This is a genomic window from Halovenus amylolytica, from assembly GCA_004015825.1.
Classification (GTDB): Archaea; Halobacteriota; Halobacteria; order Halobacteriales; family Haloarculaceae; genus Halovenus; species Halovenus amylolytica.
In genome coordinates this window covers 1-55,072 of the sequence record SAYS01000021.1, presented here as the reverse complement: position 1 = coordinate 55,072, position 55,072 = coordinate 1, and the positions used below count along the sequence as shown (strand labels likewise).

Sequence of the window (55,072 nt, the reverse complement as noted above, 5' to 3'; positions counted from 1 at the left end):
GTCTCGCGGTACTCCGAGAGAAACTCGCGAAGTCCGTCACGGTCGGCGTGTGCCGAGAAATCGTACTGTTCGACCTGTGCGCTGACCGGCATCACCCGGCCGTCGAACTCCGCGCTGCCCGTCTCGACGAGTTCTCTCCCTGGGGTCCCCTCGACCTGGTAGCCCGTAAGCGCGATCTTGTTCGTCGGATTGCTCCTGATCCGTGGGATGTAGGAGACGACCGGCCCACCGCCGAGCATTCCTGCCGTCGTGAGAATTACCGTGTTTTTCTCTGTGAGACGGGCTCGCTGACCATCTTTCTCTGTCACGAACCGGGCGTTCGAGGTCGCCCGGCGCAGGGCATCCGGATCTCGGACGTAGTCCGGATACTGCTTGAGAGTGCGGGTAATCTCCGTCGCCATCCCGTCGAGATAGCAGTCGATATCGTTCGCCTCGCAGATGAGAAGCAGCTCCTGTGCACGGCCGATCGCGAAGACGGGAACGACGACGGTGCCGCCCTGCCAGATCGTCGTTCTGACGCTCTCGACGAACCCCGCTTCGAGTTGTGCTCTGTCGGAGTGTTCGACATCGCTGTAGGTACTCTCGGTGATGACCATGTCCGCCTCGGGCCGAGCGGTCGTCTCGGGAACGAGTCGCTGGCCGCCGGTGTGGAAATCTCCTGTATAGAGTAGCCGTGTCTCCCCGTCGTCGACGAGTACGTGTGCACTGCCGGGGATGTGGCCCGCGTTGAAAAATGTCACCTCGTGGCCGGCCGCCTCGAAGGACTCCTCGTAACCGTGGGTCTCCGAAACCTGCGTCAGGCGGCGAACGTCCGTCTCGGTGAAGGGACACTGTGGCGTCTGGCCGTGGAGTTTCAGCGTGTCCTCGGCGAGTCGAAGCGCGAGCGCCCGTGTGGGCGGTGTCCAGTGGACCGGCGGACGGGCACTGCCGGAGAGCAGCGCCGGCACCGCCCCGGCGTGGTCGAGGTGACCGTGGCTGACGACCACTGCATCGGGATCGATATCACCGATCGGATACTGTGGCGGGTTCTCCGTCTTGATGCCGTAATCCAGCAACAGCGAGTCGTTTATCAGAATTGCACTCCGGCCCACCTCGCCAGCGCCGCCGAGAAATTCGATCTGCATTCGATTACTGCCTCGGGTAGTTACGTCCCGTCGTCACACCCCGGAGAATGGCGAGTCCGTCCCCGCGTTCACTGTCGCGTGTGTCGGCGGCCGCGAAAAGAACTGACGTGTCGACGAGTGCCCGCGGCATTTATGAATCGATGCCCCACCCATCGTGTTTCATCGTTGCGTCTGTCTCCTCGTCACCGTCGTAGCCGTCGAAATCAGCAAATGTGCCGCGACGATGCTGGACGACCTCGATCTGACCAGTGCTCTCATCGTCGACCTGGTCACGGCTCATACCGTGAGATTGGCTGTTCGCAGGCAAAAAGGTAGTGTTCGAGCACACTACGCAGAAACAACGGGGGTCACGGTCACTTCTCTCCGATCGCTCTGTTCTTGCCCCCAGTATTATGATCGACAACCCCCTAGCAGTGTCCGTGTCAGAATCTACGTTCATGCCGGGCTTTCGCTCGCTCGACACCGAGGTGAGCGATCACGAACTTCCTGTCGACGGGACGGTTCCCGAGTGGCTCTCCGGATCACTCATCCGCAATGGACCGGGCAAATTCGAGGGGAACGGTGTCCGCCTGCGACACTGGTTCGACGGGCTGGCAATGTTGCGAAAATACGAGTTCGCGGATGGGAAGATTCGTTACACCAACCGATTTCTCCGGACCGAGAGCTACGCCGACGCGATGGCCGGCCGACCGACCGGCCAGTTCGCCACGGACGAACACGGGCCCGGAAAACTGCTCGGCTTTCTTCGCCGGCTTGGACCGCCGGAGCCGACCGACAACGCGAACGTCCACGTCGCACGCATCGACGGCGAACTAGTCGCCCAGACTGAAGTTCCAAAGCTTGTTTCCTTCGAAGGTACTACACTCGAAACCCGGGATGAGTTCGTCTTCGACGATATGCTCGACGTCGATATGATCACGGCCCACCTGGTTGCAGATCCACACCGCGGGGAGCAGGTCGGCCACGGACTCTCTTTCGGTCGGAGTCACGAGTACAAGCTGTTCCGGATTCCGGACGGCACCCGCCGGCGAGAACTTATCACGTCGATTCCGACCGATTCGCCGGCGTATATCCACAGCATCGCCGTCAGCCAAGACCACATCGTCCTCGTCGAGACACCACTGCGGATCAATATCCGCAAATCACTGTCCCCGTTCACCGAGGGCTTTTTCGAACTGCTGGAGTGGAACGAGGGGATCGACACGAAACTGTACGTCGTCGACCGCGATACCGGGCAGATCCGAACACAGCCGACGGTCGACCCATTCTTCACGTTTCACACGATCAACGCCTACGACGACGAGGGGACTGTCGTCGTCGATCTGGTCGCTTTCGAGGACAACACCATCGTCGACGCGCTCTCGCTGGAACGGCTGGAAAGCGAGGGCTTCGCAGCCGTGCCGCCGGGGCGATTGGTTCGGTTGCGAATCGGTTCCGATGGGACAGTCTCCAGTGAACAGTTGTACGACGGCGGGATCGAACTGCCGACAGTCCCCCGCAACCGGCAGACCACCGACTACCGGTACGCCTACGGTCAGGCGACAGACCGCGAGGGTGCAAACGGACTCGTCAAGGTCGACACAGAGCGTGGACAGGCGACGGAGTGGTGGCAGACGGATCTCTACGTCGAAGAGCCGTGGCTGATTCAGCGCCCGGCCGGGGAGCGTGAAGACGACGGGGTTGTGCTCGCACCGGCACTCGACGTTTCGACCGAGCGCTCTCTGCTGCTCGTCTTCGACGGGGAAACACTCGACGAACTCGCCCGTGCGCCAGTGCCCCACCACAACCCCTTTGGCTTCCACGGCCGGTTTTTCGATCACTGATGGTCGATCCGGAGAAACTCCTCGTCGCCGGGCTTATTTTCTTCTTTCTCGGTGGCTCCTTTCTCGCCGCGATCTGGGCAGTCGAGTCCACGCTGTTGCCGATTGCCGGCCTGGTCTACCTGTTCGTCGGGCTGTTGTTCGCCAGCCGCCTGCACCGCGCGAAAAAATAGGGGTAGACTCAGATTCTGGTACTCGCCGCTGGGCGTTTATATCACTCTCCCGTAGACGCGAGTATGGCGCTGCTTGGGAACCTCACGTTCGTCTTCATTGCGGGGTTCATTACCGCGCTGGCGACCGGTATCGGTGCACTCCCATTTTACTTTTTCGACTCGATCAGTGACCGCCGAAACGTCGTTCTCTGGGGACTCTCCTCTGGAATCATGGTTTCGGCGTCGCTGTTCGGGCTGATCCAGGAGGGGCTGGCCGAGGGGTCGATGCTGGAGATCGGAATCGGGATGGTTGCCGGCGTCATCCTCGTCGTCGTGGCCCACGATCTGCTGCTGGATGCCGATCTCGACCCCAAACAGTACGAGGAGGCGGATTTCACGAAACTCGTCCTCATTCTCGGTATCTTGACGGTCCACAGCTTCCCGGAGGGGATCGCCGTCGGTGTCTCGTTTGCCGACCTTGGCCTCGAAGGCGGCACGCAGATCCTCGGATTCACCGTCCCGATCCTGGCGATTTTCATGACCATCGCAATCTCGATCCACAACATTCCGGAGGGAACGGCGATCTCGATCCCGCTGAAATCGATGGGTGTTCCCGAGTGGAAGATGGTCTGGTGGGCGGTCTTTTCGAGTCTGCCACAGCCGATCGGTGCCGTCATCGCCTTCGCCTTTGTCCGAGTCGCCCGGCAATTCCTTCCCTACGGTTTCGGCTTCGCTGCCGGTGCGATGATCTATCTGGTCCTCTCGGAGTTCATCCCCGAAGCGCTCGATATCGGCCAGAACCTTCCCAGCGGGGGAAAGCCAGAACTCGCGGGTGGGATCGCAGTCGGTGTCGCGGTAATGTTGCCACTGGCCTTTATCTGATCCCGGACAGGCTGCTGACTTACTCGGTTGAGGCGAAAAAATATGCTGTATTCTCGATCAGAGACGGCTATCAGTGGCCAGATCAGTTCGAGGCGATGACGTCGTCGATCCGGACGATCATCGTCGATGCCTCGGTCGCGCTGTCGATCGCCTCGCGTTTGACAGCGGCGGGGTCGAGCACACCGTGCTCGATCGGATCGGCGACGGTGCCGGTCTGACCCTCGCTGATGAGGCCAGCCGCAGTGCCACCGTCGTGTGCGGCGCGGAGATCGACGAGCGCGTCGATCGGGTCCATGCCGGTGTTCTCCGCGAGCGTTCGCGGGAGCACGTCGACGGCGTCGGCGAAAGCCTCGACTGCGAGCTGTTTGCGGCCCTCGATACTGGCTGCTTCGTCACGGACCTGGTTGGCGATGATGATCTCGATCGCACCCGCACCGCCGACGACACCGCCGGCGTCGAGTGCTGCGGTGACGACGTCGAGTGCGTCGTTGAGGCTGCGCTCGATCTCGTCGACGACGTGTTCGGTCGAGCCGCGGGCGAAGATGGTCACTGCTTCCGAAGCTGCGCCACCCTCGATGAAGACGAGTTCGTCGTCGGCGAACTTCTCGACGCTGACGGAGTCGGCCGAGCCGAGATCGTCGTTTTCGAGCGTCTCGACGGAGCCGACGCGGCTGGCACCCGTCGCGGCACCGACTGCGTCGATGTCGTCGCCGTCGACGCCGTCGAAGACGAGCAGACCTTCCTTGACGAGATCCGAGGCGACGCGGTCGTCGACGTCACCGTCGATGAAGACGACGTCGGCGTCGGTCTCGGCGATCGCTTTCGCGTACTCGGCGAGCTGTTCGGTCTCGGCCTCGATCGCTGCGTTGAGCTGATCGACGTTCGAAACCTGGTACTCGGCGTCGATGTTGCTCTCCTTGACTTCGAGGTCCTCTTCGATGATGGCGATCGCTGCGTCTTCGGCCGACCGTGGCATCTCCTCGCTGAGTCGGTCTTCGTCGACGATGACACCCTCGACGAGTTCGGTCGCGCTCGTAGCTGCGCCGACCTGCGTGTGGACCGTAATGGCGTCGCGGTCGACACCGTCCGTGGTGCTGACCTGCTGGACTGCGTCGACGACCGTCTGTGCGAGATCGCCGGCGGCGAGTTCGCCGGTTCCCTTGCCGGTCATGCTCGACTCGGCGACCTGCAGGAGCTGTTCGTCGTCGGGTTCGGTCGCGATGACGTTGTCCTCGATAGCTGCCTGTGCGATCTGGGCGGCCTCGTGGTATCCCTCGACGATCGTCGTCGGGTGGACGTCGTCTTCGAGGAGATTCTCGGCCTTGGAGAGCAACTCGCCCGCGAGAATAGATGCCGTTGTCGTCCCGTCGCCGACCTCCTCTTCCTGTGTCTCTGCGACCTCGACGAGCATCTGTGCGGCTGGATGCTCGATATCCATCTCGTCGAGAATCGTCGCCCCGTCGTTGGTGATGACAACGTCCCCGTCGTCGGAGACGAGCATCTTGTCCATCCCGCGCGGGCCGAGTGTTGTCCGTACCGACTCACTTACAGCCTTCCCCGCGGAGATGTTCGACGACTGTGCGTCGTCACCCCGCGTTCGCTCGCTGTCCTCACTAAGAATAAACATAGGCTGTCCGCCCATGCGTCGCTGGCCAGATTGTGACATTGATGATTACCTCGCTTAAAATGTCGTTTGCGGTTCTATATAAATGTTACTACTCGTGGAGTTCAGTCCCCGGGTTACGGCCTGGAACATCGCGGAGTGTTAAGTATCCCCAGTACAATTACCCGGTCGATGTTGGAGCTGGAGCACGGGTTTCGGGTGGTAGACACGCACGTGGAACTCGAACCGGACGAGAGCCGCCGGCCACGGGGGGTGGGAGATGCCGAACAGATCGAGCGGGAGATGCAACAGGCTGGCATCGTCCAGTCGCTCGTGTTTCCTGCCGAACGCGACGGCTCGTATCTCAAAGCGAACAACGCCGTCGCGCGGATGGCCGTCGACCGGTCGTTCGTGGCGGCTGCCCGGGTCAACGGCGCACGCGATCCCGGGGAGAGTGTCACGTCACGCCTGCGAAACGTCACGCGGTCGCGTTCTGACGAGCACACCTCGCCGGACGATATCGAACAGTACGCCTACGAGGACCGGTTTATCGGGTTCGTACTCGATCCCGTCGCGGATGGGCTGCCGGACGCGGAGGTTCTCTCCCAGCTCGAGGCGGTCGATCTCCCAGTTATTACGTACGGTGGTCGCGGGTTCGGCCCCGAGACGATCGAGGAGACGCTGCTCGACTACGAGTTCCCCCTCATCATCGCCCACTTCGGGGGGTATCCTCTCGACGAATCGCTGATGAGCGAGACGATCGATCTCCTCGGCTGTCACGAGAACTGCTTCGTCGACACGAGCTTCGTCCAGTTGCGCGACCCGCTCGAACGCGCGCTGATGGAACACCCCTCCCAGGTGCTGTTCGGCAGCGGCGCACCGAACCTCCATCCGAACGTGGCGATCATGGAGATACTCACACTCGACGTGCCCGAAGATGCGATGCGGAAAGCGTTCTCGAAAAACGCAGTGCGTGTGATCGACGAACTCGGACCCTGATCGACTCCGGCTGACCGGGAACGCGACCCTGTCGGGATGTTCGTTCATGCGCTCCAGGATTCGTTCATACAGTGTGTACGCCCCGTGCACTGCGAGGACGACGGCGGTGACCAGCAGTGTCTGGGCGATTACCGTCTCGATTTCGAGCGACAGTACATCGCCAGATTGGCGTCGACACGGTCGATGACTCCTGCCACAAATCCACAGAGAGCAGCGAACAGCAAGGAGAGAGACGCGAGCCGTCTGTTCACGACAGAGATCATTACTGACTCGCATAAAAATGGACGTACACCACGAGTCGCCGAGTTTTATATCCGTCCCGGCACCAGAGGACGTATGAAACAGATAATCAGCACTGACGAGGCGCCGGCAGCGGTCGGGGCCTACAGCCAGGCGACTGCGACGGACGACCTCGTCTTCACTGCCGGGCAGATCCCACTGACGCCGGACGGAGACCTCCTCGACGGCGCGGCGATCGACGTCCAGACCGAGCAGGCACTGGAGAACCTCGAAGCCGTCCTCGCCGAAGCGGGCGCGGAGATGACCGACGTCCTGAAAGTGACCGTCTTCCTCGACGATATCGACGACTTCGAGGCGATGAACACCACCTACGAGTCGTTTTTCGACGACGAACCGCCAGCTCGCAGTGCCGTCGGTGTCGACGAGCTTCCGAAAGGCGTCGGCGTCGAGATCGAGGCCATCGCCACGAAATAGATGGAGCCGACGGTCAAGGCAAGTCTGCTCTGGGGCGTGGTCAGCGTCCTCTCCTTTCTGGTCGGCGTGCAGACGTACGTCCTGCTGGGCGGTGCGTTCTTCGGGGTCGGAACTGTGATCGGTGTCGCGGCCGGTGTCGGTATCGTCTCGGCAGGCCTCACTCATCTGATCCGTCCGAAACTCCGCCAACGTAGCCGTCAGTGAGTGCGTTTCGTGGCTGCTGATACTGGCGGCTGTCCAGTCGGACAGATAGTCGACCACCGTGAGAACGAGTGCTCACGAGGAGCGCCGCACGTTGTTCGCCTCATCCTAGGTGGGTCGAAATTCGTCAGTTTCGTGCAGCCACCTCGGTTATCAGCACTGAAAATATCTCAAGAACCTACTTAAGTCGGCTTTTCAAACAGCCAGTATCTATGTCGAACAGCAGAGCGTCCGGTCGGGAAGCGTTCGGGAAGGGTGGGTTGAACGACCAGCTTGATCTCGATTCATTGATCGACGAGATCGGCCTCGACCGCTCGGAAATCGAGTGGCGGAAAGACTTTGTGAACTTCTCGGAGGACGACGTCCGCCGACTCACGGGGTACCAGGATCTCTTTGCAGAACACGCCGATCAGGTCGCCGACGATTTCTACGAGAATCTCACCGACTACGAGGAGACAGTCGAGGTTATCGGTCGCTCACCAAAAAACGTCGACCAGCTCAAACAGACCCAGTCGGCGTATTTTACCACGCTCGTCGACGGTGAGTACGGCCAGCAGTACTTCCGCGACCGGGCTCGGATCGGCAAGCTCCACGATATGCTTGATATGCCGATGAAACAGTATATCGGCCAGTACGGCGTCTACTACGATCTTATCCTTCCTCTCGTCGGTGATCAGCTCGTCGACTCGGTTACCGACCGGGTGACAGCGGCCGTAACATCGGAGCTGGAGACCGACAGTGGAGCGGACGACCCCCCTTCGGTCCCGGACAGTGCGATCGAATCGGCCGTCGAAGCAGAAGTCGACGATGCGATCGAAGATATGCTCTCTATTCTCCGAATCATCAATCTCGATATGCAGGTCGTCACGGACACCTACATCCACTCCTACAGTCAGCGACTCGAAGACGAAATCGAGCGAAACGAGCAGTTGATGGCCAGTGTCGACGAGGAACTCGAACAGCCCGTGAGTGATCTGCGATCGACCGCCGAAGACGTCGCAGACAGTGCGACCACGATCAGTGACGCGGCAGAACAGCAGTCCCGGAAGATCGACGAAGTCGCAGACGAGGTGTCGAATCTCTCGGCGACAGTCGAGGAGGTCGCAGCGACGGCCGACCAGGTCGAAGATTCGAGCGAGCGGGCGGAAACACTCACCGAAGACGGGAAAGACGCAGCCGACGACGCCGCCGACGTGATGGACGAGATCGGTAACGCCGTCGACGGTGTCGTGACCGATGTCGACGGGTTACAGGACCGCATCGCGGAGATCGACGAGTTCGTCGACGCGATCAACGCGATCGCCGAACAGACAAACATGCTCGCTCTGAACGCCTCGATCGAGGCCGCCCGGGCCGGCGAGGCGGGCGAGGGGTTCGCGGTCGTCGCCGACGAGATCAAATCACTCGCCGAGGAGTCACAGACACGGGCCGGTGACATCGAGACGATGGTCGACGAGATCCAGGCCGACACCGAGGAGACAGTCGGGAGTCTCACCGACACGGCCGAACAGGTCGATCGGGGGATCGACCGTGTTCAGGATGCGATGGACAACCTGACCGACATCGTCGAGGCGATCACCGAGACGACCAACGGGATCAGCGAGGTCGCGGCAGCGACCGACGATCAGGCTGCTGCCGCCGAGGAGATCGCGTCGATGGTCGACGACGTAGTCACGCAGGCCAACCGGGTCGCCGAGGAGGTCGACGAGCTGGCAGCTGCAAACGAGCAACAGGCCGCGATGGTCACCGAAGTCGAGGAGACGGTGACCCAGCTGTCGGGTTCCCAGTCTGCGACTGATGGTGGAACGGTCGTGACTGACGAGGTGGATGGCACTGACGTGTCGATTCCGGAGGACCTCCCCGAGGGGATGCCTGATTTCGTCATCGAGATGCTCTCCGAGAAGCAACTCCGCGAGATTGCCCGCGGTGAACTCGATCCCTCCGACGTGATATAACGCTGCTGTCGCCAGCTCACTCGTCTCTGTAGAGGAACAGAAGCAGTCCGAACAGCGTCGTCTCGGCGAGCTTGCTCACGAGTGCGGTGGTATCACCGGAGAGATGCGTCCAGACAGTTTCGATCGCGCCCGCGTCGCTGTGACCGTGCAGTTCGATATGCGGCCAGAATGCACCGTGATGGAGCACCGTATGCCAGGCGGCGTAGCCGAGAACGAACGTCGCCATCAGTCCCATCCCGAGGAGATACAGCTGCTTGCGTGCGATCCCGGCGTAGCCGAGCAGAATGCCGGCGAACATCGCGAATCCGGCGAGGGTAAACGCCAGCGGCCGTGGATCGTACAGCGTCCCGTACTGGAGGTACTGAATCAGCTGGAAGACGCCGTGACCCGGGTGGAACAGATGGATCCAGGCGACGAATCCAGCGACCCCCGCGGTGATCGCGTGGACGTTCCCGAACGCGTTCCGCCGGAACTGTTCGAGTGAGGGTTCCCAGTACATCAGCGCCACGGCGGCGACAAAAAACACTGTCGAGAGCTCGTAGGTGTACCGGACGAGGAGCGCGAATGCAGAGGAGATGCCCGCAGCGCTGGCAAAGACCGACGGGAAAAGCGAGACCGTACAGCCCGGACAGAGCACGAGCCCGAGCAGTCCCGCCTTCGCGGAGCTTGCCACGTCGAGCAGTGCGACGTAGATTAGATAGGAGAGAGCGAGGTAGCCGACGAACTGGTAGGGGATGACCCGCATCGCAACCCAGTCATTCGCGTAAAAGATGATCGGGCCCCAGCCGAGTGAGCTGTCGAGTGAGGTCCCGAATCCCGCAGCGCCCGTCACCGGCTCGAACAGTTCGGTGGCGGTGCCGGCACTGCCGGAGAGATAGAGGAAGACGGCGAAAAACAGCCCGCTCACTGTCCCTGCGATCAGCTTCCGTCTCGGGCTGGCGTCGACGGGATCGGTGTACCACACAGCCAGGACACTGATCGTGATCCAGACGAATGGAATCAGAAAGATATGGAGTGTCGTCGGCTGGACCTCGAAGACGACGCCGTAGACGAGGGCAGCAAGTAGTTGAGCCGCAAAGAGCACGTTGAATGCGAGAATGGCCTGCAGGTCGACGCTGTTGTCCCTGCTCCATCGCTCGATCGTTGATGTTGCCATATTTGAGTGGCCGCGAGCGAACGGATCTCTCGCTCCCTTGCTGTATCTTTGGTTTCGCGACATTATGGGTTACGGTAGCCAGTACTCACCGGCTGGAAAAACGGGACTCGGAGAAGAAAATCTCCCTGCGCTTCACTTAGTCGTCGGCCTGTTCCACGGCTCGCGAAAAGCGCTCGCCGTTCCACTTCGAGGTTTCGCTCCGCTCAATCTCGCTATTCGCCTTTCTCGATCGGCGCACCCACGAGGTTACCCCACTCGGTCCAGGAGCCATCGTAGTTGATGGTGTCCTCGTAGCCGAGCAGTTCGTGGAGTGCGAACCAGGCGACAGAGGAGCGCTCACCGATCCGGCAGTAGGCGACGGTCGTTCCCTCGCCGTCGATGCCGTAGTCGGCGTACAGCTCTTTCAGCTCGTCAGCATTCTTGAAGGTGCCGTCGTCGTTGGTGACGGCTGCCCAGGAGATGTTCTGTGCGCCGGGGATGTGACCGCCACGCTGTGCGGTCTCGTCGAGTCCTGGCGGTGCGAGCACTTCGCCACTGAACTCTTCGGGCGAGCGAACGTCCACGAGTGGGAGGCCGCGCTCGATCGCGTTCTCGACGTCGTCACGGTAGGCTCGGATGCTCTCGCGTGGGTTGGAGGCGTTGTACTCGACTTCCGGGAACGCCGGAACCTCGTCCGTCGTCGGATAGTCGTGTTCTTCCCAGTACTCACGGCCGCCATCGAGGAGTTTCACGTCGTCGTGGCCGTAGTATTTGAACTGCCAGTAGGTGTAGGCAGCGAACCAGTTGGAGTTGTCACCGTAGAGAACGACTGTCGAGTCCTCACTGATCCCGTGGGCTCCGAGCAGCTCCTCGAAATCCTCTTTGTCGAGGATGTCGCGTGTCACCTGATCCTGCAGGTCGGTCTCCCAGTTGAAACCGATCGCTCCCGGAGCGTGACTCTCGTCGTACAGCTCGGTGTCGACGTCGACTTCCACCAGTCGGTGGGCCGGATCGTCACTCTGGAATTCGTCGAGTCGGTCTTCTACCCAGTCCGCCGATACGAGAACGTCCTTCGCGTAGTTACTCTCACTCATGATTGCATCCGATAGTACGAGTTCCATGCATATATCGGTGCTACTTGCGGCATACCCATCCACTCGTTTGGTGTATCGGCAAAATGCGCTTGTTTTTTCGGCGCACTGCCACAGCGTCGCTCGTCCTGTCACTTCGAGTACGCCGCAAACAGTTGGGGAGCACCCACAGCATCGACATACGAGGGCAACAATTACCGCTATCTTCGAATGACGGTCGTGAGGGGGAGAGACGGACACGTTCAAGCGACTTGCAGCCAAAGACGTGCCAATGAGTGATACTGTCGTTTCGCCCGTGTGGCTCGAGGAGAACAGTGATCGAGTACACGTGGTCGACGTCCGAGACGAATGGGAGTACGACGGCATCGGGCACATCCCCGGCGCTGTCAACCTCCCGTTCGAGGAGTTCCGTGCCGACGAGCACGCCGCGGAAAATGGCGGTGGCGAGGGAATGCTGCCCGGCGAGGATGTCTTTGCGGAGCTGTTCGGGAGTGCAGGAATCGGTCGCGAGGACCACGTCGTCGCCTACGACGACCACCACGGTGTCTTCGCAGCACGCGTGCTCGTCACCGCGATGTTGTACGGCCATCCACAGGAGAAACTCCACCTCCTCGACGGCGATTTCAGCGCCTGGCAACTCGAACGCCCGACGACCGCAGAGGAGCCAGAGACCGAGCCGGTGACTTACGAGATCCAGCGGCCGGACGACACTCCGCTGGTGGATGCCGACACGGTCGCCGCGGCGACAGACGACGAGAACACGGTGATCGTGGATACACGGGAGGACTGGGAGTACGAAGAGGGACACATCCCCGGTGCAGTTCGCTTGGACTGGCGCGAACTCGTCGACGACGAGACGCGTGGACTCAAATCACGCGCGGAGATGGAGTCGATCCTCACAGCGCAGGGGATCACGCGTGAGAAACGCGTACTGCTGTACTGTAACACCGCCCGGCGGATCAGCCACACGTATTTCGTACTCACCAAACTCGACTATCCGGAGATCGCCTTCTACGAGGGGAGCCTCACCGAGTGGGAAGCAGCGGGCCGACCGATCGAACGCTGACGTCATCTCTTCGCCTGTGCATGCGGACACCACGCACACGCGCTCGGCAACGAAACCCTTACATCCGTGTCCCTGCCAGTTTCAGATGCGGGACCATGGGGTAGTTTGGTATCCTTACGGCCTTGGGTGCCGTCAACCCCGGTTCAAATCCGGGTGGTCCCACTCTCTACTGCCTGTTTTCGGCACTTTCGATATTTGGGTATTGTCCTCTTCCCCGCTGTATTGGTTTGCCCGCTAACCCGGCTTTTATCACCGATCGCGTCACCAGAGCCGCTACAATGGTCGAAATCCCGCTTTGGAGGTGGATTTGATGGAGTCGCATCGAAAGGGGGGTCGCAACCGAAGCCGCAGTCATTGCATACCTGACACGAAGAGGAATCCCTGTTTCAATCCCGTTCGGCGACAACGAACGATATGACGCTATCATCGAGACGCCAGATGGTCGCCCTCTCCGAGTACAGATCAAGACTGCGAACTACTCTGACGGTGTCGTAAAAATCAGTGGAAAGTCACAGCATACGAACTCGCAAGGCCACGAGTACAAGCAGTATCGTGGTGATATCGACTATTTTCTTGGATACAGTAGCGATCTCGAAGAGATGTACTTGCTCCCCGAGGGCGTAATCAAATCACGAATTTCGCTCCGCGTCGACGAACCAGAGCAATCACACGGAACGATCAACTGGGCGGAAACCTACGAGTTCGACGCACAGTGGCCACCGGAGCCAGCCGAGGACGACCGACTTGCTCGGCAGACGACCACACGAAAGGTCCTCACTGATCTCGAAGCACTCGATATTCCGGCGTGGTTCAGTACGGACAGCGTTCCATATACTGTTATTGTCGAACGGAACGACGGTGAGTTACTCAGACTTCGGATCAGGAGTGTCTCACTGAACGACGCTGGAAAACTCCAGCTTAACGCCACCGGTAGTATCGATCGCGAACAATTGGACTTCTTTTTAATTTACTGTCACGACCTGAGCCAGAGTTATCTCATCGGTGCAGACGAATTCGAGAAGACGATAAAACTCCGTGTTCAGGACACAGACCATCACCGCGGACTTGTCAACTGGGCAATAGAGTACGAACTCGAACGGAGACGAGCAGATCTTTGCGATCCCTGATCCACGACCGACACTCAGAGTCGAAAGACCTCGGACGATGCTGTCGTCCGAACGCCGTGTTCGGCGTCCTCGACCGTCGTCGGATATTCGCCCTCTGGATACCACGATTGGAGACTCCCCAGCACGGCATCCCGTGTGCAGGCCTGTGTCGCGACACCGACTGTCGTTGCGCTACCGGTGTACTCGGCGGGGTCCCCATTCGGATCGCAGCCCACGACGACGGCGTCGGTCGTCGACTCTCTTATTCATCGCCACGATATCCCCCGCTTGCGAACACAACCTCGCACATGGGCAGCTGAATTTGCAGTAAGTGAATACATATTGCTTCCCGGGGATCTGCCGCCTGTTTTTAATCCCCCTGTATAGGCTGGCTGTTTTCCTTTGGAAGTCGCTCTCATATATTCGTGTATGAGTCAGTCAGAAACGCAGTCATTTGCCTGCCCAGAGTGTGGTGGGACAGTCGGTGTCTCGTCACGGACGCGGGACGCATTGCTCGAGCACGGCTGCCCGCTCTGTACGACCCCGTTCGAACCGACCGATTTCGACCCGTGAACTCCGCCGACGTGGACGACGGCAGCGTTAGCTAATTTTCTCGTACTGCTCGGAGAGTTTGTCCGCCGCTTCCTGCATCTGTTCCTGTTCGAACTCCTCTAGGTCCCACTCGACGATCTCTTCGATCCCGTTCGAGCCGAGTTTGGCGGGGACGCCGAAACCGACGTCGCTGTGGCCGAACTCGCCGTCGAGTGGGACCGAACACGGCAGCACTTCGCCGGTGTCGTTGAGGATCGCGTCGACGATGTGGGTCACACCGCGGGCCGGCCCCCATTCTGTCGCGCCCTTGCGCTCGATGACGTTCATCGCGCTCTCCTGGAGGTCGGCGAGAATCTCCTCTTTGTCATCGGCGGAGAATTCGAGATCCTGGCCGTCGACGCGGACTTTCGAGAACACTGGCACCTGCGCGTCGCCGTGTTCGCCGAGAATCGTCGCCTCGACGTTTTGAACTGGGACGTCGAAGCGCTCGGAGAGGACGTAGCGGAAGCGTGCGGAGTCGAGCCGGCCACCGAAGCCGATGACCTGCTTGCGCGCGCGGTTGCCGGCTTTGTAGAGGTGGTAGTTGAGCAGATCGACCGGGTTGGAAGTCGTCACCGTGATGAAATCGTCGCTGTGTTCGGCCAGCGAGTCCTGAATATCCTCCATGATCGGCGCGTTGTCGTCCGCCAGATCGAGTCGTGTGTCGCCCGGGCTGCGTGGGAGCCCAGCCGTGATCACGACGACATCCGAGTCCGCCGTGTCAGCGTACTCGCCCTGTCGAACCTCGGTGTTCGAGTCGTAGGCGATCCCGTGGTTCGTATCCGCCGCCTGCCCCACCGTTACGTCTTCCTGTTCGGGGATATCGACGAAGACGACCTCGTCCGCGATATCCTCCAGTGCGATCGTATAGCCTGCTGCTGCGCCAACGGTACCTGCAGCACCCACAATGCTGACTTTTGCCATGGTTTGAGTTCGCTCACGCCAGCCCCTAAATATGTCGAATCGATGCTGGTGGTTCTTGTCAATCGAGACCGGGTAGTTGTCCCCTCGGTGGGACGTCTCCGCAACCACTAAGCGACTCTCTCACCTTACTCCAGTAATGACCGACTGGACGGAGAAGTATCGCCCGTCGTCGCTGTCGGAGCTGCGGGGCAACGACAAGGCCCGCGACAAACTCCGGGAGTGGGCCGACTCCTGGGGGGACCACCACGAAGCAGTGATCATCCACGGCCCGCCGGGCGTGGGCAAGACATCGGCCGCACACGCGCTGGCTGCCGACCGGGGCTGGCCGACCATCGAGTTCAACGCCTCCGACTCCCGAACCAAAGACGTGATCGAACGCGTCGCGGGCGAGGCCGCCAAGAGTGGCACGCTCACTGCCGGGGGTGGCGGTCGCCGGCTCGTCGTCATGGACGAGGCGGACAACGTCCACGGCAACGCCGACCGCGGCGGGACGAAAGCGATCACGAGTCTCGTCAAGGAGGCCGGCCAGCCGATGATTCTCATCGCCAATGACTTCTACGAGATGTCCAACGGGCTCCGCAACGCCTGCCAGGAGATCGAGTTCCGCCCCGTCTCGAAGCGCTCGATTCTCCCCGTGCTGCGCGATCTCTGTCGCAAGGAGGGTATCGAGTTCGAGTCCGAGGCGCTCGAACAGATCGCCGAGACGAACAGCGGTGATCTCCGCGGCGCGATCAAGGACCTGCAGGCGCTCACGGAGGGTGACAAACGCCTCGAAGCCGAGGATGTCGTCACCGGTGAGCGCGACACCACAGAAGGGGTCTTCGACTATCTCGATACCGTCATCAAGAAGGCGACGCCACAGGAGGCGCTGGAGACCAGCTACGACGTCGACGAGACGCCGGACGATCTGATCAACTGGATCGAGGACAACATGCCCAAAGACTACCACGGCCAGGAACTCGCCGACGCCTACCAGTTTCTCGCCAACGCCGACCGCTGGCTCGGCCGCGTGCGTGCGACACAGAACTACTCCTTCTGGCGGTATGCGGGGGACAACATGACCGCCGGCGTCGCCGCCGCACGCCAGGGTGAGAAAGGTGGCTGGACGCGCTACGGCCCGCCGAGTTACTGGTCGAAACTCGGCCGCTCGCGGGGGACACGCGACAAGCGCGATTACATCGCCCGCAAGATCGCCGAGACCAACGGCGTCAGCATGAGCACCGCACGCCGGGAGATCATGCCACATCTCTCGGTTATGACTCACCACTGCAAGAATCGTGAGCTAACTGTGGCGATGGCCGCCCGCTACGAACTCGACGAGGAACACGTCTCCTTCGTGACCGGCAGCGGCAAGAACACGAACAAGGTGGCGGGTATCGTCGAGGATGCCGAGCGACTCCGCGAGGAGCAGTCCGTCGAAGGCTCACAGGGTGCATTCGAGGGCGAAGTGAGCGAAGAGATGGATGTGGCGGCGGACTCGGATGCGGACGAAGACGAGTCTGAGTCCACAACTGAAAACGAGACGCTCGACGATCTCACAGAGAGCGACTTGGCGGCGGAAGACGACGAGGACGAGTCGAAATCAAAGTCGGCGGCTGACGACGACGAGCAGGCCGGGCTGTCGGATTTTATGTGACCGGTGTTTTTGAGAGTCGTTTCGGAGTCAGTCGTCAGCACTCACAGCCCCGGTTCGCTCGCGTTCCTCCGAGCCGGCGTCCCAGAACGAAAGCGAGGTGGCGAAGACGAGTGCCCCGAAGATGACCTGTGCGGCGGTCTGGTGGGCCATCGACGCCCAGACCCCGAAGTTGAGGACGGTGTTCGCGCCGAAGAGGATCTGGACCGGGAGCATCACGATCGCGACGGCCAGGGCGAACTGGAGCCGTCTGTCGTGGTCGTTTCGCCACGCGATGAGCCCTGCCCCGAGGATCATGAAGCCGACGAGCATGGCGACGAGACGGTGGAACCACTCGACGAAGCTGGGCCAGGTCGCCGGGAACAGCCCGAGCCAGCCGTCACAGAACGGCCAGCGTCCCTCGCAGGCCAGTCCGGCACCGATCTTGCCGGTGTAGACACCCAGGAGGATCAACGCGAAGGTGCTAACGGTCGTCACTGCCAGGTAGTGGCGAAACCGGATGCGCATATTCGATACTCAGGAATGCGTCTATTTGAATTGTGGCTTTTCTGCCGAGCACTGGCCTCCGCCACTTCTATAGGTGTATTGATATTTATCTGCTCGCCGGTGCTCTTTTTATCTCCGCCTCGGTCAGTTCTTAGTATGGGACTAGACGAAGACGCACTCGACTATCACCGGGAGGATCCGCCGGGAAAAATCGAGATCTCGACGACGAAACCGACGAACACGCAACGTGATCTCAGCCTGGCGTACTCGCCGGGGGTGGCTGCACCCTGTCGCGAGATCCGGGACGACGCCGAGAAAGCCTACAGCTACACGACAAAGGGGAATATGGTGGCGGTCGTCTCCGACGGCAGCGCAGTGTTAGGCCTGGGCGATATCGGCCCCGAGGCATCGAAGCCGGTGATGGAGGGGAAGGGGGTGTTGTTCAAACGGTTCGCCGACATCGACGTCTTCGATATCGAACTCGACCACGACTCGGCCGAGCAGATGGTGAACACGATCAGCGCGATGGAGCCGACCTTCGGGGGGATCAATCTGGAGGATATCAAGGCACCGGAGTGTTTCGAGGTCGAGGAACGACTCCGCGAGGAGATGTCGGTCCCGGTCTTCCACGACGACCAGCACGGGACTGCGATCATCTCGGGGGCAGCCCTCCTGAACGCGGTCGACATCAGCGGGAAGACGCTCGACGAACTGGATATCGTCTTCTCGGGTGCCGGTGCGAGTGCGATCGCCTCGGCGCGGTTTTACGTCTCGCTGGGGGCGGACAAAGAGAAGATTACGATGTGTGACTCCGGGGGGATCATCACGCAGTCTCGCGCCGAAGCCGGCGACGTCAACGAGTTCAAACGGGAGTTCGCGACCGACGTGCCCGAGGGGGATCTCGCCGACGCGATGGCGGGTGCGGACGTCTTCGTCGGGCTCTCGGTCGGCGGCATCGTCGACCAGGAGATGGTCCGGTCGATGGCCGACAACCCGATCATCTTCGCGATGGCCAACCCTGATCCGGAGATCGACTACGACGAGGCCAAACAGGCCCGCGACGATACAGTGATCGTCGCCACGGGACGGTCCGACTACCCGAATCAAGTGAACAACGTCCTCGGGTTCCCGTTCATCTTCCGCGGTGCGCTCGATGCGCGTGCGACGGAGATCAACGAGGAGATGAAAGTCGCCGCCGCCGAGGCGCTGGCTACGCTGTCCCGCGAGGACGTGCCCGACGCCGTCGTCAAGGCCTACGGCGACGACCCCCTGCAGTTCGGCCCCGACTACATCATTCCGAAACCACTCGATCCGCGCGTGCTGTTCGAGGTCGCACCCGCCGTCGCGAACGCTGCGATGGAAAGCGGCGCGGCCAGGCGCGAACTCGATCTGGAGGCGTACGTCGAACAGCTCGAAGCTCGCCTGGGTAAATCCCGCGAGATGATGCGGGTCGTCCTCAACAAGGCAAAGACCGATCCGAAGCGCGTCGTGCTCGCAGACGGTGACGACGAGAAGACGATCCGCGCGGCCTACCAGCTCATCGACCAGCAGATCGCACAGCCCGTCCTGCTCGGCGACCAGCAAGAGATCTGGCAGACGATGGAACGACTCGGTCTCAGCTTCGAACCGGAGATTATCGATCCCGACGAGGCGAACCTCGATCCGTACGCCGACCGGCTGTACGAACTCCGGAAACGCGATGGCGTCACCAAGCGTGAAGCCGAGGAGATGGTCGAGGACGGCAACTACCTCGGCAGTGTGATGGTCGAGATGGGTGACGCCGACGCGATGCTCTCCGGACTGATGCATCACTACCCGTCGGCGCTGCGCCCGCCGCTTCAGGTCATCGGGACTGCGGAGGACGCCGACTACGCGGCCGGTGTCTACATGCTCACGTTCAAAAACCGGGTCATCTTCTGTGTCGACGCCACGGTCAACCAGGACCCCGGTGAGGACGTCTTCGTCGAGATTACACAGCACACTGCCGAACTCGCACGGCGGTTCAACGTCGAACCGCGGGCGGCGTTGCTCTCCTATTCGGATTTCGGCAGTGTCGATACGCCGGGCACCCGCAAGATCCGGTCGGCCGCCGAAACCCTCCGGAAGGATCCGACCGTGGATTTCCCTGTCGACGGTGAGATGCAGGCTGACACCGCCGTCGTCGAGGAGATGTTGAACGAGAACTACTCCTTCTCGGAGCTGGACGAACCGGCGAACATCCTCGTCTTCCCGAATCTGGAGGCTGGCAACATCGGCTACAAACTCCTCCAGCGACTCGGCGGTGCGGAGGCCATCGGCCCGATGCTCGTCGGGATGGACGAACCGGTCCACGTCCTCCAGCGCGGTGACGAGGTAAAAGATATTGTCAACCTGGCCGGTGTCGCGGTGGTCGACGCCCAGCAGCGAGAGTAACGCTTCGATCACCGGAATCTCGACTCTGGGACCTGTCCAGTTATCAAATAGATCATAACACCTCACTAGTCTGGTATGCTTTTTAATCAGATCTGGATAGTATACGTTTGTATGGCACAGCAAACGGATAGTACGGTACTTTCGGATACTGCGGGTGATCTACACTCGGATATCGACGACGAGATGGACGATGCGGTCGACCAGGATATCGACACCGATCAGGGGTACGAACACGAGGCGGCGAACGACGCTCAGAACTCGCTTGCAGAGCTTCAGGAGTCCGCGGAAGAGATCGCGGAACGCATCGGTGGTATTCGTGAGGGAACCCAGGAACAACACGAGGGGATCGAGCAGGTTTCCCAGGAGGTGTCGAATCTCTCGGCGGCAGTCGAGGAGATCGCATCCTCCTCGGAGGAGGTCTCTTCTGCGAGTCGAGAAGCGCGGGAACTGGCAAACGAGGGCCAGGAGACCGCGACCGACGTCAGCGAGGCGATGGAAGATATCGGCGATGCAGCGGACGAGGTCGCGACTGACGTCCGGACGATCCAGGAGCGCGTCGAGGAGATCGACGAGATCGTCGAGGTGATCAACGACATCGCCGACCAGACCAACATGCTCGCGTTGAACGCCTCGATCGAGGCAGCACGCGCCGGTGAGGCAGGCGAGGGCTTCGCCGTCGTCGCCGAGGAGGTGAAATCACTCGCCGAGGAATCCCAGGATCAGGCCGGACGGATCGAGGAGATGATCGACCAGATCCAGGAGGACACCGCAGTCGCAGTCGAGAGTCTCGACCGCAACAACGAGCGCATCGACGAGGGGATCGACTCCGTCGAGGAGGCTGTCGACATCCTCGGCGAGATTCACGGCGTCGTCGAGGAAGTGTCGAACGGGATCGCGGAGGTCGCGAGTGCGACCGACGAACAGGCCGCCTCGACCGAGGAGGTCGCGAGCATGATCGATCAGTCGGCCTCGGCTGCGGCACAGATCTCCTCGGAGACCGGCGAAATCGCACAGGAGGTCACCCAGCAATCCGAACTCATCGCCGACATCGACCGCGCGATGGACGATCTCGTCGCCGACTTCGAAGGGGACACTGCAGTGGCCGACGACTGACGGCCTGATCGGTTCTATTCTTTCTCGAACAGTCCGGCCGTTGCGTCACGGATGTCGTCGACTGACGCCAGCGTTTTGAATGTCGTGCCGCCGTAGTGTGTCCGGGAGGCGTCGTATCCTGCGGCTCGGAGTGCTCCCAGAAACTCGGCCATCGCGGGCGCGGGTTCGCCCCACTGCTCGCAGAGTTCGTGCTGATCGAAGTGTGTCGGAGCGTCGAGCTCTGCTTCGATACGGCCGAGGAGATCGGTCGCCCTGCTTGCGGTTCCCATCTCCTCGGTGATCTCCGCGCGCACTGCGTCGACAAAATCGCGGTCGTGGGGAAGCGCCAGCCAGAGCGGGCCGGCAGTCTCGATATCGCTCCCACAGTTCGGACAGCAGTCGGGTGGATCGGCGATCAGTCCCGTCGCTGATTCGCGGTGCAGACAGCTCCGGCAGTGATGGACGTATCCGAGGCTGTCGATTACGTCGTTCGCCACGCGTGCGCCGCGGTCGAGTTCGAGGTAGGTCCGGACGTAGTGGTTCGTCGCGTGGGTCAGGATGGGTTTTACGGCGATGTCGTAGCGTGCGCCGGTGCGGGCGAGTGCACCGAGGAGGATGCGAACCCCCATCTCGGCGTGGTACTCCGTGTTTCGCGGGACCGCGCTGTAGGAGCGAACGCCGCTCTCGAAGTGTGCGCCACACAGCGGGGCCGTATCTGTGGCGGTCACACAGAGTAGATTTCTGGTTCCCTGGAAGGCAGCATCGGCGAATGGGATCGGTGTCCCGAAGGGATCGAGATCGACCACGTCGAAATAGTCCTCGTGGAGCAGGGCGTTCACGTCCCGATGGATCGTCTCGCCGTCGAGGTCGTTCCGGTCGAAGTTCTCCCGACAGAGCGCGAGTGCGTCTTCGTCGACGTCACAGCAGGCCGTCTCCCAGCCATCTGCCGCGGCTCGTACCCCGCGGATGCCGCTTGCGGCCATCGCGTCGAGATACGTCTGTGCGCGTGGTTCCCGGTTCTGGTAGGCACGCAACACGGCGATCGTCAGATCCCGGTTCAGTTCCTGGACCGGGTTGAAAAAGACAGCGTCGGAGACGCCCTCCTCCTGTTCGGGCACGTCGATCTCGATATCCCCCTCCCGGACGAGCATACGCTCCCTGACAGGGCCACGGCGAAAAGTGATACGATCGGTCGTAACCTCTTTTTTGTTGCTCGACAAATCGACCCTATGAACGATGTCATCGTCTTCACCGTCCTCGGGATGATCCTGCTGTTCGTCTTCTTCGTCTTCCTGTTGCTCCGGCGGACCGCGCAGGGATTCAAGGAAGGCATGCAGGGGAAGTAGAACCCAAAACGGTTTGACGCTGCCGTCCGGCAGTGACAGTATGGATCCACGGGTTCGTGAACACGCAGAGATCATCGCAGAGCACTCGGTCGATCTGCAGTCCGGTGACAACGTCGTCATCGCCACACCACCGGCCGCGGACGACCTCGCTGTCGCCCTCCACGAGGTTGTCGGGGACTACGGTGCGAATCCGGTCGCGCTGAACGCCGATAGTCGAAGCAGTCGGGCGTATCTCAGAAGTAGCGACGACTTCGAGACGCCAGAGCACAAACTCGCACTCGTCGAGGAGACGGACGTCTATATTGCTGTCCGCGCGGACACGAACGTCACCGAGTCGAGCGACGTCGATCCGGAGACCAACGCCGAATACTCGCAGGCCAACCAGCCGATCCTCAGCGAACGGCTCTCGAAACGCTGGTGTCTCACGCAGTTCCCCGCGCCGGCCAACGCCCAATTGGCCGAGATGAGCACCGAAGGCTACGAGAACTTCGTCTGGGACGCGATCAACAAGGACTGGGATGCTGTCCGGGAACACCAGGCACAGATGGTCGAGATCCTCGATCCCGCCTCGGAGGTCCGGATCGTCTCCGGCGACACCACAGACGTGACGATGAGCGTCGATGGCAACCCGACGCTGAACGACTACGGCGAGAAGAACCTCCCCGGTGGCGAGGTCTTCACCGCACCAGTGTCGGACAGTGTCGAGGGTGAGGTCCTCTTCGACAAGCCGCTGTACCACCAGGGCCGCGAGGTGACCGACGTCTCCCTGGAGTTCGAGGATGGCGAGGTCGTCGACCACGCCGCCGAGAAGAACGAGGACGTCCTGACAGAGGTGCTCAATACCGACGACGGCGCGCGCTATCTCGGCGAACTCGGCATCGGGATGAACCGCGATATCGACCAGTTTACCTACAACATGCTGTTCGACGAGAAGATGGGCGATACCGTCCACATGGCTGTCGGCCGTGCCTACGACGACACGGTCGGCGAGGACAACGAGCGAAACGAGAGCGCAGTCCACGTCGACATGATCGTCGATATGAGCGAGGACTCGCGGATCGAGGTGGACGGCGAGGTCGTGCAGGAAGACGGGACGTTCGTTTTCGAGGAGTAGTCACACCCACCGAACGCGAGGCAGAGCCGAGCGTTCGGACTTTTTCATCGACGTTTTTCAAGGAGTGGTGCGCTCTCCGAGCGCACCCGACGCAGAAAAAGTTCGTGTGCGAGGACTCGCGGATCGAGGTGGACGGCGAGGTCGTGCAGGAAGACGGGACGTTCGTTTTCGAGGAGTAGTGTGGTGTGCTTCGCGCACCCGAACGAGAAAAAAGTGGTCCACTGAACTTTTTGCTACGTGTCCCCGAGGTGGGTGTATGGACCCCGAGACGGCAGGACGCATTTCCGAGGACATTCTCGATGGAATCGGCGAGGCCGTCATCGCAGACCGCCAGTTCCTCCGCACTACGCTCACGGGCATTCTCGCCCGTGGCCACGTCCTCCTGGAAGACGTCCCCGGCACCGGCAAGACACTGACAGCCCGGAGTTTCGCGACCGCCCTCGGACTCTCCTTCCAGCGCATCCAGTTCACCCCCGATCTGTTGCCCGCGGATATCACGGGTTCGAACATCTACAACGACAGCACCGGCGAGTTCGAGTTCTCGCGTGGCCCGGTCTTTGCGAATCTCGTCCTGGCCGACGAGATCAACCGCGCGCCACCGAAGACACAGGCTGCGCTCCTGGAGGCGATGGGCGAACGACAGGTGACCGTCGACGGCGATACATACCCACTCCCGGAGCCGTTTTTCGTCATCGCCACCCAGAACCCCGTCGAGCAGGAGGGAACCTTCGGACTGCCGGAGGCCCAGCGCGACCGATTCATGATCAAGACCTCGCTCGGCTACCCCTCTGCAGACGGCGAGCGAACGATGCTCGACCGGCGTGCCGACCGCGACGTACAGACGCCCTCCGTCGGTTCTGTTGTCGATCCAGATCGTGTGCTCGATCTCCAGGCCGTTCCCGAGGGGGTCGCCGTCGATCCACGGCTGCGGGATTACATCATCCAGCTCGGCCGCCACACCCGGCGTGACGACCGCGTCGAAGTGGGGATCTCGCCGCGGGGCATCCAGCGGCTGTTCGAGGCCTCACGAGCGCGGGCGGCCGTCGCCGGGCGCTCGTTCGTCGTCCCCGACGATATCAAGGAGATGGTCCATCCGGTGTTCGTCCACCGGATCGTGTTGCGAGCCGACGCGAGCATCCGGAACGTCGCGGCCCGCGATGTGATCACCGACGCACTCGACACGGTCGAGATCCCTGCAGTCGGTGGGTCAGAACAGAAGAGTAACCACCAGCGAACAGAGTTTTCGGACCCGGAGGAGCACATCGAACAGTCGGCCAGTCACCCACAGCGCGAGGACTGACAGGCGACGGTGGCCGCCGCCGGCGATCACGCCATCTCGCCGGTTCGTCTCCGCGCCCGCCTGTTGCTAGATCCGTCTGTAGTATGGTGCTTCATAGTGATTATTGCGAGTCTTTACCGCCAGTTTCTGATAGAACCGGTCTATTAGGGCCGAAACAGCCTTTTTGGCTGCCGTACTGAAAATTACCGTAATAATCACGATCAGTGGTCTTGACCGCGATTCCTGAACACTGTCGGGTCGCACCAGCACGTCGTCAGATCGGACGGCGTCGATGAGATCGAGTATCCGGCTGTGCCCGACCAGCAGTGCTCACTGGCCTGTGTCACCTCTCAGATGAAGACGGCAGGTCGCTCGATGGCGTCGTCGCCGTACATTGTAGAAGACCACTCCGCTGGTTCCAACAGCCTGGTAATTCCCAGATACTGAGAACAGCCAGCTTGCTATTTTCCGGATCGTTCCTAGCTCCGGGTATGACTGGCGTCCGCGCCGAGTTCGTCTTCGAACAGCCCGAGAACTGCCCGGTCGCGGCGGCATCCGAGGGGACCGACGACTCACTCAGGGATATCTCGTGGGCGAGTACGAGGGGGGAGACGGTCGCCGAACAGTTCACCGCGAGCAGTGAGTTGCCGGAGATCGACGCCGAGGAGGTGTTCGATTACGGTCCCCAGCGCGTCTACGAGTTCGAACGTGACCGTGACCGCTCCTGTATCTGTAGTTTCATCGAGGAGTCACTCGGCCCGGTGCGAGATGCCTACGCCACGGATGGCAACCTCCACATCACACTCCACGCCGGCGACATGGAGCATCTGCGGGAACTACTCGGCGACCTCGACGATCGCTTTGGCTCTGTTCGCATCGAGTATCTCGTCCGCGGGCGGGCGGAGGCCAGCGATGCAGAGATCGTCCCGGTCGATCTCCGGCGACTCACGGACCGACAGCGCGAGGTCCTCCAGATGGCCCACGAGATGGGCTATTTCGAGTATCCCAGGGATGCGAACGCGAGCGAGATCGCCGAGGCGCTGGATATCCAGCCCTCGACGTTCACCGAGCATCTGAACGCTGCACAGACGAAACTGCTGGACGAGTTGCTTGCCAGTGACTGATACTGATTATTGCGAGTCTTTCCCACTCCGGCAACGCAAGCTGTCCGTTACACGCCGTGATACAACGAGATTTTGGACTCGGTCACGAAAATAACCGCAATAATCAGTATGATACGTGGGGGAAGATACAAATCCGGGCGCAGCAACCACTGATTGTATGACAGACGACGATATCTACACAGACGCACTGCACGCCGGGCAGCAGCCCGACCCCGCGACGGGATCGCGCGCACCACCGATCTACCAGACGACCTCCTACGTCTTCGACGACGACGAACACGCGGCAGAACTGTTCGCGCTCGAAGACGAGCCGATGGCTTACGCGGCCGCCTACACGGGGAAGAACATCTACAGCCGGATCATGAATCCGACGACGATGATGCTCGAAAACCGGCTGGCGAAACTCGAAGGCGGGATCGGCTCGATCACGACCGCCAGCGGGATGTCGTCGCTGGATCTCGCGACGTTCCTGCTCGCCGAGGCCGGCGACAACATCGTCACCGCCTCCGCGCTGTACGGCGGCACCTACACCTACTTCACCCACACGGCCGACCGGCGCGGGATCGAGGCCCGCTTCGTCGATACGCTTGACTACGAGGCCTACGAGGAGGCTATCGACGAGGACACCGCCTACGTCCACGCGGAGACGATCGGCAACCCCGCGCTCGTGACGCCGGATCTCGACCGACTCGGCGAGATCGCCGACGACCACGACGTCCCACTGTTTATCGACAACACGTTCGCGACACCGTATCTCTGCAACCCATTCGAGTACGGCGCGAACCTGATCTGGCACTCCACGACGAAGTGGATCCACGGCAGCGGTTCGACGGTCGGCGGCGCACTCGTCGACGGTGGGAACTTCGACTGGGCGGACAGCGATTACCCGGAGATCGGCGAGGACAACCCAGCCTACCACGGCATCAACTTCGCAGAGCGCTTCGGCGAGGCGGCCTTTACCTTCGCCGCGCGTGCCCGGGGGCTGCGCGACCTGGGTAACCAGCAGTCGCCGTTCGACGGCTGGGTGACGATGCAGAAACTCGAATCGCTCCCGATGCGGATGCAGCGCCACTGTGACAACGCGATGGCGGTCGCGGAGTATCTCGAAGATCACCCCGAGGTCGCCTGGATCAACTACCCTGGCCTGGAGTCTCACGAGACCCACGACAACGCCACGGAGTACCTCGACAACGGCTACGGCGGGATGATCACCTTCGGGCTAGAGAACGGCTACGAGGGTGGCCGGCAGATCTGTCGCGAGGTCGAACTCGCCAGTCTGCTGGCCAACGTCGGCGACGCGAAGACGCTCATCATCCACCCCGCGAGCACGACCCACCAGCAACTCACCGAAGAAGAACAGGTTGCCTCGGGGACGACACCCGATATGGTCCGGCTCTCCGTCGGGCTGGAAGCGACCGAGGACATCGTCGCGGATCTGGACCAGGCAATCGAGAGCGCGACCTGACCGACCACACTGCACTGTTTTTATCACTACTCAGGGAGTATCGACAGACAACTGTGCCATACTGCACGAACTGCGGCGAGGAGGTGACCGACGAGCAGCGATACTGCAGTTACTGCGGTGAGCCCGTCGGTGGCGGGAATCGTCGCGACAACCGCCCTCGCGAGCAGGCAACTCCCGACCGCGATCAGTCGCCTCCCGAACGCGGACAGCCAGCAGCCGACGATCGGCAGCCAGAGCCGGCCTCAGGAGCCGGTCGTCAGCAGAGCGGACACCAGCAGGCCGGACCCCGGACAGGGCCGGCGACCGGTGGTCGAGCCCGTGATGTGGGTCCACGGACCGGGACTGTCGAACTGTACGTCGGCTCGCTCCGGCGGATCTTTAGTCATCCACTCCCGCTTCTTGCGATCTTCGTCGCCTGGTTCGTGTTCTCCGCACAGATTCTGCTGGCCCCCACTGCCGCGCTGCTGGTGTCACTGCTCAGTGGCGTCCTCGGCCTCGTCGCCGCGGGTGTGCTCTATCTTCGAACGGACGCCGAGCTTACCGGCGAGGAGGTCCCGATCAGTGCGGCCTACGCCGAGGTGTTCGGGGCCGGGCTGTCACTCCTCGTGGTCTGGCTGGTGTACGTGATTGCGCTGTCTGTCGGACTCGCGCTTTTCATCCTCCCCGGGCTGTATCTCGGTGGCCGGCTGCTGCTGGCCTTCCCGGCCTGTGTGCTCGACGGCGAGGGTGCAATCGAGAGTCTGAAGACGAGCTGGCAACTCACGAGCCCTGTCAGTCTCAAACCGATCGGATTCCTGCTACTCGCCTTCGTGACGTTGATCGGGCTGACGCTGGTGCTGGTGATCCCACAGGCAGTGACGCTCGGGATCTTCGGTGTCGAGTTACCGGCTGTCGAAACTGTCGAGACCATCGAGGACGCACTCGATATCTTCGATAACCCGCGATACATCCTGATCAATTCGTTCTATCAGGCGATCGCACTCGCGATCCCAGTCGGCGCAGTGCAGATCGCCGCGACCCGGCTGTATCGCGAACAGCGACCGGCCGGGGAGCCGAGTCGTCGAGATGGATCGAGCTAGTCGGTAGCTTCTTGTAGCTCTCATCGAAACGCCAAGACGATGGTACGGGCACGGATCAGCCGGTACGGTGCCACGATTCGGGCCGAGATCTACAGCTCGTTCACCGAGGAGTACACCACACGACAGGTCGCGGCGAGTTTCTCCATCGGGACGTTCATCACGATGTTGCCGACACTCGGCACCGGGCTATTTTTATTTGTCGTCCTCGCCTACCTCGTCAACTGGATCAACAAGATCTCACTTTTCGCCTCTGTTCTCGTCTTCAATCCGGCCGTCAAGTGGGGCGTCTACGCCGCGAGTTTTACCCTCGGGCTCGTCTTGCTCGGCCCCGTCGACGGCTTCGGGATCGGCGATGTCCCCTCGCTCTCCGAGGGGAGCCCGATCGTCGTCCGGCTGCTGGTCGGGAATACGATCCTCGCAATCGTCGCTGCGGCCCTGGCCTACGTCGTCGTCTACCGGCTGCTTGCGGCCTACGAACAGAACCAGTTCCCGGTCGTCGAGGAGACTGTCGACGAGTTCGTCGACGAACTCGAAACCCAGGTGACTGCGGACGACCAGCAAAGTGACACTGGACGACCCGGTAAGGCGGATTGACTGCCGAACCTGTCTGGGCAGTGCCAGCCATCGAGCGTTTTATTATCTTCTATGAGAACTGTATCTACGGGGATTATCTATTCCACCACACACTGAGGGGCCGGGAGATCGGCCTGAGGAGGGTGATTTGTCCGAAGAGCCCCCGCTCTCTCCGTTCGACAGTATTATTTCTGATACTGAGTCAGTGTGTGGACGAATCACCAGCCCGGGTGGGATAACTCGCATCAAGGGTGGTGATCAGCTGGCAGTCGACCGGCGGGTCGTCACCCTCGTCACCGACCGGCGGATTCTATTCACGACGCCAGACGAGAACGCAGTCGAGACGGTGGCCCTCGATTACGACCAGATTGTCTCGCTCTCCTCGCCCGGAAGTGAGCTGCTAGAGCTGACGACGGCAACCGGCATCGGGCTCGAATGGCCCCTCGCTGGCGAGACGTCCTGGACGAGCGGCACGATCAGACATCTCTGCTGGATCGGGGATGTCAGGAACCGTCTCCGGAGCTGTCAGAACGACGTCAAGCTTGCCGCTGGCGAAATCCGCACCCACGCGGAGAGACGGGAGTGGGACGAGGGAGCGGACACGTATCGGGAGATGCGTGCGGAGATCGACGATCTCTGCAATCTTGTCTTCGCGACTGGGCCGGTCGAGCCGGCGGTGCTCGCCCCAGAGCTCACGGAGATCGAACGCGAGCTAGAGGAGGCCAACACGCGGTTGCTCATCGAGCGGGCACAGTCCCAGCTGGATCTCGCCCGACAGCTGGTCGAAAACGGCGATTACATCCAGGGCCGGCGCGTGCTCGGCCAGGCCCAGCACTACTACAGCCGCGCCCAGGAGCGAAACGATGCGGTCAAGCGCGGCGATGCGTTCCAGTTCGGTGCGCAGCGGGAGCTGACCGAGGATCTCCAGCGCCTGGGCTGGCAGATCGAGACCGTCGCGGCCGAACCGGTCAAACAGGCCCACGAAGCGAAGATACGGGCCGAAACGGCGACAGAACTCTCGGAGGAACTCGACCACTGGGAGACCGCGTTCAATCGGTACGGCCACGTCCTGACACTCGAGTGGGGCAACGACGAACGGAACTTCGCTGGCGATCCGGGTGAACTCCGCGCCGAGATCGAACGGGCTGCCAGTCGACTGGTCGACCTGCACTGTCGGGCAGGCTACGAACGCTGGAACACCGGTGGGGAACTGGCGGAAACCGACGAGTACAAAGCGGCGTTGCAGTCCTGTCTCGACGCACAGGCACATCTCGAACGCGCCCACGAACTGGCCACGGAGTTCGAACCAGCCCGTGCCGAAGAGATCGCGACCCGGCTCGAAAAGATGGCTGATGCGGTGATACGAATGCGGAACGCGACTGCTGTCGGGGCCGACGAGACGGCGACGGAACAGATCGAATCCAGGGCTGAGACCGCAGCAGAAACCCCGACAGACGAGCAGTCGAAGGAGTTACCATCTGCGAGCGAACTCACCGAACTGGATACCCACCACGAACTCACGCTCGATACCGACGAGTTCTCCGAGCAGGCGGACGACTCGAACGAAGTCGACCATTTCGTCTGGCATTCCCTCGACGACAGTGACTGGACAGACGATGGGCAGACAAACAGTGCCGGGAACAGCGAACAGAAACACTAGACGTTGGCGTCCGTCCGCAAAACCGACGGTTTCAAAATAGCGATACAAAACTCGTGACACCAATCGTAGAAAACAGGAACTGGCGAAAAATATTCGGACTGTGTATTGCGATACTGTTCACCATCGGGAGTGGTATCCTCACACTCTGGGGACTTCTCACAGTGGGCAACGTTGCTGGCAGTGAGACAGACTACTCCGGTCTCTTGTTGTTGCTTTTTTTCGCCCCGATATTTTTCGGGTCACTGATCGTAACGCTAACCGAGATCGAACGGCTGTAAGCCGTCCTCATCAGTTCGAGAACGGAGAGCCGTGAAATCCGAGTTCTGAAGACGTCGGAGGGAGACGGTGCCGTATCGTGAAAGCCTTAAGACAGCCGGTACTGAAAATGTAGGTACAGCGGTTCCACAAACCGCCAATTCAGTGAATTGGGATACAGGAACCGCACGAAAGTATGGCTGTGCGAGGGTAGCCAAGCCTGGAAACGGCGGCGGACTCAAGATCCGCTCCCGTAGGGGTCCATGCGTTCAAATCGCATCCCTCGCACTGTGTGGCCTCGCGGCCCCTCGCAAACAGTGCGCGGAAGATCTGCGAGGTCGCCCACACGGGCGACCTCGTTGCGAGCGGGGAGCACGACGTGCGACCCGCGAGCGGAGCGATCTTCCCTCGCAACTTCTCCCGGCGAGATGCCGGGGATACTTCTCGCCGATCAGCAGCCGAGCGTGCACCTCAGTGGATCGAGAGCTGCCCGACCGACCGATCCGAGACGAGTACGGCGGCGATGTAGAACAGGATCGCGACGATGATAATCGAGCCACCGGCCGGAAGGCTGGCAACCAGCGCGATAAACAGCCCGGTGAGGACGGACACCTGTCCGAACAGGACTGACAGATACAGCGTTTCTCGAAAGCTCTTGCCGAGCTGTGAGGCCGCAGCGGCGGGGATGACGAGCAGGCCAGCGACCAGGATCACGCCGAGAATCTGCATCGCGCCGACGACGACGACGGCAGTCATCACGATCAGAAGCGAGTTGTACCCCCGGACGTTCAACCGGGCGACGCGGGCGGCCTGCTCGTCGAAGGTGATGAAGAGGAACTGCTTGTAGTTGAGGATGACCAGCGCGACGACGGCGACGGTCAACACCGCGACCATCCGCGTTCCTTCGACGGTGACGATCGCGATCTGTCCGAACAGGAAGCCCTCGATGTCGATCCCGATCGCCAGCCGGTCCCGGAACATCGAGATCAGGAGCGTGCCGACGGCGAAACTCCCGGTGAGCACGATCGCGATCGGTACGTCACCGTAGGAGTCGGTGTACTCGGTCAACCATTGTAGACCGAGCGCAGCGATCGCGCTCACGATGAAGGCGACGAAGATGAGCTGATCTCTCGTCCCGGCCATTCCCGTCAGTCCGGCGACGACGACACCGACCGCGACACCCGCGAAGGCAGTGTGTGCGAGTGTCTCGCCGATGAGTGCCATCTGCCGGTGGACGAGAAAGGTGCCGACCAGCGGGCCGACGATTCCGATCAGGACGCCGGTCGCGACGATGCGGATCGTCCCCGGCGACTCGAAGACGCGCGTCCCGAGGAGCGTATCGAGTACTCCGCCGACAGCGACGTACTGATCGAAGATCCCGGCTGCGATCGAGCCGGTCGGTCCGGCAACGAACCGCAGCCAGTCGACCAGACTAAAGCCGAGCATGAGTGCTGCGAGGATGCCTGTCAGGCCCAGGCCGGCCAGTTCGACCGTGCGCCGCGCCCGGCCACTTCCCTGCCCGTCGACCGTCGACTCCGCAGTATCCAGGCTCATGGATGATCGTGGCTGACGATTTTGCCCGTCGTCCCGTAGGCTTCGGCGATTGCGTCACTTTCGAGGAAGGAGACGGTGTCGCCGTGGTGGTACAGTTTGCGGTTGAGACAGGCGATACTGTCGACGTGTTCGGTCAGAATGTCGACGTCGTGTTCGATGAGAATGATCGTGATCCCCTGGTCGTTCAGTTCGTCGAGCAGGTTGTAGAAATCGGTCCGCGAGTCGGCGTCGACGCCGACGGTCGGCTCGTCGAGTGCGAGCAGGTCGGCCTCGGCGGCCAGCGCTCGGGCGATGAAGGTCCGCTGGCGTTGGCCGCCGGAGAGTTTGCCGATCGGTCGTTCCGCGAGATCGGCGATGTCGACCCGTTCGAGCGCGTCGTCGACGAGTTGCTGATCCTCCGGCCCCGGCCGGCGGTGGCCGACGTGGGGGAACCGACCCATCAGCACTGCTTCCCGGACCGACACCGGCATCGAGTTGCTGCGGTCGGTCGCACGCTGTGAGACGTAGCCGATCCGCTCACCCTCGTCGAACTCGGCTGCCGGCTCCCCGAACAGCCTGACACTGCCGCTGTCGGGCTGTTTGAGTCCGATCATCAGATGCAACAGCGTCGTCTTTCCAGAGCCGTTCGGGCCGATCAACCCCAGAAAGGAGCCTTCCTCGACAGCCAGCGAGACATCTTCGACTGCCACGGTCTCGCCGTAGGCGAACGTGACGTCCTCGACTTCGACTGCGGTACTCACTGTCTGTCTCTCTCTTCCGGGCAATAAAAAGCATTATTATCGAGTTATCTATTCTTAATAACTCAGTGAATTCGTTTTTCAGTGGCCTGTTAAGAGGGATTGAGCGCCGCGTCCAGTGAGTCCATGTTCACCTGTTCCATCTGTTCGATCCAGCCCCAGCCGTTTTCTTCCCACTGGTCGGTGGTTCCGGAGACGGGCGTCAGTGGTTCGGCGTGTTCGGCGCTGGATTCTTCGAGAATCGAGTCGACGATCTGTGGGAAATCGTCACCCGGTGAGGAGGATTCGAAGGGGTCGTAGAGGATCGTGTCGATCTCGTTTTCTTCGATTGTCTCGATCAGATTGATGATATCGTCACGGGAGGCGCGTGCATCGGGCGAGATCCCCGTCGGTGTCTTCAGGTCGAAGCCGTATCGCTGCTCGACGTAGCTGTAGGAGTCGTGTCCAGCGAGGATGGCGACGTCGAGTTCCGCAGTATCGACGACCCGACCGAACTCCTCGTGGACGCCCTGGATCTTGTCGTTGTACGCCACTGCGTTCTGTTCGTAGGTGTCGGCATTGTCGGGATCCACGGTCGCGAACTCCTCGGCAAGTCTGTCGACCATCTCCTGTACTGCGACTGGATCGATCCAGATGTGCGGGTCGTGAAACTCGTCTCGCTGCTCGTCCTCGCCATCGTGTTCCGCTTCACTCTCGTGGGTTTCCTCGCTTCCGTTGTCGTCGTGATTCTCTTCGGCGTGGTCGTCCTCTCCCTCGTGGTCGTGGCCGTCGTCGGTGGCCGAGAGCAGATACTGGTCCATCCCGTCGAGCAGATCCACAACCACCACGTCGTCGTGGTCCCGTTCGAGATTGTTCGCGACCCGGCGCGCCCACTCGAAATCCGGCGTATCGAGGTAGATGAACATCCCGGTCGACGCAACCTCGGGTGTGATGTCGGCGTTCGGACTCCAGCCGTGGCCCATCTTGCCGGTGCTGACTGGATTCGCGAAATGCATCTCGTCACCACCGACCTGTTCCGCCCAGTCGTGCAGTGCGAAAAACATCGCGTAACCGTCGGCGTCGGTCTCCTCGGCTCCGAGGCCGACCGCATCGAGACAGCCGGCGAGGCTGCCCGCTGCGGCCAGACCTGCGCCTGCCCTGAGTACGTCCCTCCGTGTCGGGTTCATATCTGAACATACGGCTGGTTATTAAAAAGTATTATTATTCTATTAGACTATCTTAATAACTCCTGACTGCTCTGCACGCTCGGAAAGTAAATGAAAGATCATTATATTTATTACCCTGTAGTCGTACCGTTGTTGTACAGCCTGGAACAGACCGAGGCTGGTGACAAACACATGTACAAGAACTACACTGACACAGAGAATACGGGAGCGCCTCTCGTTCCGATGGTCGAAGAAAACGACGATATCGCCACCGACGGCGGACAGGAAGCCGCACACGAAGAGGTAGTTCTGAGTCACCGGCTTCGAGAGTAGTCCGCGTCTGACCGCCCGTTGTTCTTTTTCGAGTGCCAGTAGACCGGAAAGCGACGGTGCTAAGACTGGCGACACACAGAGTCGGGTATGAGCGAGGCGACCCACCGAGCAGCAGTCACAGAGCGTGCCGCACGGGCGGGCGGTATCGTCGCGAAAAAGCAGTTCCGGACGGCGCTGACGGTCGATACGAAATCCTCGGCGACGGACGTCGTCACGAACGCCGACCGGGAAGCACAGGAACAGGTGCTCGCGACGATCGCAGGGGAGTTCCCCGGGGCACGTGTCGTCTGCGAGGAAGAGCAGGCGGCCGTCGCTGGTGTCGATATCGAGATTCTCGATTCGGTTCCCGAGTCGGGCACCGCGTGGGTCGTCGATCCGATCGACGGCACGGCGAACTACGCCAACGAGATCCGCTTCTGGGCGACGAGTGTGGCGGCCGTCTCGGGTGGCGAACCGGTCGCTGGGGCGACCTATCTCCCATCGATCGGCGATATCTACACCGCTGGACCGGAGAGTGTCTCGCGCAACGACGAACCGATGCGCGTCAGTGACGAGACCGACCCGGACGCGTTCACTGTCGGCCTGCTCGGTCGGTGGTCACCCGAGGAATCCGACCGACACGGTGCGTTCATCCGGGAGACGACCGAACGGTTCGGTGACGGCCGACGGTTCGGCAGTATGCAGGGCGTGCTCGGATTCGTCGCAGCGGGGAGTCTCGACGCCGCGATCATGCCCGATCCACCCGAACCCTGGGACTCCATCACGGGTGTGCATCTGCTTCGCCGTGCCGGCGGGACGGCGACGACAGCCGACGGTGACCGCTGGACACACGGCGTGGGCCCGCTCGTCGTCTCGAACGGCGAGTGTCACGCCCGCGTTTGCGAGGCCGCCCGGGCCTGTCTCGATGCAGTCGAGTCGTAATTCGGCCCCTGCTGTGTACTCGCTCTGCACAGATCCGGAATTCTAAACCGTTTTGCCCTCCCCGTGTCGCATATGGAACTGCTCGAACGGTACGATATCAGTCCCGAATCGGCCTGGATCGGGACGTTCGTCGCCCTCCTCGTCGGCATTGCCGGTGCGGCGGTGGTGTTCACCGAACGCGTCTACTACGGCTTCCTCTGGCGGTACTTCTGGGGACCCGTCCGTGCCGACGCGAACGGGGCCGACTGTGTCGCCTATCTCCGAGACGAGGGTCAGGTTGTCACGAACCCGGATGCAGGCTGTAGCGCCGTCCAGAACGCCTACGTTGCCGAACCCGGATACACAGTCGTCTCGACGCTCGGATACATCCTCATTCTCGTCTTCATGCTCGCGGGGCTGTATCTCCTGCTCGACAGACTTGATCTCTCGCCGTACGACAAATTCGTCTACGCACTCGTGCCGTTCATGCTGTTCGGCGGTGCCCTCCGGACTGTCGAGGACTCGTTCGTCGCTGCCCAGCGCGCCGGTGAGGCCCCGGCGATCGAGTTCCCGGCCAGCGCCCTTCTGATCAGCCCGTTCATCTACTTCACCGTCTTTCTCGTTGCGCTCGGGATTCTTCTCGTGAGTCTGTGGCTCGAACGAAACGAGTACACCGAGACCTACTACTACCCGCTCGGGATTGCAGGCACGGTCTTGCTCGGGGGTTCCTTTTCGTATCTCCTCTTGGTCTCCGCGACCAACGACTGGATGCGGCTGTATCCATCCGTTATCGTTGCGACCCTGGGGATTGCGACACTGCTGGCCTGGGGGACCTACGCTGCTGTCGAGCGGTATCGGCCGGCGGTCCACGCCGGCACCGGGCTCGTCGGACTCGTCGTCATCTGGGGCCACGCCGTCGACGGCCTCGCGAACGTCTTCGCCAACGACTGGACACAGCTCTGGCACGGCGGCGAGTACGGCGCGAAACACCCCTTCAATCAGTTCATCATGGACGCGACGAACGCGATCCAGGGCGGCGAGTCGATCGGTGGTGTCTTTGTCGGCGATTCCTGGCCGTTCCTGCTGGTCAAACTCGCTGTCCCCGTCCTGATACTGGCTGTCTTCGATCGGGAGTTCCTCGAAGAGAACCCACGCTATGGCTTCATGCTGCTCGGCGCGATCGTCGCTGTCGGGCTCGGCCCCGGCACCCGGGATATGATCCGGCTCGCATTCGGTATCTAAGCGCTCGTCGGGGAATTTCTGGTGGAACGATAAAATGTAACATCTTCGCACTCGACTGTTTCACATGAGCAGCTACAACTACACGATCCTCCATATCTGGGGGATTCCGATACGGATCAATATCTCGTTGATCATTTTTCTCCCGGCCCTCGCCTGGCTCATCGGCACCGGTCAGCAGATCGCTGATTACTCGATGTTAATAAACAGCATTACGCCCGCAACCGTCGATCCGGCGACACTCGACGGACCGAACGACCGCTGGATCATCGGTGCGACGGCCGCAGTTGGACTGTTCGGGAGTGTCACGTTCCACGAACTCGGCCACGCGTGGGCAGCGATGCGCTACGAGATCGAGGTCGAATCGATCACGCTCTGGCTGCTCGGCGGACTCGCAGCCCTATCTTCGATGCCAGAGGAGTGGGATCAGGAGTTCTGGATCGCGATTGCCGGCCCGATATCGAGTCTCGTCCTCGCGGCTGGCTGTATCGGCGCACTGCTCGTCATCCCTGAATCAGCCATCCTGCTCGTCTACATTATCGGCTTCATCGCCGTGATGAATATCATCCTCGCGGTGTTCAACATGCTCCCCGCCTTTCCGATGGATGGCGGCCGCGTGCTCCGCGCACTGCTCGCGCGCAATCGGCCCTACGTGAGTGCGACACAGACCGCGGCCCGAGTCGGAACCCTGTTCGCCTTTCTGTTCGCCTTCATCGGAATCGTCGTCGTCTTTAGCCCACTGTTGCTGTTGCTCGCGCTGTTCATCTACATGGCCGCGACGGGTGAATCCCGGTCGGTCGTCATCGCCGAGTTGCTCTCCGGGCTCACGGTCGCCGATCTGATCGACGACACCGAACCAGTCCACGAGGACACGCCCGTCGAGGAGGTGTTCGGTCGGCTGTTCGGTGCCCGCCGATCCGATCTGGCTGTCGTCGACGACTACGGCAACATCGTCGGTGTGCTCACCGCCTCGGCGCTCAAGGACGTGCCACAGGACGAGTACGCCACGAGAACCGTCGGTGAGCTACTCAGGGCAGATCTCCCGCGGATCGACGGCGAGACGACCGCCGCGGACGGACTGTACGAACTGATGCGCGGCCGGGCGGATGTCGCGATCGTCGAACGCGACGGGACGGCTGTCGGTCTCGTCTCGCGATCTGATTTCACCTCCGCGCTGGATCTGCGACGCGAGTCCGTCCCCTTCTGACTCGCTGTGTAAATCACTCCGCGAGATTTGCGAGCAGGTGTGAGACGTGCAGGCGATCGTTCGTTCCGGTGTGGAGGTCCATATCGATCTCGCCGGCGAGCTGGTGGAGTTGTGCGAGTTCGTCGCCAGCGTACCGCGACCGGGCGACATCTAACACGGCTTCGAGCACTTCGCTGCCGCTGTAGCCCTCGTCGACGAGCAGTTCGTCCAGTGTCGACCGGGCGTCGGTAAACTCGCCGGCCTCGGCGTCGGCGATCATCTCCTGAACGCGCTCGTCGGTCCCCACGGCAGAAAGCGTCTCGTAAGCGGCGTTCATCGTGATCTCGCCTTCCTGCTCGTAGGTCGTCTGGGCGCTCAGGATCGCCTTGCGCAGGTCGCCGCTCGCAGCGCCGGCGACGTACTCCAGCCCGTCGTCGTCGTACTCGACACCCTCCGCTTCGACGATTTCTTCGAGTACCTCGATGATCTCGTTCTGGGTCGGGGATCGAACCGGGATCGGGAAACATCGCGATCGGATCGGCGAGATCACCGCGGAGGGCTGGCGGGTGACGATGACGAACTGTGTCGCCTCGTAGTACTGTTCCATCACGCGGCGCAGTGCCTGCTGGAAGTCCTCGCGCATCGCTTCGGCGTTGTCCAGCACGACCGTCTTGTACTCGCCGGTCGCGGGGGAGTAGCTGGCCGACTCCTTGAGGACGTGGTTGATTAGATCCGCCTTGGAGGAGTTCCGGCGGCGTTTGGCGTCGATGAATCGGCTAAAGCGTGGGTCCTTCGCGATCTCTTTTTTCGAGGAATCGAAGAAGTCCGCGACGTTGATCTCGATGCGATCTGCGCCGGGTGTCTCGTGGGCTGCGCGGGTGAGCGCACGGATCGCGGCCGTCTTGCCGCTGCCTTTCGGCCCGTGGACGACCAGGTTCATCGGCTCCGCGAGCGCGCGGTCGAGGTGGTCGCGCAGCTCTGCCTGCGGGAGATCGTCGAGATCGGGGGCGTGTGTCTCTGTCCAGAGTGGCCCGTCCATCGCTGCCGTATAGATGCTCCCCCGGTACAAATCTTCCTTTCGCGTTCGGGCAGGTGCCTCATCACAATTGTGAATATTCGTTCTAGTAGTTACATTTATGATAAATAAACCACAATATCTACTACTATATGGGACCGAAGTTCGATGATTGTAGCGAATGTGGGAAAGAGTTCAAACGAATGTGGGTAAGTGATCCCCGGAAGGGGTACGATGTGCTCAACGAAGGGCCGAAGGCGTGGCGAATCCAGTGCAAAGGCTGCGGGCACAGAATCACTGTCCCGAAACAGGAGACCATTCGAGTGAGTAGCTAACTCGCTGATCGCCACCGACCACGTCTGTCGAGTCCAAGAGCGAATCTTCATCTGTCGGAGTCTCCAACCGGTTGGTATGTCAGATATCGACCTGCGGAGTGTCATGGGTGAGTTCGCAACCGGCGTCACGGCGGTCACGCTAAACAGCGAGTCACCACACGGGATCACAGTCAACGCCTTCACGAGTGTCTCCCTGGAGCCACCGCTCGTCCTGGTCTGTCTCGACCACGACACCGAGGCCCACGAACTGCTCGATTCGGGCGACGCCGACGGCTACTGTGTCAACATTCTCTCTGCCGGCCAGCAGATTCTCGGCGAGTGTTTCGCCGACATGGCCGAGGAGGAAGTCCACCCCTTCGAGGACCACCTCACGACGACTGCCACGACGGGCGCACCGGTCTTTACCGAATCGCTCGGCTACATCGACTGCTCGATCCACGATACCGTCGAGGCTGGCGATCACACGATCTACATCGGCCACGTCGAGGCCGCGGATCTGCTCGAAGACGATCAGGACGCACTCACCTTCTTCGAGGGCGAGTGGGGCACGATTAGCAACGAGTAGTCGCCACTCTGTTCTGTCTCACCACGCGGCTTCGAGGACACCTTTCAGTCCCTCGACCGTCGGCTCGAATTCCGGCGGGCAGTTGTCGAGGAAGGAATCCTCTATCGTCGTCTCGGCGATTGTATCGAGATCACTTCGTTCGAGTCCCTCGACACTCCGGAGCTGTGTCGGTAACTCCAGTGCGTCCCTGACTGCCCGCACTTCCTCGATCACGGCGTTCCCGACCTCGGCTTGCGAGAGCGATCCAGTCTCGATATCGAACGCGCGGGCGAGCAGCTCCCGCCGGCCGTCGACCTGCTCGAAGAGGGACTCGAGTGCGTGCGGTGCGACGATTCCGTGGGCGACTCCCTGCTGGATATCGACCGTTGCTTTCAGCCCGTGGCCGTAGGCGTGAATCAGCGACAGCGTCGTCCCCTCCGGCCGCGAGATACCGTACTGTACGCAGATGATCCCCTGGAGGATTTCCTCTGTTGCCCACGAGTCTGGTTCGTCGGTCAGCGTCGACAGCCCGTCCCAGAGCAGATTGAGCCCCCGCACCGCCGTCCCGTCGGTGATGGGTGTCGCGTTCGCGGCGTACAGCGTCTCGACGCCCTTGTCGAAGCCGTTCATCGCCGAGGCAGTCAGGACCTCTCGGGGTGTCGTCTCGACGAGCGCGGGATCGTAGAACAGCGCAGCCGGCATGAGTCTGGGGTCGGAGACGCCACCACTCCGCTGCTCGTCGACCAGCCCCGACTCTGGATTGGCCGTGATCCCCGCGAGCGCAGAGAGATCCGCGCCAGCCAGTGTCGTCGGCACGGCCACGAGTGGCGGTAACTCGGCTGCCGGTGCCGTTACCGTCCCCGTCTCTGCGAACTCCGTGCCGATCTCGTCACGGTCTCGACCGGACGCCGAAACGACGCTCATCACCTTCGCGACGTCGAGGCTACTCCCGCCACCGACGGCAACGAGAGCGTCGGCGTCGAGTTCACGCATCCGTTCGACGCCCGAAATCGCCGTGTCGAGTCGCTTCGCCGGGGTCGTCTCGTCGAAGATCCCGACAAGTCGATCCCCGAGTCCCTCTTTGATCGGATCTATCACCGCTGGCGTCGACCCGACCGTCTGTCCGCAGACGACGAGTGCGCGAGTACAGTCCTGCCTTGCGAGTTCGTCACCGAGCGCCACCACACAGCCCCGGCCGTGTCTGATGATGCCGGGATCGTACTCGAATCGAAACGCTGTGTTGTGCATACGTTCGAGTGGGCTGGTCGCTCAATAACACTGCTGTTGATCCAGCCATCACGCCCCGACACCGCTGCGCAAATATAAGCCAGTGCCCGGTGTAGAGGTGTAATGTGGTTGTTATCGAATGACATCTCTACTGGATTTCCCGGCGAGCAGCGGAACTGACGGCTGGAGAGGTCGGGGTATCGATTCCTGCTGTCTGCTGGCGTCAGGCTACCGGAGGGGCGTGCAGTGACGGTTACCTTCTGGATTCTCGTGGTCTTTGCGACGCTTGCCGGCCTCTTTATGGCCTGGGCACTGGGTGCGAACAGCAACTCGCCACCCTTCGCGCCTGCGATCGGTGCCAACGCCATCTCGACGATGCGCGCTGCATTCCTCATCGGTATCTTCGCCGCAGCGGGTGCACTCACCCAGGGTGGCGCGATCTCGGAAACTGTTGGCGCGGATCTCATCGGCGGTGTCACGATCACGCCGCTGGCAGCGAGTACAGGACTGCTCGTCGCGGCGTCGTTCATGATCTTCGGCGTCTACAGCGGCTATCCCGTCCCGGCGGCGTTCGCGACGACCGGCGCGCTGGTCGGCGTCGGACTCTCGCTGGGCGGCGATCCCGCGTTCGGCACCTACCAGCGGATCGGCACCTTCTGGCTGCTCGTCCCGCCGATGTCGGGCGGACTCGCCTACGTTACCGCAACTTTGCTCCGGCGTGAGGAGGTCCCGGAGACGGTCGGCGTCCCACTGCTTGCCGCGGTCGTAGGTGCCATTCTGGCGAACATCCGACTCGGTGTGATCCCCCATCCGGAGCGCGCACAGGGATCACTCGCCGAAGCCGCCTCGTTTGCGGTTGGCCGACCACTCGTCGCCGGTGTCGACGTGGTCGCAATCCTCGCCACGGTGGTGGTCGCCGCGGTCGGGTTCCGGTATATCCGCGCCAAGACGCAGGTCTCTGCAGAACAGGGGATTCGAACCTTCCTGCTGATTCTCGGGAGCGTGGTGGCCTTCTCCAGCGGTGGGAGTCAGGTCGGACTCGCGACGGGTCCACTCGAAAATCTCTACAGCGTCGAACTCGGCTTGCCGTCGATCATCCTGCTCGGAATCGGTGCACTCGGGATTCTCGCCGGTGCGTGGATGGGTGCCCCACGCCTCCTGCAGGCGACCTCCCGCGAGTACGCACAGCTCGGCGCCCGGCGGTCGATCGCTGCCCTCGTCCCTGGATTCATCATCGCACAGGTGGCGATCGCACTCGGGATTCCAATCTCTTTCAACAACATCATCATCTCCGGGGTGATCGGTGGCGGCCTCGCCGCGGGATCGGCGGGCGTCTCGCGGCGGAAAATCGGTGTTACTCTGGCCTTCTGGGTCATCACGCTGGTCATGTCGATCGCGATCGGGTTCGGACTCTACCGACTCCTGTCGACGGTACTCGGCATCCAGTGAGCTACCGGACGACGGTCACAGTCACCGGAGCGTCGCCGACGACAGCAGTCGCGACCGTCCCGAGCAGTCGGCGGACGATCCGGCCCTTGCCCCCGCCGTGGCCACCCATCACGACCTGATCGACATCGTGCTCGTCGACGAACGCGAGAATTGTCTCCGCTGGTTCGCCCGTTTCGACGACGACCTCGATCGTCTGGCCCGCTGTTTCGGTCTGCGTCTCGGCCCGGTCGATCACCTGTTCGGCGTGGACGCGTCCCGTCTCGATGCGTTCGTCACCCGCCTCTAGAACGCCGCCCTCACTCAGCGGTGCATCCAGCGGTGTCACGACGTTCAACACCGTCACGCGGCAGTCGAACACTGCGAGTGCGTGGGCGAGTGCCTTCTCGGCCAGCGGCGACCCGTCGAGTGGGACGAGCACGTGTGACGGCTGCATACTGCTACTGGGCGCGCAGGGCGTATATACCTTCCAGCCACGCCGACCGAGCAGTTTTGCGTCCCGGGCGCCAACCCCTCCCCGTGCGAGAGTTCGGGTTCGAACTGGCGCTGTGTGCACACCTCGAAGCCGAGGAGACGATTGTGAGCCGCCAGCTCGGGACGTCCTGTCACGGCAGCCGGGTAATGGATATCGTCTCGATCACGCCTGGCCCCGAGTTCGACGACCGCCGGGCGATCACCGCCGAGACGATTCCGCCGCTTGCGATCGAAAGCGATGTCGGCGCTGGCACTGCCACCTACTGGAAGCATGCCTTCGACTGCCACCCCGACCGTGCCCGGGATGTCGTCGATGCCGCTGTCGACTGCGGCTTCTTCGAGCGGGAACGGCACAAGAGTCGAACCCACGTCCGCCAGAGTGTTCGCTATCCTGACTGGTACGGCACCATCCGCGGTATCGAGAACAAACCCGATCTCGACCGCCCTGGCGATCTCGAAACACAGCTGTTGACCGATATCGAACTCGGCCTCCTCGACGAGGTCGTGCTGGCGACGAGTTCCTACGTCACGGGTGCACACCGCAACCGGATTCCCGATCCGGTCGGAATCTGGCGGTTCGATCCCGACAGTGGCGAGCGAACCGTCGTGCGCGAACCCAGCCGGCTGCCGGTCTCCGAGCCGGGAATCGAGATCACGTCGCGATCGAGTACACGGACCGAAATCGAAATCGCGACATCCGACGAGATCGAGCGCCAGCGACGCCGTGTCGCCGAACGCGCCTACGGCAAGGGCTGGCGGACCTACGATCTGCCACCGTGTGCACGGATCGATCCGGACGGGGCAGGACTACCCTACTGCCCCTGGAAGGAGCGACTGGTCCGCCCCGCCGAGGACTGTGGTGACTGTTGTGACGGCTACGAACCAGCCGACAGGCCGGCGGTCGATCCCGATACAGTCCGGGCAGAGCGGTCGGCCTGGGAGCCGGAGCCAGCCGGCCGAAGCCGAACACAGGGTAGCCTGGATAACTACGGATAAATCTCTCGTTACTCTGGGGACCATAAGGCCTATAATATCTACTCCCCGGACACCTACATATGGAGGCGTCCGGGGAACGCGGCGGGATCACGACGGTGGAATGTCCGGTCTGTCAGTCTGATCTCACGGTGTCGCTTCCTCGCGAATCGGAGATTCTGACACTGACGACGAACCCCGAAGATGTACCCGATTACAGCGAGAATGGCGCTGCACGCCCGCGAAACATCCAGATGCCCTGCAAGGACGGCCATCCGGTGACTGTCTTTTTCGACTGGTAGCACCGCACGACGACGCAGTTCGAACGTCGACGACTATATCTCGCAGCGTTCTACCGACTGGTCAACAGCTCCGGCACTCCTCTGCGCTGGCCGGAATCTGGTTGCCACAGCTCGGACAGCGTACGTACGATCGTGCGAGTTCGGTGTGCGATTCAATTACCGATTTTTTAGTTCGCTTGGGCATATACCTCACAAAGATCCACTCTGATAAATACTTTTTGGATAATCCGGTGTGTTTATCCGAAATAAGTTCGCGAATAATGTATAAATTTGCTCTGTTCTTCTTGTCTGCCGGTTTTAACCACTATTTTCCAAATGATCGTCCTATCTCAAATGACAGCTGCTCCCGTGGTGGTTCGGCACGCTTTTTCGGGTGCAGCCAGTGTCCAGAGCTAATGCGACTGCTCTGTGTCCACGCTGACGAGTTCGGGTTCGAGGCCCGCAATCCCGAGCCGGATATCGACACGACGAACGGTGAGACAGAGGGCAATCTTGAGAGTGCTGTCGTCGTCTTCGTCGCTGTCGAAGCCGGTGATTCCCGGCGCACAGAGACGACGACTCGGGAGACAGCACGCCGAATCGGCGACGTCACGGCGCAGCTGAACACGGACCGGATCGGAGTGGTTCCCTGCCGACAGCTCACTGACAGCCCTGCCGGCGGGGAACAGGTCGGCGCTGTCCTCGATCGGCTGACAGCTCATCTCGACCAGTTCACCGTTGTTCGGGTCCCGCTCGGCTGGGACATCGCCTTCGATATCCAGACGAAGGCCCATCCCCACGCAGTCCAACAGTACCGGATTGTCCCGACAGCGGACGCTGCGGACCGCGAGTGGCAGTGCTACAGCGATGGCACGTTCGGGGGTGTCGAACCCGACTCGGTCGACCCCGAGACGGCGACTGTTCTCGACTGGGAGCGTGGTGGGACGACGCCCGACGACCCCGAGTACGCGACGACAGGGACGGAGTTTGGACTGTTCGACGTCGGCGATGATGGAAGCGCATTTCTCCGTCCGCGCGGTGTTCTCGCCCGTGATCTCCTCGAAGCCCACGTTTCGGACTCGATAGCCGAGTACGGCGCAGTTCCCGTCGAGCGACTCGGGACTGGCGACCGGTCGGTGTTCCACCACTATTCCTGTTCGACAGCTGATCTCCCGGTCCGGCTGTTCGAAACTACCAGCGACCACCGCGAGCTGGTCGACGGGGACGGCTTGCTCCCGGCCAGCACGGTCCCAGCACTGTCTGCACTCGTCGCGGACCTGCCGGGGGCGTTCGCGGAGGCCTGCGAACAGGCCGCACTCGTCCATCGACTTCTGACCAGCCTTCACCTGTCCTACGAACCGGTCCTCCGTGTTCGGGGCGACTGTCTGGAGACACACGGGGAGCAGGTCACTGCGCTCGCTGCGATGTTCGGTCGACCTGTGCTGGTCGAACGCCGCCCGACGGCCGACTGGCTGGTCACACTCGATTTCCACACGCTCGCGGACGGCCAGCCGATCACGACGCCGACGGTGGTGATCGACGACAGTGGCGTCGAGGGACTCACTCTCGATGCGACAGATCCGATCGTCGTCCGCTCCCTGCCTGCCGGTGCAATCGAACGAACACTCGGAGCGGTGCTCGCCGCCAGTGATCAGCCACAGCTTCCGGTCTGGCTCGCTCCGGTCCAGTTCCGACTCGTTCCGATCGAACTCACAGACCATCTCGCGTACTGTGAGGAACTGGCCGAGCAGTTCGAAACAGCGGCTATCCGCGTCGATATCGACGACCGCGACATCCCGGTCCGCGACCGCCTCGCTGCCGCCGGTGCGGAGGGGGTTCCCTACTACACCGTGATCGGTGCCGACGAACTCGACTCTGACCGACTCGGTGTAATCGATCGAAACGCGGGCAGTGAACAGGATCGTACCCCCGCGGAACTTCAGGCGATGCTGACCGGTGAGAGTCGGGAACGCGGCATTGCGACTCGACTCCCACGGTACGTGAGCCACTACTGATTTCACCCACCGACAGGCCCAGCCCTATCGTGTAAAGTTGTCGGGGTATTGGGAAACCTACAAACCGCTGGTGGCCACACCTACGAGCATGTACGACCGAATACTGCTTCCGACCGACGGGAGTTCCGGGACGACAGACGCACTCGAACACGCGATAACGATCGCTGACGATCAGGATGCGACAGTACACGTACTCTATGTGCTGGACAAACGCCACTACATGGCAGCCAGCGACGATTCGACCGACGAGATCCGACGCTCGCTCGAAGAGGAGGCCGACCGCGCCATCGACGATGCACGTGTCCGCCTCGAAGAGGAAGGAATCGATATCGAAACGACGAAACTGGAAGGTGTCCCTCACAAGACGATCACGGACTACGCCTCCGAGGAGGGGATGGATCTGATCGTGATGGGCACCCACGGCAAGACCGGCCCCGAACGCCTCGCGAGTCTCGGCAGCACGACCGAACGGGTAGTGAAAAACGCCGACGAACCCGTTCTTGTCGTCGAGATTGGATAACTGGTTGAGGGTCGTCCGCCGATCGTCTGACGTAGTTTTAGGTAACCAACCCGCACAGAACTGGATAGAACAATGCCACGCCTGACGGTCACAATCAGTGAGGAACACGAACAGATTCTGGAAGAGAAGTCGGACGTCGGGGCGGCATACCGGTCGAAATCGGAGGTCGTCCGGGAGTGTATCGAATCCCACGACCGCGTCGAGGAACTCGCAAACCAGGTCTCCTGTCTCGAAGCCGAAGTCGAGATGCTCCGCGACCAGCGCGAGGAACTCAAAGAGAAGGCCGCCCGTGTCGAACAATTGGAGGACAAACTCTGGGATCTCCAGATGGAGTACCAGGAACTCATCCACGAACAGCAGTCCGGCGATGGCCCCCAGGTCGACGGGACACCCACAGAGCCGTCCGTCGACGACGAGATCCCGGTACAGCCCTCCGGTGTCGGAACACGCCTCAAATCCGCTATCTTCGGCGGTCCCGACAGCAACCGATAGCGTCCGATCACAACTGATCGCTGTCGACTCTCAGGCGTTGTTATTTCTCGATCGGTTCGACTAACTCCGGCCTGTCGTTTGCCGGATCGTTGACCGCCGTCGAGACCGGGTACGCTCGCATCTCGTCGTCGGGATACGGTCGCAACAGTTCCTGTGCCTCGTCTGTCGATCCGGTGAGCCACCGATCCGCATCCTCGTCGGCGAGAATGACGGCCATCCGGTGGTGTAACTCCCCGACGAGGTCGTTGGGCTCCGTCGTGATGATGGTGAACGTCTCGACGATCTCTGTCTCCGCAGTATTCTCGCCACTGGCGAAGGCGTCCAGCCCGGTCTGGGTCGTCGGGGGTCGCCACTGCGCCCACAGCCCGGCCATCAGAAAGGGCTCGTCGTCTGCGAGTCCGACTCTGTAGGGCTGTTTGCCGCCGTCCTCCTCGACCCACTCGTAGAAGCCATCCGCGGGGACGAGACAGCGTCCGGCGGCGAGATCACCACCCGTTTGCTCGAAGGCGTCCCGGAAACTCCGCTTCGATGCCAGCGTCTCCGCGCGGGCGTTGATGTGTCCTCCATCTGTTCGACTCTCGGCCCACTCGGGGATCAGTCCCCACTCCAGTCGACGCAGGCGGTCCGGCGCGTCGTCGGTGACGACCGGGAGCTCTTGTCCCGGGGCGGCGTTGTACGTCGGCTGGTACTCCTCGACAGCGACGTCGAATTTGCCGGCTAGCTTTTCGGCCGAGACGAACAGGCTGTAACGACCACACATGGCTGTATCTGGGTAGCCAGCAGAATAAATGCGGCTGATCTGGCCGAACGATTAACCATTGTCAACACCAACGTTGACGTAATGGCGACTGCCGACGAACAGATACGGGTCAGTGATCGAGTAAAGCAGGAACTCGACCGGCTACGCCGTGAGGGAGAGAGTTACAACGATGTTTTGGAGCGTGTGCTCGAAGACGAACGCGAGGGTGATTTTTACGATGGGTTCGGTCGGTGGTCAGACGAGCACGCTGATCGCATCCGTGAGCAACGACAGACAGCAAAAGAGAAGCGAAAAGAGCGAATGCGCGATCGATCGGACAGATGAGGGTGCTCGACACCTCGTTCGTGATCGACTATCTCGATGGTGACGAAGCGACAAAAACGTTTTACGAGGTACACGGTGGTGCTACCGAAAACTGGATTTTGCCGGTCCCTGCAGTTACCGAGGTACTCGTCGGGGAGGGGAACGTTCCCGGCGGTGACGTGGTCGGCACTCGGGAGGCTCTATCCTGGACAGAACCATACGCTGTCGATGAACAGTTGGCGGTTACTGCGGGACTGATCGCGGACGAAATTGTACCCAGCGGGCCGTTTCTCGACGGGCCAGACGCACTCATCGCGGCCGTCGGTCGAGAGCTCGACGCACCCGTCGTCTCGGCTGATCGCGATCTCACGCATCCGGAGACGAAAAAAGTGATCGACGTCGAAGGGTACTAACTCTCCGTCATTCAACTAGGACTGCCAGCTATCAGTCCCGTCGCGTAGCGACGACTGCCAGCGCGACGAGTGCCGCGATTGCTGCACCGGCTGTCAGTCCTGGGCCGGAGTCGTCAGCACCGCCGTCGTCTCCGCCGGTCGTCTCGTCGTCCATCGATTCGTTGCCGTCGTTATCCATCGTCCCGTCGTCAGTCTCGTTCTCGGCAGCCTGCCGTGCGTCTGCCATCGCTTCCGGGTGGAGTTCTTCCGCGATGTTTTCGAGCACGTCGACGTTTCGTGGCCCGTGCTGGCTGATGAGGTTCGCATCGACTTCGAGTACCCGGTCGTTCGCCAGAGCGGGCGTCTCGTCGTAACCCGAGAAATTCGAGAGCGTACCGCCGTGTGAGATCACCCACTCGGGCTGTTCACTGATGATGACCTCGGTGGAGATTTCGAGATAGCCTCGCGGAGCTTCGATGTCGGCGGCGATGTTCTCCGCACCGGCGGTCGTGACCACGTCGTGTTCGAGTGCGTTGCTGTTGACCGTGAACGGCCCACTCGGCTGATCGCCGAGGTCGTAGAAGACAGTCGGCTGCTCCTCGTCGGCGACTGCCTCCTCGACGAAGTTGATGCGCTCTTCGAGTTCGTCCGTTTTCTCCGTCGCAGCCTCGCACTCACCGACGAGCTGGCCAGTTCGCTCGACGGTCGTCAGCATCTTGCTGAGATTCCTCGCACGCTCGTATTTGTAGACTGTCTCACCGCTTTCGCGGAGTTCCGCGACTGCTTCGTCCGAGATGACGTTCGGTACCAGCACGAGATCAGCTTCCAGACCGACCACCTCCTCGTTAACTGGCTGGCCTAACTCGCCGACGACGTTCGTCCGCTCCTCGCTCCCGTTCAGATACGAGGTGAACTGGTTGACCGGCATCCCGACTACTTTTTCCTCGGCATCGATCTCCCAGAGATGCTGGGCCACGTTCGGTGCCAGCACGACAACCTCCTCGGGTTCATCCTCGATCGTCACCGTCTCACCGGTCGCATCCGTGAGTTCGATCGGGAACTCACAGTCGAGGTGTTCGTCGGCAACCGAGGTAGCTGTCCCATCGATCCCTGTCGGTGTCGCTCCTGCGCTGCCCACGGCGAGTGCCGGCCCTGCTGCCAGCACCACAACGAGCGCGACGAGTACTGTTTTGATTCGCATATCACCCGATGTGCGCTAATGCAACAAGTATTTGGCTAAAGAAAGTCGATTTGCGTTAACGATGCGGGTCCACTCCCGGCTGTTGCTGTGGTCGTCGGGGCTGTTCGCGGCACTGGTCTGTACGATCCTCGTCAGTGCCCGGATCGGCCCGGTCAGTATCGACACCTGGACCGTCGTCCGGGCGACGATCAACACGCTCGCCTATCCCTCCGGTGTGAGTCTCGAATCCACCCGCGCAGGCGTGCTGGGCCACGGGCTCGATCTGCCGGTTCCAGATCTCGCCTATACGCAGCCGTTCTCGCTGTCTGTCGACAGCTCCGATCAGGTTATCGTCCAGCAGCTCCGACTGCCGAGAATCCTGCTTGGCGCGATCGTCGGCTTCGCGCTGGCGACTGCGGGCGCGGTGATGCAGGGCTTTTTCCGGAATCCGATGGCCGATCCCTCGATCATCGGTGTCTCCTCCGGTGCGGCGGTCGGCGCGGTCGCGGTGATCGCGTTTCCGATCGCGATGCCCTTTGGACTCCAGACGGCCGCTTTCGTCGGGTCACTGATCGCTGCTTTCGGTGTCTATCTCATCGCGACGGAGGGAGGCCGAACACCGGTCGCGACCCTCCTTCTCGCTGGCATCGCCATCCAGACCTTCCTCGGTGCGGTCATCTCCTACATGCTCCTCTACACCGGGGATAATCTCGAAGAGGCGATTCTCTGGTTGATGGGTCACCTGCGCTGGAGCTCCTGGGGTGATGTCGAGGCGACGCTCCCACTGACTGTAATCGTGTTCGTCGTCCTGCTCGCGTACGCACGCGATCTCAACGTCATGCTCCTCGGCGAAGAGGATGCCCAGACCCTTGGAATCGACGTCGAGTGGACGAAGCGAATCCTGCTCGCAGGCGCGAGTATCATCACCGCTGCCGGCGTCGCAGTTGCCGGCATCATCGGCTTCGTCGGGCTGATCGTCCCACACATTATGCGCCTGCTCGTCGGGCCGGACCACCGGATTCTGATCCCCACCAGCGCGCTCGCCGGTGCAACCTTCCTCGTTGCTGCAGATACGCTCGCTCGCGCTGGCCCCGCCGAAGTGCCGGTCGGGATCGTTACCGCTGCGGTTGGCGCGCCGTTTTTCCTCTTCTTGCTCCGCAAACGCGAGGTGCACGCGTTATGAGTGGTGACCCCCACCCGGTCCGGGACGGGACCACGGTCACAGTCGAAAACCTCTCCCAGAGCTACGGCGACGTCTCCGTCCTCGACGGCGTCGATCTCACCGTCGAACCCGGCGAGTTCGTCGCGCTGGTCGGCCCCAACGGCGCTGGCAAGACGACGCTTCTCCGATCGATCAACGGTGTGCTCGATCCCGACGGGGGAACGGTCGCGCTCGACGGGACGCCCGTCGAGGAACTCTCCTCGAAGGCGGTCAGCCGGCAGGTCGCGACGGTCCCGCAGGACAGTCACGTCGGCTTCTCGTTTACGACGGAGCAGATCGTCGAGATGGGCCGAACCCCACACCAGTCGCGACTGGACTGGGGGACTGACAGCGAACCGATCGAACGTGCACTCGAACGGACCGAGACAGCCCAGTTCCGGGATCGAGCAGTCGACGACCTCTCCGGCGGTGAGCGCCAGCGTGTGCTGCTCGCCCGTGCACTCGCACAGGAACCGTCGGTGCTCGTCCTCGACGAACCGACCGCCAGCCTGGATATCAACCACCAGATCCGGGTGCTGGGGCTCGTTGCGGGTCTCGTCTCCGAGGGGAACACAGCGATCGCAGCCATCCACGATCTCGATCTCGCGGCGCGGTTCTGTGACAGACTGCTCCTTCTCTCGGATGGACACATCCGCGCTCGGGGTAGCCCCGAGTCGGTCCTGACCGACGACGCGCTGGCGACTGCCTTCGGAACGACGACGGCTGTTACGCGGAATCCAGCGACGGGGACTCCGACTGTCGCAGCCTTCGACGAGCGACCGAGTGTGGGGGGTCGCGTCCACGTCGTCGGTGGGGGTGTACCGGGACAGCGCGCGCTCCGGACGCTCTGGCAGGCCGGCTTCGATCTCTCGGCCGGTCCGCTCCCGGCGGGTGACAGGGCCGCGGAACTCGCCGCGGCGCTAGAGTGTCCGACCGTGACCGCGCCACCGTTCGAACCGGTCGACGAGGATCTCCGTGCTGAAGCGACAGCGTTCGCCCGCGAGGCCGACGTCATCGTCGTTACCGATGGTCCTGGCGGTGAAGCCCTGCCGGAAACAATCGATCACTCGGCGAGCATTCGGGCCGCGTTCGGCGGGCAGTCTGGTGTGGCCCGCCAGCGAGTTGCTGCGCTGGGTGACGGTGGCGGCCGACCGCCGGCTGGTGGGGCCGGCATCGACCGAACCGTGACTAGTGCCGAGACGCTGCTGGCTGCAGTCCGGAACTGTCTCGACTCGGGCTGAGATCGTCGTCCCGGAAAAGCGAGGCATCTAAGTACACTCCGTCAAAGTGATGTACATATGCGCCTCCGCAGGGCCCTCGAACGACCAACAGCCGCGCTCGCGGTCGCGACCGTCGCGGTGTATCTCCTCGTCGTCGTCGGAGCGACGGCATCGCTCGCGGACGCCGCAGAAGCCTGTTCCTCGTGGCCTGCCTGCTCGGGATCGCTGACCGAGCCCGCAGTGGCGATCGCCATCGGACACCGCGTCCTCGCAGCCCTCGCTGGACTCGCCGTACTGGCTGCGGTCGTAGTGATCTTCCGGAGTGAGACGCCACGCAGTGTGAAAGCCACCGGTGTGATTGCACTCGTTCTCTATCCGACTCAGATCGCGTTCGGTGCACTGCTCGCCACGGGAGTCGGTTCGCTGCCCGCCCCGGGACTGCATCTGGCAGTCGGGCTCACGATCTTCGCGACGCTGGTCGTCTCCCTCGCCTGGCAGCTCGAATACGAGACTGGCGGTGCCGACGAACCACTTACACAGGACGATGTCGAGCCGGTTTCGACCGACGACGACGCTGCCGAATCTCCGACACCGCTCGCCGACCGTCCGTTCGCCGAACGACTCAAACTCCGCAGCTTCGCGTACTTCCGGCTGATGAAACCACGCCTGATGTGGCTGCTCTGTCTCGTCGCCGCGGCAGCGATGGCGCTCGCCGCCGGCTCCACACTGGGTGTCCGGACGATCGTCTTCACACTCGGTGGTGGTGTGCTCGCGATCGGTGCCAGTGGCACCTTCAACCACGTCCTCGAACGCGAGAAAGACAAGAAAATGTCCCGGACGAACGACCGCCCGATCGCGACCCACCAGATCCCAGCCCGGAATGCTATGATCTTCGGGCTCGTCCTGACCGTGCTTTCGATCGGTGCCTTCCTGCAGCTGAATCCGCTGACGGCTGCGCTCGGGCTGACGGCGATCATCTTCTACAGCGTCATCTACACACTCCTGCTCAAGCCGAATACGGTTCAGAATACTGTCATCGGCGGGGCGGCTGGCTCGCTGCCGGCGCTGATCGGCTGGGCGGCGGTCACCGGCCGGATCGAGGTGGCTGGCGTCATGCTCGCGACGGTGATCTTCGTCTGGACGCCGGCGCATTTCTACAACCTCGCGCTTGCATACAAGGAGGATTACGCCCGCGGTGGCTTCCCGATGATGCCCGTCGTCCGCGGTGAGACGACCACGCGAAAGCACATTCTGCTCTGGATCGGGACGACGCTCGCGGCGACGACGGTGCTCATCTGGCTGACCCAGCTGGGCTGGGTCGCCGCCGTCTCGACGACGGCCCTGGGTACGGTGTTCCTCTGGGCTGCGATCAAACTCCACCGCGAGCAGACCGAACAGGCCGCGTTCCGCGCCTTCCACGCCTCGAACGCGTATCTCGGCGTCTTGCTCCTCGCGATCGTTGTCGATGCGCTTGCTTTCTGACTCCGTTCACAACCCGTTTCCGTCCTATCGCTGCTCTTAGAACCCGTATCGATCGTGTGCCTGGTCGATCGGAAGAATTTCCAGTACGCGGACCTCTTTCTCGTCCTCTAGTATCGTGTAAAAGGCAGTGTACGTCCGTGAAATATGTATCCGATAGCGGTCCCGACGGCCGTCGATGGGGAGTTTCTCCGTGTCACCGCGGCCACGACCAGGATACGGATCTGTGGCGAGATACCCGAGTTTCTCTTTGCAAACGCGCGTTGTCTTTTCGTCAGCTGTTTCGAGGAACGTACGTGCGTCGTCGCCCAGCAGTACCTCGTACTCAGACATCTTCGAGTGTCGTCAGATCGTCGGTGTCTGCCTCTTCAATGTCGCGAAAGCGGTTTTCGAGCTCTTTCCTGCGGCGTTGTTTCGCCAGTTCTCGGAGCAGTTCGTCGTATGTTTGTCCGGGTTCTTTTAGATCGTGGAGTTCTTTGTGAGTCTTTTCAGTGACTGGAATGCGTTTGTCTGCCGACATCTCTCTATCAGTTCTTACAGTACTATTAGTATTAACAGTATTGGTGGCTGTTTTTGATCGCTAGTACGCAACGTGACCGACTCCGAGATGCGCCCCCGTTGACCAAACTTCCTTGACGCTACTCCACAAACACCCCACTATGACAGACGTCAAAATCGAGTACTGTGTTCCCTGTGGCTTCCGCAACCGCGCCCTCGACGTCCAGAAAGCGATCCTCTCCGGGCTCGAAAACAAACTCGACACCATCTCACTCGTGATGGGCGACCACGGCGTCTTCCGCGTCCAGGTCGACGGCGACATAATCTACGACAAAGCCGAAGACGATCTCGACATCGACGAGATTGTCAGGGAGGTTCGAGCGTATACGTGACATCCTCCCCGCCTTGAAGGCGAGGCTTTCTCCTTGATAGAGATACGAGCGCATACCCCCGCCTTCCCGTGAGTGACGAGTGTTCCGACGCTCTGTCGGAACCGAGGAGCGAACAGGCGGGGGTCGAGCGGACAACATAGTGTGACAATCCACAATTCTATTGCAGGGCTGGATTTCCCACCGTTTCCCCAAGATATTTGCCATGACATGAAATAGTGTGTAGTACGGATGAAGACCACACGGCACGCAACCTACAACCTCAACTACCACATAGTGTGGCTCCCGAAGTCTCGCAGAACCGACGGTTCTGCGGATATCGCGGAACAGGGTTCCGCTCAATACCGCAAGGCG

At 61.5% G+C, this 55,072-nt stretch carries 58 protein-coding genes, 2 tRNA genes and 3 pseudogenes (1 of these 63 cut by a window edge); 42 read left to right on the top strand and 21 right to left on the bottom strand.

What is annotated here, in order from left to right:
• From EOW68_RS15765 to EOW68_RS18905, 3 genes and pseudogenes are all read right to left on the bottom strand, one after another.
• Positions 1–1,124, bottom strand: the 5' portion of a protein-coding gene (locus EOW68_RS15765; RefSeq protein WP_128226122.1) for an MBL fold metallo-hydrolase. Its footprint begins 115 nt before the window's first position; the window shows 1,124 of its 1,239 coding nt (coding positions 1–1,124); the start codon lies at positions 1,122–1,124; its stop codon lies off the left edge, out of view.
• A gap of 2 nt (positions 1,125–1,126) precedes the next feature.
• Positions 1,127–1,254, bottom strand: a pseudogene (locus EOW68_RS15760) (VapC toxin family PIN domain ribonuclease); the annotation flags it as partial.
• Complete coding sequence (locus tag EOW68_RS18905) at positions 1,255–1,404, bottom strand: hypothetical protein (protein WP_431358983.1); 150 nt, start codon at positions 1,402–1,404, stop codon at positions 1,255–1,257. It abuts the pseudogene before it with no gap.
• Between the two features lie 139 nt (positions 1,405–1,543).
• Here EOW68_RS18905 and EOW68_RS15755 point away from each other — a divergent pair, with 139 nt between their 5' ends.
• From EOW68_RS15755 to EOW68_RS15750, 3 genes are all read left to right on the top strand, one after another.
• Complete coding sequence (locus EOW68_RS15755) at positions 1,544–2,947, top strand: carotenoid oxygenase family protein (RefSeq protein ID WP_431358982.1); 1,404 nt, start codon at positions 1,544–1,546, stop codon at positions 2,945–2,947.
• Positions 2,947–3,117 carry a hypothetical protein gene (locus EOW68_RS18900; RefSeq protein WP_431358981.1) on the top strand — a complete coding sequence of 57 codons (171 nt, stop codon included), beginning with the start codon at positions 2,947–2,949 and terminating at the stop codon, positions 3,115–3,117. Before EOW68_RS15755 ends, EOW68_RS18900 begins: the two co-directional genes overlap by 1 nt.
• 63 nt (positions 3,118–3,180) lie before the next feature.
• Positions 3,181–3,978 (top strand): ZIP family metal transporter, encoded by a 798-nt coding sequence (locus tag EOW68_RS15750; protein ID WP_128226121.1) that lies wholly within the window; start codon positions 3,181–3,183, stop codon positions 3,976–3,978.
• An 82-nt stretch (positions 3,979–4,060) separates the two neighbouring features.
• Here EOW68_RS15750 and thsA read toward each other — a convergent pair whose 3' ends face one another.
• The gene (gene thsA / locus EOW68_RS15745; protein WP_128226151.1) at positions 4,061–5,620 is read right to left on the bottom strand and encodes a thermosome subunit alpha; all 1,560 of its coding nucleotides are present in this window, start codon (positions 5,618–5,620) and stop codon (positions 4,061–4,063) included.
• Positions 5,621–5,773: 153 nt separating this feature from the next.
• Here thsA and EOW68_RS15740 point away from each other — a divergent pair, with 153 nt between their 5' ends.
• The gene (locus tag EOW68_RS15740; RefSeq protein ID WP_128226120.1) at positions 5,774–6,580 is read left to right on the top strand and encodes an amidohydrolase family protein; all 807 of its coding nucleotides are present in this window, start codon (positions 5,774–5,776) and stop codon (positions 6,578–6,580) included.
• A 128-nt stretch (positions 6,581–6,708) separates the two neighbouring features.
• On the opposite strand, the gene EOW68_RS18895 is transcribed toward EOW68_RS15740, so the two are convergent.
• Positions 6,709–6,843, bottom strand: a complete 135-nt coding sequence (locus EOW68_RS18895; protein WP_431358980.1) for a hypothetical protein — start codon at positions 6,841–6,843, stop codon at positions 6,709–6,711.
• 73 nt (positions 6,844–6,916) lie between these two features.
• Between EOW68_RS18895 and EOW68_RS15735 the strand changes: the two genes are divergently transcribed.
• The 3 genes from EOW68_RS15735 (at position 6,917) to EOW68_RS15725 (ending at position 9,450) form a co-directional block, all read left to right on the top strand.
• The gene (locus tag EOW68_RS15735) at positions 6,917–7,294 is read left to right on the top strand and encodes a Rid family detoxifying hydrolase (RefSeq protein ID WP_128226119.1); all 378 of its coding nucleotides are present in this window, start codon (positions 6,917–6,919) and stop codon (positions 7,292–7,294) included.
• Entirely contained in the window at positions 7,295–7,498 is a 204-nt protein-coding gene (locus EOW68_RS15730) for a DUF7981 family protein (RefSeq protein ID WP_128226118.1), read from the top strand. It abuts the gene before it with no gap.
• A gap of 209 nt (positions 7,499–7,707) precedes the next feature.
• Entirely contained in the window at positions 7,708–9,450 is a 1,743-nt protein-coding gene (locus EOW68_RS15725; protein WP_431358979.1) for a globin-coupled sensor protein, read from the top strand.
• A gap of 16 nt (positions 9,451–9,466) precedes the next feature.
• Here the strand turns inward: EOW68_RS15725 and EOW68_RS15720 are convergent, their stop codons facing one another.
• Both EOW68_RS15720 and EOW68_RS15715 read right to left on the bottom strand, forming a co-directional pair.
• Positions 9,467–10,606 carry a DUF7546 family protein gene (locus tag EOW68_RS15720; RefSeq protein WP_128226117.1) on the bottom strand — a complete coding sequence of 380 codons (1,140 nt, stop codon included), beginning with the start codon at positions 10,604–10,606 and terminating at the stop codon, positions 9,467–9,469.
• Between the two features lie 212 nt (positions 10,607–10,818).
• Entirely contained in the window at positions 10,819–11,679 is an 861-nt protein-coding gene (locus EOW68_RS15715) for a sulfurtransferase (protein ID WP_128226116.1), read from the bottom strand.
• Between the two features lie 268 nt (positions 11,680–11,947).
• Here EOW68_RS15715 and EOW68_RS15710 point away from each other — a divergent pair, with 268 nt between their 5' ends.
• The 3 genes from EOW68_RS15710 to EOW68_RS15700 all read left to right on the top strand — a co-directional run bounded on the left by EOW68_RS15710 (position 11,948) and on the right by EOW68_RS15700 (position 13,869).
• Positions 11,948–12,742, top strand: coding sequence for a sulfurtransferase (locus EOW68_RS15710; RefSeq protein WP_128226115.1), 795 nt, complete (start codon positions 11,948–11,950; stop codon positions 12,740–12,742).
• Positions 12,743–12,831: 89 nt separating this feature from the next.
• Positions 12,832–12,904: transfer RNA gene (locus EOW68_RS15705), tRNA-Pro, on the top strand.
• A 158-nt stretch (positions 12,905–13,062) separates the two neighbouring features.
• Positions 13,063–13,869: a group I intron-associated PD-(D/E)XK endonuclease gene (locus EOW68_RS15700; protein WP_128226114.1), complete on the top strand. Its 807-nt coding sequence runs from the start codon at positions 13,063–13,065 to the stop codon at positions 13,867–13,869.
• Between the two features lie 14 nt (positions 13,870–13,883).
• Here EOW68_RS15700 and EOW68_RS15695 read toward each other — a convergent pair whose 3' ends face one another.
• Positions 13,884–14,114: an adenosylcobinamide amidohydrolase gene (locus EOW68_RS15695; RefSeq protein WP_128226113.1), complete on the bottom strand. Its 231-nt coding sequence runs from the start codon at positions 14,112–14,114 to the stop codon at positions 13,884–13,886.
• Positions 14,115–14,277: 163 nt separating this feature from the next.
• Here EOW68_RS15695 and EOW68_RS15690 point away from each other — a divergent pair, with 163 nt between their 5' ends.
• A complete protein-coding gene (locus tag EOW68_RS15690; RefSeq protein WP_128226112.1) occupies positions 14,278–14,421 on the top strand; it encodes a DUF7560 family zinc ribbon protein in 144 nt (47 codons plus the stop codon).
• Between the two features lie 27 nt (positions 14,422–14,448).
• On the opposite strand, the gene mdh is transcribed toward EOW68_RS15690, so the two are convergent.
• Complete coding sequence (mdh, locus tag EOW68_RS15685; protein WP_128226111.1) at positions 14,449–15,363, bottom strand: malate dehydrogenase; 915 nt, start codon at positions 15,361–15,363, stop codon at positions 14,449–14,451.
• 136 nt (positions 15,364–15,499) lie between these two features.
• On the opposite strand from mdh, the gene EOW68_RS15680 reads away from it, so the two are divergent.
• Entirely contained in the window at positions 15,500–16,999 is a 1,500-nt protein-coding gene (locus tag EOW68_RS15680) for a replication factor C large subunit (protein ID WP_128226110.1), read from the top strand.
• Between the two features lie 27 nt (positions 17,000–17,026).
• On the opposite strand, the gene EOW68_RS15675 is transcribed toward EOW68_RS15680, so the two are convergent.
• Positions 17,027–17,503 (bottom strand): COX15/CtaA family protein, encoded by a 477-nt coding sequence (locus EOW68_RS15675; protein ID WP_128226109.1) that lies wholly within the window; start codon positions 17,501–17,503, stop codon positions 17,027–17,029.
• Positions 17,504–17,638: 135 nt separating this feature from the next.
• Between EOW68_RS15675 and EOW68_RS15670 the strand changes: the two genes are divergently transcribed.
• A complete protein-coding gene (locus tag EOW68_RS15670) occupies positions 17,639–19,894 on the top strand; it encodes an NADP-dependent malic enzyme (protein WP_128226108.1) in 2,256 nt (751 codons plus the stop codon).
• Between the two features lie 111 nt (positions 19,895–20,005).
• A complete protein-coding gene (locus EOW68_RS15665) occupies positions 20,006–21,007 on the top strand; it encodes a methyl-accepting chemotaxis protein (protein WP_128226107.1) in 1,002 nt (333 codons plus the stop codon).
• A gap of 14 nt (positions 21,008–21,021) precedes the next feature.
• On the opposite strand, the gene EOW68_RS15660 is transcribed toward EOW68_RS15665, so the two are convergent.
• A complete protein-coding gene (locus EOW68_RS15660; protein ID WP_128226106.1) occupies positions 21,022–22,137 on the bottom strand; it encodes a tRNA (guanine(26)-N(2))-dimethyltransferase in 1,116 nt (371 codons plus the stop codon).
• Positions 22,138–22,215: 78 nt separating this feature from the next.
• Between EOW68_RS15660 and EOW68_RS19095 the strand changes: the two genes are divergently transcribed.
• From EOW68_RS19095 to EOW68_RS15620, 9 genes are all read left to right on the top strand, one after another.
• Positions 22,216–22,332, top strand: coding sequence for a DUF7859 family protein (locus tag EOW68_RS19095; RefSeq protein WP_436933442.1), 117 nt, complete (start codon positions 22,216–22,218; stop codon positions 22,330–22,332).
• A 40-nt stretch (positions 22,333–22,372) separates the two neighbouring features.
• Positions 22,373–23,446 (top strand): aminopeptidase, encoded by a 1,074-nt coding sequence (locus EOW68_RS15655; protein ID WP_128226105.1) that lies wholly within the window; start codon positions 22,373–22,375, stop codon positions 23,444–23,446.
• A gap of 256 nt (positions 23,447–23,702) precedes the next feature.
• Positions 23,703–24,746, top strand: coding sequence for an AAA family ATPase (locus EOW68_RS15650; protein WP_128226104.1), 1,044 nt, complete (start codon positions 23,703–23,705; stop codon positions 24,744–24,746).
• 470 nt (positions 24,747–25,216) lie between these two features.
• Positions 25,217–25,849 carry a helix-turn-helix domain-containing protein gene (locus EOW68_RS15645; protein ID WP_128226103.1) on the top strand — a complete coding sequence of 211 codons (633 nt, stop codon included), beginning with the start codon at positions 25,217–25,219 and terminating at the stop codon, positions 25,847–25,849.
• Positions 25,850–26,006: 157 nt separating this feature from the next.
• A complete protein-coding gene (locus tag EOW68_RS15640) occupies positions 26,007–27,314 on the top strand; it encodes an O-acetylhomoserine aminocarboxypropyltransferase/cysteine synthase family protein (RefSeq protein ID WP_128226102.1) in 1,308 nt (435 codons plus the stop codon).
• A 53-nt stretch (positions 27,315–27,367) separates the two neighbouring features.
• Positions 27,368–28,393 carry a zinc ribbon domain-containing protein gene (locus EOW68_RS15635; protein ID WP_431358978.1) on the top strand — a complete coding sequence of 342 codons (1,026 nt, stop codon included), beginning with the start codon at positions 27,368–27,370 and terminating at the stop codon, positions 28,391–28,393.
• 39 nt (positions 28,394–28,432) lie between these two features.
• Entirely contained in the window at positions 28,433–28,987 is a 555-nt protein-coding gene (locus EOW68_RS15630; protein ID WP_128226100.1) for a DUF2062 domain-containing protein, read from the top strand.
• Between the two features lie 127 nt (positions 28,988–29,114).
• Positions 29,115–30,626, top strand: a complete 1,512-nt coding sequence (locus EOW68_RS15625; RefSeq protein ID WP_431358977.1) for a hypothetical protein — start codon at positions 29,115–29,117, stop codon at positions 30,624–30,626.
• Between the two features lie 459 nt (positions 30,627–31,085).
• Positions 31,086–31,169, top strand: a tRNA-Leu gene (locus tag EOW68_RS15620).
• A gap of 183 nt (positions 31,170–31,352) precedes the next feature.
• Here the strand turns inward: EOW68_RS15620 and EOW68_RS15615 are convergent.
• The 3 genes from EOW68_RS15615 to EOW68_RS15605 all read right to left on the bottom strand — a co-directional run bounded on the left by EOW68_RS15615 (position 31,353) and on the right by EOW68_RS15605 (position 34,338).
• The gene (locus tag EOW68_RS15615) at positions 31,353–32,435 is read right to left on the bottom strand and encodes a metal ABC transporter permease (RefSeq protein WP_128226098.1); all 1,083 of its coding nucleotides are present in this window, start codon (positions 32,433–32,435) and stop codon (positions 31,353–31,355) included.
• A complete protein-coding gene (locus EOW68_RS15610) occupies positions 32,432–33,175 on the bottom strand; it encodes a metal ABC transporter ATP-binding protein (protein WP_128226097.1) in 744 nt (247 codons plus the stop codon). The genes EOW68_RS15615 and EOW68_RS15610 overlap by 4 nt, the downstream gene beginning before the upstream one ends.
• Positions 33,176–33,264: 89 nt before the next feature.
• A complete protein-coding gene (locus EOW68_RS15605) occupies positions 33,265–34,338 on the bottom strand; it encodes a metal ABC transporter solute-binding protein, Zn/Mn family (protein ID WP_128226149.1) in 1,074 nt (357 codons plus the stop codon).
• A gap of 171 nt (positions 34,339–34,509) precedes the next feature.
• On the opposite strand from EOW68_RS15605, the gene EOW68_RS15600 reads away from it, so the two are divergent.
• From EOW68_RS15600 to EOW68_RS15585, 4 genes are all read left to right on the top strand, one after another.
• Complete coding sequence (locus EOW68_RS15600) at positions 34,510–34,650, top strand: hypothetical protein (RefSeq protein ID WP_431358976.1); 141 nt, start codon at positions 34,510–34,512, stop codon at positions 34,648–34,650.
• An 87-nt stretch (positions 34,651–34,737) separates the two neighbouring features.
• On the top strand, positions 34,738–35,571 hold the full coding sequence (locus EOW68_RS15595) for an inositol monophosphatase family protein (protein ID WP_128226095.1): 834 nt from the start codon (positions 34,738–34,740) through the stop codon (positions 35,569–35,571).
• Between the two features lie 72 nt (positions 35,572–35,643).
• Positions 35,644–36,792 (top strand): DUF63 family protein, encoded by a 1,149-nt coding sequence (locus EOW68_RS15590; RefSeq protein WP_128226094.1) that lies wholly within the window; start codon positions 35,644–35,646, stop codon positions 36,790–36,792.
• A gap of 64 nt (positions 36,793–36,856) precedes the next feature.
• Positions 36,857–37,996: a site-2 protease family protein gene (locus EOW68_RS15585; protein ID WP_128226093.1), complete on the top strand. Its 1,140-nt coding sequence runs from the start codon at positions 36,857–36,859 to the stop codon at positions 37,994–37,996.
• A gap of 13 nt (positions 37,997–38,009) precedes the next feature.
• Here EOW68_RS15585 and EOW68_RS15580 read toward each other — a convergent pair whose 3' ends face one another.
• On the bottom strand, positions 38,010–39,014 hold the full coding sequence (locus EOW68_RS15580; protein ID WP_128226092.1) for an AAA family ATPase: 1,005 nt from the start codon (positions 39,012–39,014) through the stop codon (positions 38,010–38,012).
• A 387-nt stretch (positions 39,015–39,401) separates the two neighbouring features.
• Here EOW68_RS15580 and EOW68_RS15575 point away from each other — a divergent pair, with 387 nt between their 5' ends.
• Positions 39,402–39,890 (top strand): flavin reductase family protein, encoded by a 489-nt coding sequence (locus EOW68_RS15575; RefSeq protein ID WP_128226091.1) that lies wholly within the window; start codon positions 39,402–39,404, stop codon positions 39,888–39,890.
• An 18-nt stretch (positions 39,891–39,908) separates the two neighbouring features.
• On the opposite strand, the gene EOW68_RS15570 is transcribed toward EOW68_RS15575, so the two are convergent.
• The gene (locus tag EOW68_RS15570; RefSeq protein ID WP_128226090.1) at positions 39,909–41,117 is read right to left on the bottom strand and encodes an iron-containing alcohol dehydrogenase family protein; all 1,209 of its coding nucleotides are present in this window, start codon (positions 41,115–41,117) and stop codon (positions 39,909–39,911) included.
• A gap of 279 nt (positions 41,118–41,396) precedes the next feature.
• Between EOW68_RS15570 and EOW68_RS15565 the strand changes: the two genes are divergently transcribed.
• Positions 41,397–42,545 (top strand): inorganic phosphate transporter, encoded by a 1,149-nt coding sequence (locus EOW68_RS15565; protein WP_128226148.1) that lies wholly within the window; start codon positions 41,397–41,399, stop codon positions 42,543–42,545.
• 1 nt (position 42,546) lies between these two features.
• Here the strand turns inward: EOW68_RS15565 and EOW68_RS15560 are convergent, their stop codons facing one another.
• A complete protein-coding gene (locus tag EOW68_RS15560) occupies positions 42,547–42,978 on the bottom strand; it encodes a universal stress protein (protein WP_128226089.1) in 432 nt (143 codons plus the stop codon).
• A gap of 83 nt (positions 42,979–43,061) precedes the next feature.
• Here EOW68_RS15560 and EOW68_RS15555 point away from each other — a divergent pair, with 83 nt between their 5' ends.
• From EOW68_RS15555 to EOW68_RS15535, 5 genes are all read left to right on the top strand, one after another.
• The gene (locus EOW68_RS15555) at positions 43,062–44,012 is read left to right on the top strand and encodes a DUF5787 family protein (RefSeq protein ID WP_128226088.1); all 951 of its coding nucleotides are present in this window, start codon (positions 43,062–43,064) and stop codon (positions 44,010–44,012) included.
• A gap of 59 nt (positions 44,013–44,071) precedes the next feature.
• Positions 44,072–44,290, top strand: coding sequence for a hypothetical protein (locus tag EOW68_RS15550; RefSeq protein WP_128226087.1), 219 nt, complete (start codon positions 44,072–44,074; stop codon positions 44,288–44,290).
• 395 nt (positions 44,291–44,685) lie between these two features.
• Positions 44,686–46,284: a threonyl-tRNA synthetase editing domain-containing protein gene (locus EOW68_RS15545; RefSeq protein WP_431358975.1), complete on the top strand. Its 1,599-nt coding sequence runs from the start codon at positions 44,686–44,688 to the stop codon at positions 46,282–46,284.
• 88 nt (positions 46,285–46,372) lie between these two features.
• Positions 46,373–46,804: a universal stress protein gene (locus EOW68_RS15540; RefSeq protein ID WP_128226085.1), complete on the top strand. Its 432-nt coding sequence runs from the start codon at positions 46,373–46,375 to the stop codon at positions 46,802–46,804.
• 72 nt (positions 46,805–46,876) lie between these two features.
• Complete coding sequence (locus tag EOW68_RS15535) at positions 46,877–47,296, top strand: ribbon-helix-helix domain-containing protein (RefSeq protein ID WP_128226084.1); 420 nt, start codon at positions 46,877–46,879, stop codon at positions 47,294–47,296.
• A 40-nt stretch (positions 47,297–47,336) separates the two neighbouring features.
• Here the strand turns inward: EOW68_RS15535 and EOW68_RS15530 are convergent, their stop codons facing one another.
• Entirely contained in the window at positions 47,337–48,056 is a 720-nt protein-coding gene (locus tag EOW68_RS15530) for an SOS response-associated peptidase (protein ID WP_128226083.1), read from the bottom strand.
• Between the two features lie 81 nt (positions 48,057–48,137).
• Here EOW68_RS15530 and EOW68_RS15525 point away from each other — a divergent pair, with 81 nt between their 5' ends.
• The gene (locus EOW68_RS15525) at positions 48,138–48,380 is read left to right on the top strand and encodes an antitoxin VapB family protein (RefSeq protein WP_128226082.1); all 243 of its coding nucleotides are present in this window, start codon (positions 48,138–48,140) and stop codon (positions 48,378–48,380) included.
• Positions 48,377–48,772 carry a PIN domain-containing protein gene (locus EOW68_RS15520; protein ID WP_128226081.1) on the top strand — a complete coding sequence of 132 codons (396 nt, stop codon included), beginning with the start codon at positions 48,377–48,379 and terminating at the stop codon, positions 48,770–48,772. The genes EOW68_RS15525 and EOW68_RS15520 overlap by 4 nt, the downstream gene beginning before the upstream one ends.
• 31 nt (positions 48,773–48,803) lie before the next feature.
• On the opposite strand, the gene EOW68_RS15515 is transcribed toward EOW68_RS15520, so the two are convergent.
• Positions 48,804–49,952: an ABC transporter substrate-binding protein gene (locus tag EOW68_RS15515; RefSeq protein ID WP_128226080.1), complete on the bottom strand. Its 1,149-nt coding sequence runs from the start codon at positions 49,950–49,952 to the stop codon at positions 48,804–48,806.
• Between the two features lie 61 nt (positions 49,953–50,013).
• Here EOW68_RS15515 and btuC point away from each other — a divergent pair, with 61 nt between their 5' ends.
• From btuC to EOW68_RS15500, 4 genes and pseudogenes are all read left to right on the top strand, one after another.
• Positions 50,014–51,114, top strand: a complete 1,101-nt coding sequence (btuC, locus tag EOW68_RS15510) for a vitamin B12 ABC transporter permease BtuC (RefSeq protein ID WP_128226079.1) — start codon at positions 50,014–50,016, stop codon at positions 51,112–51,114.
• Positions 51,111–51,884: pseudogene (locus EOW68_RS19090) on the top strand (ABC transporter ATP-binding protein); the annotation flags it as partial. The gene btuC and the pseudogene EOW68_RS19090, both read left to right, overlap by 4 nt.
• A 33-nt stretch (positions 51,885–51,917) precedes the next feature.
• The gene (locus tag EOW68_RS19085; protein ID WP_489666325.1) at positions 51,918–52,373 is read left to right on the top strand and encodes a hypothetical protein; all 456 of its coding nucleotides are present in this window, start codon (positions 51,918–51,920) and stop codon (positions 52,371–52,373) included.
• A 57-nt stretch (positions 52,374–52,430) separates the two neighbouring features.
• Positions 52,431–53,834 (top strand): heme o synthase, encoded by a 1,404-nt coding sequence (locus EOW68_RS15500; RefSeq protein WP_128226077.1) that lies wholly within the window; start codon positions 52,431–52,433, stop codon positions 53,832–53,834.
• Between the two features lie 36 nt (positions 53,835–53,870).
• On the opposite strand, the gene EOW68_RS15495 is transcribed toward EOW68_RS15500, so the two are convergent.
• Both EOW68_RS15495 and EOW68_RS15490 read right to left on the bottom strand, forming a co-directional pair.
• Positions 53,871–54,164: a type II toxin-antitoxin system RelE family toxin gene (locus EOW68_RS15495; RefSeq protein WP_128226076.1), complete on the bottom strand. Its 294-nt coding sequence runs from the start codon at positions 54,162–54,164 to the stop codon at positions 53,871–53,873.
• Complete coding sequence (locus EOW68_RS15490; RefSeq protein WP_128226075.1) at positions 54,157–54,351, bottom strand: hypothetical protein; 195 nt, start codon at positions 54,349–54,351, stop codon at positions 54,157–54,159. Before EOW68_RS15490 ends, EOW68_RS15495 begins: the two co-directional genes overlap by 8 nt.
• A 139-nt stretch (positions 54,352–54,490) precedes the next feature.
• On the opposite strand from EOW68_RS15490, the gene EOW68_RS15485 reads away from it, so the two are divergent.
• Complete coding sequence (locus EOW68_RS15485) at positions 54,491–54,721, top strand: Rdx family protein (protein WP_128226074.1); 231 nt, start codon at positions 54,491–54,493, stop codon at positions 54,719–54,721.
• 228 nt (positions 54,722–54,949) lie between these two features.
• Positions 54,950–55,072, top strand: a pseudogene (locus tag EOW68_RS15480) (IS200/IS605 family transposase); the annotation flags it as partial.

Excerpts from the sequence above, each read along its gene's own strand:
- EOW68_RS18905 (WP_431358983.1), bottom strand. The coding sequence starts at position 1,404 with ATGAGCCGTGACCAGGTCGACGATGAGAGCACTGGTCAGATCGAGGTC.
- EOW68_RS18900 (WP_431358981.1), top strand. The coding sequence starts at position 2,947 with ATGGTCGATCCGGAGAAACTCCTCGTCGCCGGGCTTATTTTCTTCTTT.
- EOW68_RS15750 (WP_128226121.1), top strand. The coding sequence starts at position 3,181 with ATGGCGCTGCTTGGGAACCTCACGTTCGTCTTCATTGCGGGGTTCATT.
- thsA (WP_128226151.1), bottom strand. The coding sequence starts at position 5,620 with ATGGGCGGACAGCCTATGTTTATTCTTAGTGAGGACAGCGAGCGAACG.
- EOW68_RS15740 (WP_128226120.1), top strand. The coding sequence starts at position 5,774 with ATGTTGGAGCTGGAGCACGGGTTTCGGGTGGTAGACACGCACGTGGAA.
- EOW68_RS18895 (WP_431358980.1), bottom strand. The coding sequence starts at position 6,843 with ATGATCTCTGTCGTGAACAGACGGCTCGCGTCTCTCTCCTTGCTGTTC.
- EOW68_RS15735 (WP_128226119.1), top strand. The coding sequence starts at position 6,917 with ATGAAACAGATAATCAGCACTGACGAGGCGCCGGCAGCGGTCGGGGCC.
- EOW68_RS15730 (WP_128226118.1), top strand. The coding sequence starts at position 7,295 with ATGGAGCCGACGGTCAAGGCAAGTCTGCTCTGGGGCGTGGTCAGCGTC.
- EOW68_RS15725 (WP_431358979.1), top strand. The coding sequence starts at position 7,708 with ATGTCGAACAGCAGAGCGTCCGGTCGGGAAGCGTTCGGGAAGGGTGGG.
- EOW68_RS15720 (WP_128226117.1), bottom strand. The coding sequence starts at position 10,606 with ATGGCAACATCAACGATCGAGCGATGGAGCAGGGACAACAGCGTCGAC.
- EOW68_RS15715 (WP_128226116.1), bottom strand. The coding sequence starts at position 11,679 with ATGAGTGAGAGTAACTACGCGAAGGACGTTCTCGTATCGGCGGACTGG.
- EOW68_RS15710 (WP_128226115.1), top strand. The coding sequence starts at position 11,948 with ATGAGTGATACTGTCGTTTCGCCCGTGTGGCTCGAGGAGAACAGTGAT.
- EOW68_RS15690 (WP_128226112.1), top strand. The coding sequence starts at position 14,278 with ATGAGTCAGTCAGAAACGCAGTCATTTGCCTGCCCAGAGTGTGGTGGG.
- mdh (WP_128226111.1), bottom strand. The coding sequence starts at position 15,363 with ATGGCAAAAGTCAGCATTGTGGGTGCTGCAGGTACCGTTGGCGCAGCA.
- EOW68_RS15680 (WP_128226110.1), top strand. The coding sequence starts at position 15,500 with ATGACCGACTGGACGGAGAAGTATCGCCCGTCGTCGCTGTCGGAGCTG.
- EOW68_RS15675 (WP_128226109.1), bottom strand. The coding sequence starts at position 17,503 with ATGCGCATCCGGTTTCGCCACTACCTGGCAGTGACGACCGTTAGCACC.
- EOW68_RS15670 (WP_128226108.1), top strand. The coding sequence starts at position 17,639 with ATGGGACTAGACGAAGACGCACTCGACTATCACCGGGAGGATCCGCCG.
- EOW68_RS15665 (WP_128226107.1), top strand. The coding sequence starts at position 20,006 with ATGGCACAGCAAACGGATAGTACGGTACTTTCGGATACTGCGGGTGAT.
- EOW68_RS15660 (WP_128226106.1), bottom strand. The coding sequence starts at position 22,137 with ATGCTCGTCCGGGAGGGGGATATCGAGATCGACGTGCCCGAACAGGAG.
- EOW68_RS19095 (WP_436933442.1), top strand. The coding sequence starts at position 22,216 with ATGAACGATGTCATCGTCTTCACCGTCCTCGGGATGATCCTGCTGTTC.
- EOW68_RS15655 (WP_128226105.1), top strand. The coding sequence starts at position 22,373 with ATGGATCCACGGGTTCGTGAACACGCAGAGATCATCGCAGAGCACTCG.
- EOW68_RS15650 (WP_128226104.1), top strand. The coding sequence starts at position 23,703 with ATGGACCCCGAGACGGCAGGACGCATTTCCGAGGACATTCTCGATGGA.
- EOW68_RS15645 (WP_128226103.1), top strand. The coding sequence starts at position 25,217 with ATGACTGGCGTCCGCGCCGAGTTCGTCTTCGAACAGCCCGAGAACTGC.
- EOW68_RS15640 (WP_128226102.1), top strand. The coding sequence starts at position 26,007 with ATGACAGACGACGATATCTACACAGACGCACTGCACGCCGGGCAGCAG.
- EOW68_RS15630 (WP_128226100.1), top strand. The coding sequence starts at position 28,433 with ATGGTACGGGCACGGATCAGCCGGTACGGTGCCACGATTCGGGCCGAG.
- EOW68_RS15615 (WP_128226098.1), bottom strand. The coding sequence starts at position 32,435 with ATGAGCCTGGATACTGCGGAGTCGACGGTCGACGGGCAGGGAAGTGGC.
- EOW68_RS15605 (WP_128226149.1), bottom strand. The coding sequence starts at position 34,338 with ATGAACCCGACACGGAGGGACGTACTCAGGGCAGGCGCAGGTCTGGCC.
- EOW68_RS15600 (WP_431358976.1), top strand. The coding sequence starts at position 34,510 with ATGTACAAGAACTACACTGACACAGAGAATACGGGAGCGCCTCTCGTT.
- EOW68_RS15595 (WP_128226095.1), top strand. The coding sequence starts at position 34,738 with ATGAGCGAGGCGACCCACCGAGCAGCAGTCACAGAGCGTGCCGCACGG.
- EOW68_RS15590 (WP_128226094.1), top strand. The coding sequence starts at position 35,644 with ATGGAACTGCTCGAACGGTACGATATCAGTCCCGAATCGGCCTGGATC.
- EOW68_RS15585 (WP_128226093.1), top strand. The coding sequence starts at position 36,857 with ATGAGCAGCTACAACTACACGATCCTCCATATCTGGGGGATTCCGATA.
- EOW68_RS15580 (WP_128226092.1), bottom strand. The coding sequence starts at position 39,014 with ATGGACGGGCCACTCTGGACAGAGACACACGCCCCCGATCTCGACGAT.
- EOW68_RS15575 (WP_128226091.1), top strand. The coding sequence starts at position 39,402 with ATGTCAGATATCGACCTGCGGAGTGTCATGGGTGAGTTCGCAACCGGC.
- EOW68_RS15570 (WP_128226090.1), bottom strand. The coding sequence starts at position 41,117 with ATGCACAACACAGCGTTTCGATTCGAGTACGATCCCGGCATCATCAGA.
- EOW68_RS15565 (WP_128226148.1), top strand. The coding sequence starts at position 41,397 with ATGGCCTGGGCACTGGGTGCGAACAGCAACTCGCCACCCTTCGCGCCT.
- EOW68_RS15560 (WP_128226089.1), bottom strand. The coding sequence starts at position 42,978 with ATGCAGCCGTCACACGTGCTCGTCCCACTCGACGGGTCGCCGCTGGCC.
- EOW68_RS15550 (WP_128226087.1), top strand. The coding sequence starts at position 44,072 with ATGGAGGCGTCCGGGGAACGCGGCGGGATCACGACGGTGGAATGTCCG.
- EOW68_RS15545 (WP_431358975.1), top strand. The coding sequence starts at position 44,686 with ATGCGACTGCTCTGTGTCCACGCTGACGAGTTCGGGTTCGAGGCCCGC.
- EOW68_RS15540 (WP_128226085.1), top strand. The coding sequence starts at position 46,373 with ATGTACGACCGAATACTGCTTCCGACCGACGGGAGTTCCGGGACGACA.
- EOW68_RS15535 (WP_128226084.1), top strand. The coding sequence starts at position 46,877 with ATGCCACGCCTGACGGTCACAATCAGTGAGGAACACGAACAGATTCTG.
- EOW68_RS15530 (WP_128226083.1), bottom strand. The coding sequence starts at position 48,056 with ATGTGTGGTCGTTACAGCCTGTTCGTCTCGGCCGAAAAGCTAGCCGGC.
- EOW68_RS15525 (WP_128226082.1), top strand. The coding sequence starts at position 48,138 with ATGGCGACTGCCGACGAACAGATACGGGTCAGTGATCGAGTAAAGCAG.
- EOW68_RS15520 (WP_128226081.1), top strand. The coding sequence starts at position 48,377 with ATGAGGGTGCTCGACACCTCGTTCGTGATCGACTATCTCGATGGTGAC.
- EOW68_RS15515 (WP_128226080.1), bottom strand. The coding sequence starts at position 49,952 with ATGCGAATCAAAACAGTACTCGTCGCGCTCGTTGTGGTGCTGGCAGCA.
- btuC (WP_128226079.1), top strand. The coding sequence starts at position 50,014 with ATGCGGGTCCACTCCCGGCTGTTGCTGTGGTCGTCGGGGCTGTTCGCG.
- EOW68_RS15500 (WP_128226077.1), top strand. The coding sequence starts at position 52,431 with ATGCGCCTCCGCAGGGCCCTCGAACGACCAACAGCCGCGCTCGCGGTC.
- EOW68_RS15495 (WP_128226076.1), bottom strand. The coding sequence starts at position 54,164 with ATGTCTGAGTACGAGGTACTGCTGGGCGACGACGCACGTACGTTCCTC.
- EOW68_RS15490 (WP_128226075.1), bottom strand. The coding sequence starts at position 54,351 with ATGTCGGCAGACAAACGCATTCCAGTCACTGAAAAGACTCACAAAGAA.
- EOW68_RS15485 (WP_128226074.1), top strand. The coding sequence starts at position 54,491 with ATGACAGACGTCAAAATCGAGTACTGTGTTCCCTGTGGCTTCCGCAAC.